58 protein-coding genes and 1 tRNA gene (2 of these 59 cut by a window edge) are annotated in these 56,495 nt (G+C 61.3%); 39 read left to right on the forward strand and 20 right to left on the reverse strand.

All coding sequences use genetic code 11. The features are described from left to right. Positions 1-3,275, forward strand: partial view of a hypothetical protein gene (locus EPO61_13350; GenBank protein TAJ06967.1) — the 3' end only. 3,412 nt of this gene lie to the left of the window's left edge; the window shows 3,275 of its 6,687 coding nt (coding positions 3,413-6,687); its start codon lies beyond the left edge, outside the window; it ends in the stop codon at positions 3,273-3,275. Positions 3,276-3,301: 26 nt separating this feature from the next. Then, positions 3,302-5,500 carry a type I secretion system permease/ATPase gene (locus EPO61_13355; protein ID TAJ06968.1) on the forward strand — a complete coding sequence of 733 codons (2,199 nt, stop codon included), beginning with the start codon at positions 3,302-3,304 and terminating at the stop codon, positions 5,498-5,500. 85 nt (positions 5,501-5,585) lie between these two features. Here the strand turns inward: EPO61_13355 and EPO61_13360 are convergent, their stop codons facing one another. The 7 genes from EPO61_13360 to EPO61_13390 form a co-directional block, all read right to left on the reverse strand. Then, positions 5,586-5,939: a type II toxin-antitoxin system PemK/MazF family toxin gene (locus EPO61_13360; protein ID TAJ06969.1), complete on the reverse strand. Its 354-nt coding sequence runs from the start codon at positions 5,937-5,939 to the stop codon at positions 5,586-5,588. After that, positions 5,932-6,168, reverse strand: coding sequence for a CopG family transcriptional regulator (locus tag EPO61_13365; GenBank protein TAJ06970.1), 237 nt, complete (start codon positions 6,166-6,168; stop codon positions 5,932-5,934). The genes EPO61_13360 and EPO61_13365 overlap by 8 nt, the downstream gene beginning before the upstream one ends. Before the next feature lie 162 nt (positions 6,169-6,330). Further along, positions 6,331-7,197, reverse strand: coding sequence for a squalene synthase HpnD (gene hpnD / locus EPO61_13370; protein ID TAJ06971.1), 867 nt, complete (start codon positions 7,195-7,197; stop codon positions 6,331-6,333). An 8-nt stretch (positions 7,198-7,205) separates the two neighbouring features. Next, positions 7,206-8,156, reverse strand: a complete 951-nt coding sequence (locus EPO61_13375) for a cobalamin-binding protein (protein ID TAJ06972.1) — start codon at positions 8,154-8,156, stop codon at positions 7,206-7,208. Then, positions 8,153-9,121, reverse strand: a complete 969-nt coding sequence (locus tag EPO61_13380) for an HAD family phosphatase (protein ID TAJ06973.1) — start codon at positions 9,119-9,121, stop codon at positions 8,153-8,155. The genes EPO61_13375 and EPO61_13380 overlap by 4 nt, the downstream gene beginning before the upstream one ends. 744 nt (positions 9,122-9,865) lie before the next feature. Further along, positions 9,866-10,693 (reverse strand): AmmeMemoRadiSam system protein B, encoded by an 828-nt coding sequence (gene amrB / locus EPO61_13385; protein TAJ06974.1) that lies wholly within the window; start codon positions 10,691-10,693, stop codon positions 9,866-9,868. 105 nt (positions 10,694-10,798) lie between these two features. Then, positions 10,799-12,556, reverse strand: a complete 1,758-nt coding sequence (locus EPO61_13390; protein TAJ06975.1) for an adenosylcobalamin-dependent ribonucleoside-diphosphate reductase — start codon at positions 12,554-12,556, stop codon at positions 10,799-10,801. A 165-nt stretch (positions 12,557-12,721) separates the two neighbouring features. Between EPO61_13390 and EPO61_13395 the strand changes: the two genes are divergently transcribed. Together EPO61_13395 and EPO61_13400 are read left to right on the forward strand one after the other, a co-directional pair. Further along, positions 12,722-13,135 (forward strand): YjbQ family protein, encoded by a 414-nt coding sequence (locus EPO61_13395; GenBank protein ID TAJ06976.1) that lies wholly within the window; start codon positions 12,722-12,724, stop codon positions 13,133-13,135. Positions 13,136-13,308: 173 nt separating this feature from the next. Further along, positions 13,309-14,322 (forward strand): hypothetical protein, encoded by a 1,014-nt coding sequence (locus tag EPO61_13400; GenBank protein TAJ06977.1) that lies wholly within the window; start codon positions 13,309-13,311, stop codon positions 14,320-14,322. 75 nt (positions 14,323-14,397) lie between these two features. Here EPO61_13400 and EPO61_13405 read toward each other — a convergent pair whose 3' ends face one another. From EPO61_13405 to folB, 3 genes are read right to left on the reverse strand one after another with little or no spacing between them, the layout of a single operon-like run. Then, positions 14,398-14,778, reverse strand: a complete 381-nt coding sequence (locus tag EPO61_13405) for a hypothetical protein (protein ID TAJ06978.1) — start codon at positions 14,776-14,778, stop codon at positions 14,398-14,400. Between the two features lie 50 nt (positions 14,779-14,828). Further along, complete coding sequence (locus tag EPO61_13410; GenBank protein ID TAJ06979.1) at positions 14,829-15,683, reverse strand: PHP domain-containing protein; 855 nt, start codon at positions 15,681-15,683, stop codon at positions 14,829-14,831. 18 nt (positions 15,684-15,701) lie between these two features. Continuing rightward, positions 15,702-16,628 (reverse strand): dihydroneopterin aldolase, encoded by a 927-nt coding sequence (folB, locus tag EPO61_13415; GenBank protein TAJ06980.1) that lies wholly within the window; start codon positions 16,626-16,628, stop codon positions 15,702-15,704. A gap of 115 nt (positions 16,629-16,743) precedes the next feature. On the opposite strand from folB, the gene moaC reads away from it, so the two are divergent. From moaC to recN, 11 genes are all read left to right on the forward strand, one after another. After that, positions 16,744-17,247 (forward strand): cyclic pyranopterin monophosphate synthase MoaC, encoded by a 504-nt coding sequence (moaC, locus tag EPO61_13420; protein ID TAJ06981.1) that lies wholly within the window; start codon positions 16,744-16,746, stop codon positions 17,245-17,247. A 24-nt stretch (positions 17,248-17,271) separates the two neighbouring features. Next, complete coding sequence (locus EPO61_13425) at positions 17,272-17,973, forward strand: molybdopterin synthase (protein ID TAJ06982.1); 702 nt, start codon at positions 17,272-17,274, stop codon at positions 17,971-17,973. 99 nt (positions 17,974-18,072) lie between these two features. Then, positions 18,073-19,131 (forward strand): GTP 3',8-cyclase MoaA, encoded by a 1,059-nt coding sequence (gene moaA / locus EPO61_13430; protein ID TAJ06983.1) that lies wholly within the window; start codon positions 18,073-18,075, stop codon positions 19,129-19,131. A 50-nt stretch (positions 19,132-19,181) separates the two neighbouring features. Beyond that, complete coding sequence (locus EPO61_13435) at positions 19,182-19,889, forward strand: urease accessory protein UreH (GenBank protein ID TAJ06984.1); 708 nt, start codon at positions 19,182-19,184, stop codon at positions 19,887-19,889. Positions 19,890-20,067: 178 nt separating this feature from the next. Next, on the forward strand, positions 20,068-20,877 hold the full coding sequence (locus EPO61_13440) for a 3',5'-cyclic-nucleotide phosphodiesterase (GenBank protein ID TAJ06985.1): 810 nt from the start codon (positions 20,068-20,070) through the stop codon (positions 20,875-20,877). Between the two features lie 94 nt (positions 20,878-20,971). Next, positions 20,972-21,808, forward strand: coding sequence for an acetyl-CoA carboxylase carboxyltransferase subunit beta (locus tag EPO61_13445; GenBank protein TAJ06986.1), 837 nt, complete (start codon positions 20,972-20,974; stop codon positions 21,806-21,808). A 22-nt stretch (positions 21,809-21,830) separates the two neighbouring features. Further along, positions 21,831-23,126 (forward strand): bifunctional folylpolyglutamate synthase/dihydrofolate synthase, encoded by a 1,296-nt coding sequence (locus tag EPO61_13450; protein ID TAJ06987.1) that lies wholly within the window; start codon positions 21,831-21,833, stop codon positions 23,124-23,126. 65 nt (positions 23,127-23,191) lie between these two features. Further along, positions 23,192-25,525, forward strand: coding sequence for an LPS-assembly protein LptD (locus tag EPO61_13455; protein ID TAJ06988.1), 2,334 nt, complete (start codon positions 23,192-23,194; stop codon positions 25,523-25,525). A 22-nt stretch (positions 25,526-25,547) separates the two neighbouring features. Continuing rightward, positions 25,548-26,093, forward strand: coding sequence for a hypothetical protein (locus EPO61_13460; protein ID TAJ06989.1), 546 nt, complete (start codon positions 25,548-25,550; stop codon positions 26,091-26,093). A 227-nt stretch (positions 26,094-26,320) separates the two neighbouring features. After that, on the forward strand, positions 26,321-26,668 hold the full coding sequence (gene trxA, locus EPO61_13465; GenBank protein TAJ06990.1) for a thioredoxin: 348 nt from the start codon (positions 26,321-26,323) through the stop codon (positions 26,666-26,668). Positions 26,669-26,880: 212 nt separating this feature from the next. Then, the gene (recN, locus tag EPO61_13470; protein TAJ06991.1) at positions 26,881-28,581 is read left to right on the forward strand and encodes a DNA repair protein RecN; all 1,701 of its coding nucleotides are present in this window, start codon (positions 26,881-26,883) and stop codon (positions 28,579-28,581) included. Here the strand turns inward: recN and EPO61_13475 are convergent. Then, positions 28,578-29,354, reverse strand: coding sequence for a Stp1/IreP family PP2C-type Ser/Thr phosphatase (locus tag EPO61_13475; protein ID TAJ06992.1), 777 nt, complete (start codon positions 29,352-29,354; stop codon positions 28,578-28,580). The two genes, recN and EPO61_13475, sit on opposite strands and share 4 nt — an antisense overlap. Then, entirely contained in the window at positions 29,351-30,121 is a 771-nt protein-coding gene (locus tag EPO61_13480) for an exonuclease (protein TAJ06993.1), read from the reverse strand. Before EPO61_13480 ends, EPO61_13475 begins: the two co-directional genes overlap by 4 nt. A 146-nt stretch (positions 30,122-30,267) precedes the next feature. Here EPO61_13480 and EPO61_13485 point away from each other — a divergent pair, with 146 nt between their 5' ends. From EPO61_13485 to EPO61_13600, 24 genes are all read left to right on the forward strand, one after another. Beyond that, positions 30,268-30,654, forward strand: a complete 387-nt coding sequence (locus EPO61_13485) for a hypothetical protein (GenBank protein ID TAJ07425.1) — start codon at positions 30,268-30,270, stop codon at positions 30,652-30,654. After that, on the forward strand, positions 30,596-30,985 hold the full coding sequence (locus tag EPO61_13490; GenBank protein ID TAJ06994.1) for a DUF507 family protein: 390 nt from the start codon (positions 30,596-30,598) through the stop codon (positions 30,983-30,985). Before EPO61_13485 ends, EPO61_13490 begins: the two co-directional genes overlap by 59 nt. A 99-nt stretch (positions 30,986-31,084) precedes the next feature. Further along, positions 31,085-31,372, forward strand: coding sequence for a DUF507 family protein (locus tag EPO61_13495; GenBank protein ID TAJ06995.1), 288 nt, complete (start codon positions 31,085-31,087; stop codon positions 31,370-31,372). 148 nt (positions 31,373-31,520) lie between these two features. Next, positions 31,521-31,877: a tetratricopeptide repeat protein gene (locus EPO61_13500; protein ID TAJ06996.1), complete on the forward strand. Its 357-nt coding sequence runs from the start codon at positions 31,521-31,523 to the stop codon at positions 31,875-31,877. 23 nt (positions 31,878-31,900) lie between these two features. Further along, positions 31,901-32,368 carry a thioredoxin-dependent thiol peroxidase gene (locus EPO61_13505; GenBank protein ID TAJ06997.1) on the forward strand — a complete coding sequence of 156 codons (468 nt, stop codon included), beginning with the start codon at positions 31,901-31,903 and terminating at the stop codon, positions 32,366-32,368. Positions 32,369-32,425: 57 nt separating this feature from the next. Further along, positions 32,426-32,665 carry a hypothetical protein gene (locus EPO61_13510; protein ID TAJ06998.1) on the forward strand — a complete coding sequence of 80 codons (240 nt, stop codon included), beginning with the start codon at positions 32,426-32,428 and terminating at the stop codon, positions 32,663-32,665. Positions 32,666-32,797: 132 nt separating this feature from the next. Continuing rightward, positions 32,798-33,700 carry a hypothetical protein gene (locus EPO61_13515; protein TAJ06999.1) on the forward strand — a complete coding sequence of 301 codons (903 nt, stop codon included), beginning with the start codon at positions 32,798-32,800 and terminating at the stop codon, positions 33,698-33,700. Positions 33,701-33,808: 108 nt separating this feature from the next. Next, a complete protein-coding gene (radA, locus tag EPO61_13520) occupies positions 33,809-35,170 on the forward strand; it encodes a DNA repair protein RadA (GenBank protein ID TAJ07426.1) in 1,362 nt (453 codons plus the stop codon). Positions 35,171-35,228: 58 nt separating this feature from the next. After that, positions 35,229-36,080: a hypothetical protein gene (locus EPO61_13525; GenBank protein TAJ07000.1), complete on the forward strand. Its 852-nt coding sequence runs from the start codon at positions 35,229-35,231 to the stop codon at positions 36,078-36,080. Next, positions 36,074-36,826, forward strand: coding sequence for a tRNA (adenosine(37)-N6)-threonylcarbamoyltransferase complex dimerization subunit type 1 TsaB (tsaB, locus tag EPO61_13530; GenBank protein TAJ07001.1), 753 nt, complete (start codon positions 36,074-36,076; stop codon positions 36,824-36,826). Before EPO61_13525 ends, tsaB begins: the two co-directional genes overlap by 7 nt. Further along, the gene (rimI, locus tag EPO61_13535) at positions 36,813-37,361 is read left to right on the forward strand and encodes a ribosomal-protein-alanine N-acetyltransferase (GenBank protein TAJ07002.1); all 549 of its coding nucleotides are present in this window, start codon (positions 36,813-36,815) and stop codon (positions 37,359-37,361) included. Before tsaB ends, rimI begins: the two co-directional genes overlap by 14 nt. Beyond that, positions 37,351-37,575 (forward strand): DUF465 domain-containing protein, encoded by a 225-nt coding sequence (locus EPO61_13540; GenBank protein TAJ07003.1) that lies wholly within the window; start codon positions 37,351-37,353, stop codon positions 37,573-37,575. Before rimI ends, EPO61_13540 begins: the two co-directional genes overlap by 11 nt. A gap of 41 nt (positions 37,576-37,616) precedes the next feature. Beyond that, positions 37,617-38,426, forward strand: a complete 810-nt coding sequence (tatC, locus tag EPO61_13545; GenBank protein ID TAJ07004.1) for a twin-arginine translocase subunit TatC — start codon at positions 37,617-37,619, stop codon at positions 38,424-38,426. Positions 38,427-38,446: 20 nt separating this feature from the next. Then, positions 38,447-39,502 (forward strand): hypothetical protein, encoded by a 1,056-nt coding sequence (locus EPO61_13550; protein TAJ07005.1) that lies wholly within the window; start codon positions 38,447-38,449, stop codon positions 39,500-39,502. Next, positions 39,499-40,011, forward strand: coding sequence for a peptidylprolyl isomerase (locus EPO61_13555; GenBank protein TAJ07006.1), 513 nt, complete (start codon positions 39,499-39,501; stop codon positions 40,009-40,011). The genes EPO61_13550 and EPO61_13555 overlap by 4 nt, the downstream gene beginning before the upstream one ends. A 64-nt stretch (positions 40,012-40,075) precedes the next feature. Then, complete coding sequence (locus EPO61_13560) at positions 40,076-41,902, forward strand: RiPP maturation radical SAM protein 1 (GenBank protein ID TAJ07427.1); 1,827 nt, start codon at positions 40,076-40,078, stop codon at positions 41,900-41,902. Positions 41,903-42,023: 121 nt separating this feature from the next. Next, positions 42,024-43,199, forward strand: coding sequence for a helix-turn-helix domain-containing protein (locus EPO61_13565; GenBank protein ID TAJ07007.1), 1,176 nt, complete (start codon positions 42,024-42,026; stop codon positions 43,197-43,199). Then, on the forward strand, positions 43,162-44,058 hold the full coding sequence (locus EPO61_13570; GenBank protein ID TAJ07008.1) for a hypothetical protein: 897 nt from the start codon (positions 43,162-43,164) through the stop codon (positions 44,056-44,058). Before EPO61_13565 ends, EPO61_13570 begins: the two co-directional genes overlap by 38 nt. Before the next feature lie 101 nt (positions 44,059-44,159). Next, positions 44,160-44,825, forward strand: a complete 666-nt coding sequence (locus EPO61_13575) for a hypothetical protein (GenBank protein TAJ07009.1) — start codon at positions 44,160-44,162, stop codon at positions 44,823-44,825. 41 nt (positions 44,826-44,866) lie between these two features. After that, positions 44,867-46,654 (forward strand): hypothetical protein, encoded by a 1,788-nt coding sequence (locus EPO61_13580; protein ID TAJ07010.1) that lies wholly within the window; start codon positions 44,867-44,869, stop codon positions 46,652-46,654. Positions 46,655-46,788: 134 nt separating this feature from the next. Then, entirely contained in the window at positions 46,789-47,577 is a 789-nt protein-coding gene (gene modA / locus EPO61_13585) for a molybdate ABC transporter substrate-binding protein (GenBank protein ID TAJ07428.1), read from the forward strand. 56 nt (positions 47,578-47,633) lie between these two features. After that, the gene (locus tag EPO61_13590; protein TAJ07011.1) at positions 47,634-47,933 is read left to right on the forward strand and encodes a hypothetical protein; all 300 of its coding nucleotides are present in this window, start codon (positions 47,634-47,636) and stop codon (positions 47,931-47,933) included. Positions 47,934-47,982: 49 nt separating this feature from the next. Next, entirely contained in the window at positions 47,983-48,657 is a 675-nt protein-coding gene (modB, locus tag EPO61_13595) for a molybdate ABC transporter permease subunit (protein ID TAJ07012.1), read from the forward strand. Beyond that, positions 48,642-49,739, forward strand: coding sequence for an ABC transporter ATP-binding protein (locus EPO61_13600; protein ID TAJ07013.1), 1,098 nt, complete (start codon positions 48,642-48,644; stop codon positions 49,737-49,739). The genes modB and EPO61_13600 overlap by 16 nt, the downstream gene beginning before the upstream one ends. Before the next feature lie 238 nt (positions 49,740-49,977). Here EPO61_13600 and EPO61_13605 read toward each other — a convergent pair whose 3' ends face one another. From EPO61_13605 to EPO61_13640, 8 genes are all read right to left on the reverse strand, one after another. Beyond that, positions 49,978-50,709: a hypothetical protein gene (locus EPO61_13605; GenBank protein TAJ07014.1), complete on the reverse strand. Its 732-nt coding sequence runs from the start codon at positions 50,707-50,709 to the stop codon at positions 49,978-49,980. A 12-nt stretch (positions 50,710-50,721) separates the two neighbouring features. Next, positions 50,722-51,528: a molybdate ABC transporter substrate-binding protein gene (gene modA / locus EPO61_13610; protein ID TAJ07015.1), complete on the reverse strand. Its 807-nt coding sequence runs from the start codon at positions 51,526-51,528 to the stop codon at positions 50,722-50,724. A gap of 36 nt (positions 51,529-51,564) precedes the next feature. Further along, positions 51,565-53,205 carry a hypothetical protein gene (locus EPO61_13615; GenBank protein ID TAJ07016.1) on the reverse strand — a complete coding sequence of 547 codons (1,641 nt, stop codon included), beginning with the start codon at positions 53,203-53,205 and terminating at the stop codon, positions 51,565-51,567. 150 nt (positions 53,206-53,355) lie between these two features. Next, entirely contained in the window at positions 53,356-53,535 is a 180-nt protein-coding gene (locus tag EPO61_13620; GenBank protein ID TAJ07017.1) for a DUF2292 domain-containing protein, read from the reverse strand. Positions 53,536-53,592: 57 nt separating this feature from the next. Next, complete coding sequence (locus EPO61_13625; GenBank protein ID TAJ07018.1) at positions 53,593-54,474, reverse strand: hypothetical protein; 882 nt, start codon at positions 54,472-54,474, stop codon at positions 53,593-53,595. 1,012 nt (positions 54,475-55,486) lie between these two features. Then, a tRNA-Met gene (locus tag EPO61_13630) sits at positions 55,487-55,562 on the reverse strand. An 81-nt stretch (positions 55,563-55,643) separates the two neighbouring features. Beyond that, on the reverse strand, positions 55,644-56,021 hold the full coding sequence (locus tag EPO61_13635) for a hypothetical protein (protein TAJ07019.1): 378 nt from the start codon (positions 56,019-56,021) through the stop codon (positions 55,644-55,646). A 112-nt stretch (positions 56,022-56,133) separates the two neighbouring features. Beyond that, positions 56,134-56,495 carry the 3' end of a hypothetical protein gene (locus EPO61_13640; GenBank protein ID TAJ07020.1) on the reverse strand. Its footprint extends 817 nt past the window's final position, so only the last 362 of its 1,179 coding nucleotides appear in the window; the start codon falls outside the window, past its right edge; the stop codon is at positions 56,134-56,136.

A 56,495-nucleotide genomic window follows, 5' to 3' on the forward strand; every position in this document is an offset into this window, starting at 1 on the left:
TCAGGCTCACGTCCTATTTTGATTTAGCGTTCAACACCGGCAACTACCTCTTGAGCGACGCTTATATCCCTCCGCAGGGGGCCATCAATCTCGACGACCGCAATCCCTATTACTTTGCCGCATCCCGGATCGAAGAGATCCGCTTCTCCGATGGAACAACCTGGGGAGCGGAAACATTCGGGGCTCCGACACTCGGAGCCTATCCCGGCGATACCTATCACTTCGACCGAGGTGACGGACAACGGAGGATTATCGACTTCGATGTGACCGGCAATCGGCACGGCGACACGGCGGACACGGTTCGTTTGGGAGGAGGCATCACCGCGGACGACATCTTCGTGTCCCGCCGAAACGGGAATGACTTGGTGTTGTCCCTCAACGGCACAACGGACGAGCTCACCATCCAAAGCCACTTCAGCACGGTCTTTGCCCGCGAACGGTTCAGCTTTGGAGGGGCCTATGTCACCGCGTATCAAGTTGAGCAAGTTCAGTTTGCCGATGGCGCAACCTGGAACGCGGCCGAGCTCGCTGCACGCGTGACATCCATTTCCGGCACGGACGAGACCGATACGATTTTCGCCAACGCCAACGACAATGACATCGACGGATTGGCAGGAGACGACGTCATCTACGGCCAGGAGGGCAACGATACCCTCGATGGCGGCATAGGCAACGACACACTGTTCGGCAATGAAGGCAGCGACACCTATCGTTTTGGCCGAGGAAGCGGACAGGACACCGTGATCGACTGGAACGTAACCGGCACGGACCTGGACACCATCACGATGGCGCCGGATGTGTTGGTCGAAGATGTTCGTGTCATCGCGGATCAGAATGGCAGTCTGGTGTTGTCTATTAATGGCACAGCCGACCAACTCACCCTGAGCGATTTTCTCTACGACCCCTACAGTCAAAATAAACAGGTGCTCTTCGAGGACGGCACCATATGGGATGCCGACGCGCTTTTGAGCCGCGCCGAAGGGCCAACTATTGTCGGCACCGAATATTCCGACTACCTTGTCGGCACTGACCTGAACGATACCATCATAGGGCTGGAGGGCGACGACTTTATCGACGGGGGTGGGGGCGCGGATGTTCTCTACGGCGGCCTCGACAATGACGAAATGCTCGGCGGTGACGGAGACGATACGCTCTATGGAGAAGCAGGCGACGATACCTTGAGCGGTGGATCAGGCAGTGACGGCGGAGGTGGGGCGGGGTTTGCGGCGTCGTTTGCCGAGGGGTTTTGTGAAGCCGACTGCGGCGAAGGCGGCGGCAGCAGCGGAACAACGGGGGACGACATTCTCATTGGCGGCGCCGGCAACGACACCTATCTGTTCAACCTTGGCGACGGGGTGGACACGATCGTGGATGCGGCGGGAGCCGGCGAGGGCAATCGGATTCGATTCGGAGAAGGGATTGCCCAGTCCGATCTGACGTTCGCGCAGGATCAGAATGCCCGTACCTTGACGATCACCGTCGGCGTGGACGGCGATGCGCTGCGGCTGGTCAATTTCGATCCGACGCGGGCCAACGGGTCGCTGGTGGTGGAGACCTTGGAGTTTGCGGATGGCACGGAGGCGGCGCTGAGCAGTTTTCTCACGCAGCAGCCGACGATCGTGGGCACGGCCGGCGACGATACCCTCATTGGCACGTCGGACCAGGACATCGTTGATGCCTCGGACGGCAACGATGTGGTGCTCGCGGGGGACGGCAACGATACGATTGACGGTGGAGCCGGCAATGATGTCCTGCGTGGGGATGCTGGCAACGACATGTTAGCCGGCGGGGCGGGCAACGACAATCTGGGGGGTGGCTCCGGCGATGATACCCTCGGTGGCGACGCGGGCGACGACGTGCTGTATGGTGAGGCCGGGGCAGACCGCTTGGCCGGGGGCGACGGCAACGATACGCTGTATGCGGATGCGGACGATACGATCATCGACGGTGGGGCAGGGGTGGACTTGTTGTTTGTGCAAGGGGCCGCGGGTGTAATGTTGGACGTGGGTCAAGCGCAGATCGAGGTGGCGTTCGGCGGGGCGGGTAATGACATCTTCACCACAAGTGGGACGGATACGATGGTGCTGCGCGGGAACGGTGGGAACGATATTCTGACCGGTGGGGCCGGGAACGACAATATCGAGGGCGGCACAGACGAGGATGCTCTTGTGGGCGGGGCGGGCGACGATGTGTTGCGGGGGGATGCCGGGGCAGACAGTCTATCAGGCGGTGATGACAACGACACGCTGTATGCGGATGCGGACGATACGATCATCGACGGTGGGGCAGGGGTGGACCTGCTGTTCGTACAGGATATGCGAGGTGCGACGCTGGATGTGGGGCAGGCGCAAATCGAGGTGGCCTTTGGCGGCTCGGGAGACGACTGGTTCTTCACCAGTGGGAGCGGGGCGGTCGTGTTGCGTGGGGAGGCGGGAAACGACACGTTAACCGGCGGGGCCGGCAATGACAATATTGCCGGGGGGATCGGCGACGATGGGCTCGTCGGGGGCGCCGGAAACGACGTGCTGTATGGTGAGGCCGGGGCAGACCGCTTGGCCGGGGGCGACGGGAACGACATACTGTATGTGGATGCGGCGGATCTCGCGGTGGACGGTGGGGCGGGGACGGACACGGTCTTTGTCCAAGGGAATGACGGGGTGACGTTGGACGTGGGGCAAGCGCAGGTCGAAGTGGCGTTCGGTGGGGCAGGGGACGACACGTTCACCACCAGCGGGAGCGGGGCGGTCGTGTTGCGCGGGGAGACGGGAAACGACACGTTAACCGGTGGGGTCGAGAACGACAATATCGAGGGCGGGACAGGCGACGACGTGCTTGCTGGGGGTGCCGGGGATGATGTGCTGTATGGCGGCGAGGGTAATGACACGTATCGCTTTAACGTTGGTGACGGCCAGGACACCATTGTTGAGAATGACGCTCCCACCGGTAACATGGACGAAGTCCTCTTCGGCTCCGGCATCGATCCCTTGCATATGATTCTCAAGCAACAGGCCGGTAACCTGGAGTTGGCCGTGGCCGGCACCAACGATCGGCTGACGGTCCAAGATTGGTTCAGATATCCGGAGAATCAGGTGGAACGGTTCACGGCCGGCGACGGAAGCCGGCTGCTGAATACGAATGTGAATCAGTTGATCCAGTCCATGGCCACGTATAGTGCCAACAGTGGTATGAGCTGGGCGGACGCGATCCAGCAACGGCCGGATGAGGTGCAGGCTGTCGTGGCGGCTTATTGGGAGCCGGCCGGCGCGCATTCGTGAGCGCATAAGCGAAGGAGTTTGTGCTCATGGGTGCGACTGCGGTTCATCTGGCGGCCGGCGCGCCTGCCGGCTCGTCCGTCCCGCCTGTCAATAGCAAGCCTCAATTTCTTGATACGGGACTGCTATCCCTTCTGATCGTTGCCCGGTTTCATGGGCTCCCGGCCGATCCCGAGCAGGTGCGACACCAGTTTGGGACAGCCGGACAGCCCTTAGGCGAAGTCAATCTACTGCTCGCCGCCAGGAGTCTTGGCTTGAAGGCCAGCGCAAGGCCAAGCCAGTGGGCGCGCTTGGCCGTCATGCCGCTCCCGGCGCTGGCGCCACTGCGTGACGGTCGCTACGTCGTACTCGCCAAGGCCCAGGCCGATGCCGTTCTGATTCAAGACCCATCTCAGGCCAAGCCAATCGTCCTGTCTCGCGATGCCTTTGCACATTTGTGGACCGGCCGGTTGATCTTGCTCGCCACGCGAGGTTGGCTCGGACAGGATGCTCGGTCCTTCGACTTTACTTGGTTTATCCCTGCCCTCGTGAAGTACCGGGTGCTTCTGGGCGAGGTCTTGTTGGCCTCATTCTTTCTCCAGCTGTTTGCCCTGGTAGCTCCGCTCTTCTCGCAGGTCATCATCGACAAGGTCCTGGTTCACAATGGGATGACGACGCTCTACGTGATGGCCGTCGGCATGGTTGCGTTGGCGATCTTCGACGCGGTCTTGGGCGGGCTCCGGACCTACCTGTTTTCCCACACCACGAACCGCATCGACGTCGGCCTCGGCGCCAAACTGTTCGGGCATATCATGGCGCTTCCCCTGGCCTACTTCGAAACCCGCCGAGTCGGGGATACGGTGGCGCGGGTACGCGAGTTGGAGACGGTCCGGCAATTTCTCACGAGCAATGCCGTGACGGTGGTGCTCGATCTCTTCTTCGGGATCGTCTTCGTGGTCGTGATGCTGTTCTACAGCCCCACGCTCACGGCGATCGCGCTCGCCGCTCTTCCGCTTTACGCGGTTATTTCGCTCGCCGTGACGCCGATCATCCGCCGCCGACTGAACGAGAAATTCAATCGCGGGGCTGAAAACCAGGCCTTTCTGGTGGAGGCGGTGACCGGCATCCAGACGGTCAAGGCCCTTGCCATCGAGCCGACGATGCGACGCGCCTGGGAGGAGCAGTTGGCAGCCTATGTGCAGGCAAGCTTCCGGGCGACCAACTTAATCAACACCGCCGGTCAAGCCGCGAAGTGCATTCAGAAGCTGACGACGATCGCTGTGCTGTGGATGGGGGCACAGTTGGTCATCAAAGGAGAGCTGAGCATCGGGCAGTTGGTGGCGTTCAACATGTTGTCGGGCCAGGTGAGCGCGCCGTTGTTGCGCATCCTTAACCTCTGGCAGGAGTTCCAGCAAGTGGGGATTTCGATCCAGCGTCTCGGCGATCTCTTGAACGCCCCGGCGGAGCCCAGCTACGGTCAGTCCCGGACGACCTTGACACAGGTCAAAGGCTTGGTCGTCTTTGATGCAGTTCATTTTCGGTATCGGCCGGACGGGAGAGACATCCTCAAGAATATCTCGTTCTACGTGAAGCCTGGCAGCGTGATCGGGATCGTGGGGCGGTCCGGGTCGGGCAAGAGTACGGTGACCAAGCTGATCCAGCGCCTGTATGTTCCTGCGTCGGGCCGGGTCCTCATCGACGGCCTGGACTTGGCCCAAGTGGACCCGACGTGGCTTCGTCGCCAGGTCGGGGTCGTGCTGCAGGAGAACTTCCTGTTTAATAAGACTGCGCGGGACAACATCGCCATGGCCCGGCCAGGCGCGAGTATGGACGAGGTCGTCGAAGCAGCCAAGTTAGCCGGGGCGCATGAATTCATTCTGGAATTGCCGGAGGGATACGACACGATGGTGGGGGAGCGGGGCTGTTCCCTGTCCGGCGGCCAGCGCCAGCGAATTGCTATCGCCAGGGCTTTGGTGCCCAACCCGCGCATTTTGATTTTAGACGAAGCGACCAGCGCCCTCGATTATGAGTCCGAGTCCATCATTCAGCAGAACCTCGCCAAGATCTGCAAGGGCCGTACGGTCTTTATCATTGCTCACCGTTTGAGCACGGTTCGGCCGGCCCACGTCATTTTCGTCATTGAGAAGGGTGAGATTGTCGAACAGGGGGTGCACGACGAGTTGCTGAAACGGAACGGCTACTACGCGCGCCTTCACCGGCATCAGCAGAGTGGCGTGGTGGTGGCCTAACAGGGCAGGGAAGCTTTCTCGTGGCGCGCCCAATGCGCGCGGAAGGTATCTATGTGTTTGTGTAGGAAGCGGGGAGGAACGAGGGTTAAAGCACTTCATCGAGATCCAGAATGTCTCGGATGGCATTGTTGATGCGGGTCATTATCTGGGGGGACAGCCGAACCAGCGGTCCATTGGACAGGCGGCGGTTGTCGATAGCCCGGAGTTGATCGATCAGGAGGTCGGAAGAGCGGCGCAAGCGGCCGGACGGAGCGAGGCGAATGCGCAATGGCTCGGCATCGTCAACGAGATTGGTGGTCAAAGGGACGATGAGCGTTGAAGGGTGTTCCGCGTCAATGAGTGCTTGGGCTTGGACAATCAGCACGGGGCGCATTTTGCCCGGCTCGGTGCCGTGCCGTGGGTCGAGATTGGCCAGCCATACCTCGCCCCGATTAGGCATCGGGGGCATGTTCGATCGCGGCGAAGTCGGCGTTCACGCGTAAGCTTTCTTTGCGAACTTTTTGGGAAGCTTCGGCCAGTCGTTCCGCCCTCAGTCGCGCGCGCGTGGCCTGATTCATGCGCTCGATGGCGCGACGGATGTAAGCCGCCCGCGACAGGTGGAGGCTGTCGGCACAATGTCGGCTTGTTGCCAGCAGTTTGTCCGGCAATTTTAGCGAGATAGCACCCATGACAGATATACTCCGAAGATACTCCTTTAAGATATGCAAGCAGGATAGCGCAAGAATATTGGTATTTGCAAGAGATTGGCTCTCTGGATTCATGTATTGAACGACATGAGAGCGATTGAGCGGAACCACTTTAGGTGTGGCGAAAATCTTCCCGATGGATGTTTAGGCTGTTTGTAGTTTGCTCCGCAGCCAGATGCCAGCGGCGAGGGCGAGGCGGTGGGCCGGGGCGACGGTGATGCGGGGGCCGAAGACCTGGTAGTCGCCGGCGATGATCCGGTCCAGGATGCGGCTGTAGACGCCGCGCATGATTTCCGCCGGCGTGAGTGCCCGCCGGTCGTCGGCCGGCATCTGCCGGATCGCCTGGCTGGCCTTGTCGTAATAGCTTTGGGCTCGTTCGGTTTGAAACCGCATCAGCTCCCGGAACGCCGGCGAATAGCTCTTCCCCAGCATCTCCTCCTCCCGATAGCCGAAGCGGGCCAGCTCGTCCTGCGGCAGGTAGATGCGGCCCCGGTCCGCGTCTGTGCCCAGGTCGCGGAGGATGTTGGTGAGCTGAAAGGCCATGCCGAGGTCGATCGCATAGTCGCGCGCGAGCGGCGAGCGCGTGCCGAAGACGTGCAGGCAGATGAGTCCCACCACGGAAGCCGCCCGGTAGCAGTAGCGCGAGAGGTCGTCGAAGGTCTTGTACCGCAGAGTGGTCAGGTCCATCTCCATGCCGGCGATGAGTTCGTCGAAGTATTCTTTCGGAATCGCCAGGGTCTTGGCCTGTTGGGCCAGGCTGATCGTCACCGGATGGGTGGGGGTGCCCCGATAGGCGGCGGCCAGTTCTTCCCGCCACCGGGCGATGGCTTGCTGCGGGTCGGTCCCGGCCGGCGCCTCGTCCACCGCATTGTCCACTTCCCGGCAGAAGGCATAGACCGTGTACATGGCCTCGCGCCGCGCCTGGGGGAGGAAGAAGAACGAGTAATAGAAATTGCTCCCGCTCTGTTTCGTGAGGGCCGTGCAATAGGCTTGGGCTTCGACGGGCGTCATGGGGAATCTCAGGCGGTGCGATGTGTCGGTTGGTCCAGGCGCCGGGCTTGCGCGGGGGGTGGCTGTTCACGGTCCGGAAAGAGTTCCGGGTGCAAGAGGGAAGCGAGGATGGAGATCCCGTCCACCAGGCGCGGGCCGGGACGGCTGAAATAGGCGGCTGCGTCCACGGCGTAGACGCGATGCTGCCGAACCGCCGGGAGATCCTGCCAGCCTGGCCACCTGTTTTGGGGCGGCTTGGCTTCCAGTTCGCGCAGGGTCCGTTCCACGGAAAAGCCGCAAGCCATGATGATCACGACTTCAGGCTGGGCCGTTTGCACCTGTTCCCAGGTCACTTTGGTGGATGGTGCGCCGGCCGTGCCGAGCATGTCCCGGCCACCGGCCCAGTCCACCATCTCGGGGACCCAATGGCCGCCCAAGTAGAGAGGGTCGAGCCATTCCAGGCAGACGACCTTCGGCCTGGTCTTGCCCGCGGAGACTTGCCCGCGGATGGCTTGCAAGCGGGCGCGTAGCGAGGCGGCGAAGGTGGCCCCCTTGTCTGTCTGCCCGGTTGCTACGCCGATGCGTTCCACGTCATGGATGATGTCCGTGAGGCTGCTTGGATTCAGCGTGAGCAGGCGTGGTTGCTTAGGCAGTAATTGTATGGCCTGTTCCAATTGGCCTGGTGTTACGGCGCAGACCTGGCAGAGGTCCTGGGTGATGACGAGGTCCGGTTGCGCCTGGGCGAACAGGCGTTCGTCGAGGGCATAGAGCCGTTCCCCTTCTGCCAGGGTGTTCCGCACCTGCCGGTCGATTTCCGCACTGTCGGATCGTTCCGCGTCTATGACCGGGGTGACCAGGACCGGCTTGTGGCGCATGGCCGGCGGATAGTCGCACTCATGGCTGACCCCGACCACGTCGTCCGCCAGGCCGAGGGCGGCCACGACTTCGGTGGCGCCGGGCAGGAGGGAGCAGATTCTCATGCTAGGGGTCCGTTCTTCCACAAGCGGCCTTCGAGTTCGGCCAAGTTCACGTCCGCCAGGGAATGGGTGAGGGCATCCGCATCCCGCAGTTCCTCCACTTTGTGGGTGTTCACCACGGCCAGGACTTTCATGCCCGCTGCGTGGGCGGCCTGGATGCCGGGAATGGAGTCTTCGATCACCAGACAGTCCGCGGCGGCGAGGGGCCGTTGCCCTGGTTGTGTCTGGCGGTTCAAGGAAGCTAGGGCATGGAGGAAACCTTCCGGGTCCGGTTTGCCTTGCCGGACGTCCTCCGAGCTGGTGATGTGCTCGAATTCCTTCCGGATGCCCGCCTGCTCGAGAATATATTCGATTTCATGCCGGAGCGCGCCGGAGGCGATGGCCAGCCGGTGCCGCGTGGCCGCCTCCCGCACCAGTTCGCGCACGCCGGGGAAAATCACCAAATGGTCCCGGATGTAAGCCAGGTAGGCCTTGGCTTTGCGGGCGATCAAGTCCTGGACCAGTTCGGGCGGGGTTGGGCGCCCGTGTGCGGCGAGGACCGCGGCGAAGCAGCCCTTGTCGTCGAACCCGAGGTACTTGGCGTAGTAGTCGGCTTCCGTGAGGGGCAGGCCGATTTCCGCCAGCACCTGGCGGAACATCATGAAGTGGATCGGCTCGTTGTCGGCCACCACTCCGTCGAAATCGAAAATGATCGCTCGCAACATCGGGTGTGAGGGTTTGGGTGTGACGCCGGCCATTATAGCATGCGCGTCCCGAGGGTCAGGGCCGCCGTCGGGCGGAGCGGCCAGGTCCGCGCGCACCTGGCTTGGATTAGGGCTTGGCCTGTAGTTGTTTTTCGGAGATCCAGCCCGTTGCGCCCTGAGGGGTGCGGACTGCATAGACCCAGCTGTTGTTCCGGAGTTCTCCGTCCACCACCGTTGCGGCCGTGTTCGCCGCCACCGTCGGGCCGGGTCGGCTGCTGCCCGCATCGGCCATCAGGGCGACAGGCCCGGTCGGTTTGGCCGGGTCCGCCAAGACCACCACGGGCTGGCCCTCGCTGAAGAGGGGCGAGAGCCCTGTCGAAACTGCAGGAGCTGGTTTCGGTGGGGCTGGAGGCATCGCACTCGGCATCGCGGGAGCCGGGGCTGCTGCCATGACCGGCATGGAACTCTTGGGCTGGGCCGGAGCCGGGGCGGTTGGCATGGCCTGCGGGGCCTGGGCCGGTGAAGGTGCTTGGGCTGTCGGTGGCGGAGCCATCGAAGTCGGCGAAGCGGCGGGATTCGGCCGCGCCGCCGGGGCTTGAGCCGCTTTGGGGGCGGCGGGTGCGGGCGCCGGAGGCGGATCTTCCGCAGGGCCCATCAGGATACTGGGGTCCATCGCCACGTAGAGGCCGGCTCCTGCCACGACGGCCAGCAGCGCCAGCTTGATCATCTTTTGTTTCTTGTCGTCCCCGGGGCCCTGGGAGTCGCCTCCGTCGTCATCCGATGGGACGGTCTCGTCCAGGTCGGCGGTCGTCTCGTCCAATTCCAGATCCGGCTCCGGCTCGCGGGCGAACAGAATGTTCCATGCGGGAAGACTGTTGACGGCGGCTGGGCTGCCGGACGCTGTGAACATCAGACTCCTCCTTCTCTCACCGGACCGGAATCGCACGCAAGAAAGCATGTACTTACCATCGTCTTGCGGTCCTGTCAAACGCTTCCCGCCCCGGATGCGGGCAGGCGACAAACCGGCTGTCAGGCGATGAGGAGTCCGGCGTAGCCGACGACGGAATCGTGGTCGCCGGTGATGTCACCGGAGGTGGCATAGCGGACCAGGGAGGCGCTCCCGGCGCCCAGGGAACGGGCTGCATGGAGCATGGCTACGGTGGCTCCATAGCCACACATGGTGATGCGGTGGGCGCGCACGGCTGCGCCCAATCCTTCCGGGTCCAGGTTCCGAATGGCCTCGATCGCATGCCGGTCCTTGGCCCTGGTCACGGCATCGGACTCATAGTGGGTCAGGTCGGTGCTGGCCACAAGCAAGGGCCGGTGTTGCGGGCCTTCGCGGTCGGCCGCTTCGCGCAGGATGTCGCCCAGGCGCCGGCCCAGATCCGCGTAGGCGCGGTCGGGCAAGTGCCCCAGCAAGATCGGAACGATCCGCACATCCGGCCGGAACCGCCGCAGGAACGGCAACTGGACCTCCAGGCAATGTTCGTATTGGTGCGCCGTGGTATCGGCCTCCGCCGCGGGATCGCGAGCCAGAATGATCTCCGCGAGCGCCTCGTCCACCGCCAGGGCTCCGCCCGGCACCAGCCACGTCCCCCGGGCATAGACGGACAGAGGCGGCCCCATCCCGCGATGATTGGGGCCGAGCAGGATGACGGTTTGCGGCAGGGCTACACGGGCGTAGACGGCTCCGGCCACGTGGCCGGAATACATGAGCCCGGCATGGGGACAGACGACAGCGATGGCGGGAGTCGGCACGGCGGTGGATTCGGTATACCGGACGACGTCGGCGGCGAGGGTGTCCGCGTCGGCGCTGTAGAACTGCCCTGCGACGGCCGGCTGGCGAATCGTAGCCATCAGTGTTCGGCCATTAGCCGTCGGCTCTTGCACAGCTTGGCCTCCGGCTTTTGCTCCCATCTGCTCACGGCTAACCGCTGAAAGCTGATCGCTGACAGCGTCCCCTCAGCAGTACTGCATGCTCGTGCATGACATCACCTGCTTCTCGCGACTGCCCGTGCGGAAGACGGTGATGCCCTTGCAGCCCAGTTGATAGGCCAGCCGGAAGGCGGCGGCCACATCGGCCTTGGTGGCGGTGCGCGGCAGGTTGATCGTCTTTGAGACGCCGCTGTCGCTGTATTTCTGGAACCGAGCCTGCATGCGGACGTGATGCTCCGGCGCGATGTCGTGGGCAGTGACGAAGAGCCGGCGCAGGTCGGCGGGAATGTCCGCGAGGTCCTGGATGGACTCGTTGGCGGCCACGCGCGCGCGTAATCCTGTCGTATAGATGCCGGCGGCGCGGGCGCGCCGGATGAATTCCGGATGGAACGTGGCGAGCCGGACGTCCTCCATCACAGTTCGAACGAAGCTGACGCCGTAGAGCGGTTCGATGCCGGGCGAACAGTCTGCGATGATGCTGAGCGTGCCCGTGGGCGCGATGGTCGTCACGGTCGCGTTGCGCAACCGGTGGCCGTCGGTTTCCAGACGGCTGCCTTTGAAGTTGGGAAATACGCCGCGTTCGTGTGCCAGAGCGGCGGAAGCGGCCCGCGCCTGCTCCCGGACAAACTTCATGACCTGCTCGCCGACATCCAGCGCCCGCTCCTGGTCGTAGGGGATCTCCAGCTTGATTAAGAGATCGGCAAATCCCATCACGCCGAGGCCGATCTTGCGGTTGCCTTTCGTGATGGCCTCGATCTCGGGCAGGGGATAACGGTTCATATCGAGCACGTCGTCCAGGAACCGGACGGCCGGCGGAATGATCGTGCCCAGGCGGTCGAAATCGATGCGCGGGCGGCCGCGCGCACCGGTCACGAAGTGCGACAGGTTGATCGAGCCCAGGGTGCAGGACTCGTAGGGCAGCAGCGGCTGTTCGCCGCAAGGGTTCGTCGCTTCGATGCGACCGATGTGCGGGGTGGGGTTGGCGGCGTTGATCGTGTCCAGAAAGACCACGCCCGGTTCGCCCGATTCCCAGGCGGCTCCCGCAAGGCGGTCGAAGACTTCGGCGGCCGGACGTTGCGCGACGCGGCGGCCCGTGCGCGGGTTGACGATGGTGTAGGGCTGGTTCCGTTGCAGCGCGCGCATGAAGGCATCCGTGATGCCGACCGAGAGGTTGAAGTTCGTCAATTCTCCCGGCCTGCGTTTGGCCGCGATGAAGTCCAGAATATCCGGATGGTCCACGCGGAGGATGCCCATATTGGCCCCGCGCCTGGTGCCTCCTTGCTTGATGACCTCGGTGGCCATGTTGAAGACCCGCAAGAAGGAGACCGGTCCGGAGGCCACGCCGCTGGTAGAGGCCACGCGATCTCGTTTGGGGCGCAGATGGCTGAACGAGAATCCGGTGCCGCCCCCCGATTGATGAATGAGCGCTTGCTCCTTCACCGCCTCGAAAATCGACTCCAGCGAATCGTCGATCGGCAGGACGAAACAGGCCGAGAGTTGCTGTAGCGTGCGGCCGGCGTTCATGAGGGTCGGGGAGTTCGGCAGGAAATCGAGATAGTGCATCAGCCGGAAGAAATCCTGAGCGCCCCGCCGGCGTGTGGCGCCGTCGCCGGCATAGAGTGCCTCGGCTGCGGCGATATTGGCGGCCACGCGACGGAACATCTGTGTCGGCGTTTCGATGGGTGTGCCGTCGGCGCTTTTGGCCAGATAGCGGCGGCGCAGCACGGCCAGGGCGTTGGCCGACAGGCGCGGAGCGGGTCGAGCGGGAGTATCGGTGTGGCGCATGAACCGGAGACCTCACAAGCCACGGTTGCCGGACTTCTCGAACCCAAGGCCTGATACGGACTATTATAGTCGAAAGTCGGGACGGGCACTATGGGTGCGACGTCGGCCTTGCATCTGGCACGAAATCTGGGGCAGAATAGCTGCGACCGTACGCGTGAACCCCCGATGAAATCCTACCGCGAGGAACTCTGGTTCGATACGAAGACGCGCCGGGCCTATCTGAACATCACGCCGCTCGTAGAAGCCGCCGTCAAGAAGAGCGGGGTGAAGGAAGGGCTGGTGCTCGTCAATGCCATGCACATCACGGCCAGCGTCTATATCAACGACGATGAGCCGGGCCTGCTGAAAGACTACGACGAGTTTCTGGAGCGGATGGCGCCCCAGCAGGCGGCCTACCGGCATAACGAGACCGGCGAGGACAACGGCGACGCGCACATCAAGCGGCAGCTCATGGGGCGGGAAGTGCTGGTGGCGATCACGGAGGGCCGGCTGGACTTCGGCCCCTGGGAGCAGATTTTTTACGGGGAGTTCGACGGGCGGCGTCGGAAGCGGGTGCTGGTGAAAGTGATTGGAGCATAGTGATGAATGGGGAATGCGGAATGATAAACGAGGGACGGGTTCATCGTTCTGCGTTCATCATTATTCGCGGGGCTTGCCTCTGACGGGAAAGTTTGGCAACATGAATGGCTCGATATCGATGCCTTCGGGTCAGCCGACCGTGATCGCGACAAGGCAGGACGCAGGAGGCGGGAATGACTAGCTGGAACAGGCCCGATCCCTTGACGCGCGATCTCATCCATCTCATCAACGCGCGCCGGCACGACCATGGGGATGCCGACGCCGCGGTGGACACGCTGCAAGCGTTTCTGGAGCAGGACCGGGAGCAGGACCTGCTCACCGTCATGGCCGCGCTGGACGAGGAGATGGCCGAGTGGCTGTTCGACCTCCTGGCGGAAGCCGCCTGCTCGGTGATGATGGAAGGGGAGCCGGACGAGAAACCAACCTATGCCGTGATGGCGGCGCTGGAGTTGCCGCTGCAGGCGAATCTGCCCACACCGTTGGGATTGAAAATCAATCCGGTCACGACCGCCGATCTGCTGCACAAGCATCTGCGGTTGCCCCCCGGCACGGTCGTACTGGCGGAACCCCGCCTCTTGACCGATGCGACTTTGGAATTACTGACCCTCCATGGCCTGCACGATCACACGTCGGCCCTGGCCGAGTCGCAGCGCCGGCAGTATATGGCGGCGCGGCTGCACGCGCCGGTGGAATCCACGGCCTATCTGATCTTCGAACTCATCGGTTCGCCGGATCACGGGTTGCCGGAATCGCTGGAAGACGAGGATCGTCAGGCGCTGTTGGCCGGGCTGGTGGCCCAATGTCCCGAGCTGGCGCCGGCGCCGCAGATGATCGAAGCCCCGGTCTATGCGGCCTATGCGATGTTCGATGCCCAGAACGCGGTGCGACTGCACCGGCTGGCGGACGAAACCGTGGCGGTCTGGCGGGAGTTGGACCAGACGGTGCGCAGCCGCACGATCGTGCATCTGCACACCCAATGCGGTAACGGGGTCTACATGCCGGTCTGGACGGATCTGTTCGATCCCGAATTGCCGGAAGAACATGGCCCGGTCTGGACCTCGCCGGATGTCTGGGTGTTCACGGCCGATCTGCCGATCGAATGGCCGGGCGAGATGCTCACCAACAGGCTGCTGGCGGAAGGCTGCACGCGGTTCGAGAACCACATCGTCGAAGCGCCGGAGAACTAGAAGACAAAAAGCAGCAGGCGGAGAAGCGGAAGGAGTCTTGGCTGCGTTCTGCGTACGGCCTGCCGCCTTCTTCAACTAGCGGCCGCTTCCGCCTCGCCAATGGCCCCCGCCCGGATGGCTCTGCGGGCTGACCCCTCCGCCGTAAGGAATGACCGGAATCAACGGCGTGACCGGCACCGACGGAGCCGGCAGGGTGGAATGGGCTTGCGGCTGGGGGAAGCGGTAGATCGTGCCGGAGCTGGTGTCGCCCGATGCGTTATTGAACTGGTAGCGTTGCATGGTTCCGAAGTCGTAGACGGTGCCGGTTGTTCCGCGCGAATCGTTGTACAGTTTGACTCCGCCGAAATCGTAGAGCGTTCCGCTGGTTCCGTCATCCCCTTGGAGCATGCTGATGCCGGAAGCCCAGACTGATCCGGTTCCCAGGAGCATGACGACCCAGATCACGAATGATTTCATGGCCGGCCCTCCTCCATGATGACACGTGAGGGGACGCTCGATGCCCTGCATCAGAACAACACTTGCCCGGCGGCTGCCCGAAGCGGCTCCAAGAGTTTGCTTGAGACCTTGAGCCCACCGCGTCCCACGCCCACCTGGATGTCCGGCTTCGTGAGTCCGTGGAAGTCGCTTCCGCCGGTCACCAACAAACCCAGACGTTTGGCGATGTTGAGATACTCCTCCGTCTGCGCCCGCTTGTGGGTGCTGTAATGGACCTCGATGCCCATCAGGCCCGCGGTTTTGAGGGTTTCGCAGAGCTTCAGCAGGCTGGTTTCGTCCAGCCGGACCCAGGTCGGGTGGGCGAGGACGGGGATGCCCTTGGCGGCTCTGATCCAACCGATCGCTTCAGCCGGCTCCGGCAGCTCTCGTCGAACATAGGCGGCTTTGCCGTTGCCCAGATATCGGTCGAAGGCCTCTTTGGCGGATTGAACGTACCCCTTCTCCATCAGCAGGCGGGCGATGTGCGGGCGGCCTACTGATTCGGTTCCGGCCAGGGCCCGGACTTCCTCATACGTGATATCCAAGCCGAGTTCGTTGAGCTTCTGGACCATGAGCGGGTTGCGCCGATGACGGCTGGCGCGCAAACCCGCCAGATGCTGATTCAACGTCGCATCCTGCCAATCCAGAAAATATCCGAGAATATGCAGCTCGCCGTCCTCCCATTGCGAGCTGATTTCGATGCCGGGAATCACTTCGATGCCCAGGTCGGCCCCTATCTTCATGGCTTCGGGGATGCCGTCCGTAATGTCATGGTCGGTGATGGCCAGTGCGGTGACGCCGGCCTTGTGCGCCAGCGCCAGCACTTCGGCCGGCGGGAGGCTGCCGTCCGAGTGGGTAGTATGGAGGTGCAGGTCGATGCGGCTCATGACTCGTCCTTATGCTGATCAGTCCTGGCGACGGGCGACCAGTTGCGCCGTGAAAGAGGTTTCCGGCCCGCTGTCGCGCTCGCCTTCGTCGTAGTGCAAGACCCGCAAGCCGCCGGCGAGGTGCAGCAGTTCATTGTGGGCCAGGCAGAATTCTTTGCGGCGCGGATGGTGCCGGCGCAGGTGGTTGTCGATGAGGAAGGTCTCATAGACCAGCAGGCCGCCGGGTTTTAACGCTCGGAGCAGGGAGGGAAACAGCGGCCGGTGCAGGTAGAAAAAGACCAGGATTGCATCATATCGCGCCGCGCCTAGATCAGGCGGATGGGTTGGGTCTGTTTCCAAGTCCAGGTATGTGGTGGTCAGGTTCGAGAGGTTGCGTCGGCCGGCTGTCTCGGCCAGCGCGGCCAGAGCCTGTCGGTCCCGATCCACGGCCTCCACTGTATATCCCAGTGCGGCGAGGTACAGGGCATTCCGACCCTGGCCTGAAGCCAGATCCAAGACGGTGCCTTTCGGGAGGCGTGCCATCTGCTCCTGAAGAAACCGGGCCGGCGGCGGGTCAGGAAGAACCGAGGCACGGGTGCGCTCCAGCCTCACGCCGACCGAGCCGCGCACATCCTTCAAGGGCGGGGCGAGTTTCCGCACCCATAGATGGAGGGCCGATACGGGAAACTCCGCAAAAACCATTGAGCTGATGCGTTCCGCAATGGTTTCCACCAGGGCAAACGCCTGAGCCTGGCCGAGTTGGACGATTCGCTCCGCCACCATGGCATAGTCCACGGCGCGTCCGATGTCATCGGTCTCCGCAGCTCGGGACAAGGCGCCGGGGGGATAGATGAGTTCCAGGTCCACGGCGATCGGCTGGGGTGTCTGCCGTTCTTCCTGCGTCACGCCGCAATGGCCGTGAAACTCCAGACGCTCGATCATGACTCGATCTTCCATATGCGTCATTCTCCCGGATGGCCCCGGCGAGAGTCAAGGATGATGCTTGACTCACCTCCACGGCGACTTCTATAATCATTCACTTGGTTCAGTTCTGTTGAAAATCTCTGATTTCGCAAGAGAAATGGCCGAGTTCACGCACTTCAACGAATCAGGTCGGGCGCGGATGGTCGATGTCAGCGCCAAGACTTCGACGGAACGGGTTGCCACGGCCCAGGCGACTGTCTTTATGTCGCCGGAAACGCTGGAAAAAATCCAACAAGGGAAGATCGCCAAGGGGGATGTCCTGGCCGTGGCGCAAGTGGCCGGGGTCATGGGCGCCAAGCGGACCCCCGAGCTGATTCCGATGTGTCACCCGCTCTTGCTGACCAGCGTGGATGTGGGGTTCACAGAGGAAGCTGAGCCGGACCGGCAAGGACGCTGTGCGATCACGATTACCGCCACGGCCAAGACGACGGGCCAGACCGGCGTCGAGATGGAAGCCATGACGGCCGTGTCCGTGGCGGCGCTGACGATCTATGATATGTGCAAGGCCGTGGACAAGGCCATGAGCTTCGGCGACATTTGCCTCATGTCCAAGTCCGGTGGGAAATCCGGCACGTATGTGAGGCGCGCGGCCGGCAAGTGACCGGTCTGCTGCGATTTGAACCCTATGATAACGATCACTCTGTTCGGTTTGACCAAAACTCTGGCCAATAACCAGGGCACCTTGTCCGTGGCGCTCAACGGCGGGCGGTGCGTCAGGGACCTGGTGGGGCTCCTGGACGCCAGCCATCCGCAGATCGGCGAGTTGATCCACAAGAAGAAGGTCCTGGTGTCGGTCAATCAGGAGATTGCCCACGAAGACACGAAAATCGAGGACGGCGACGAGGTGGCCTTGCTGCCGCCCTTTGCCGGCGGTGCGACGATGCCCGATCGGTCCGCTGATGACGCGATGTTGGTGCGCGTCCAGCGGGAGAATTTTTCGATCGATGCCGAACTCGATCGGGTGCGGCAGCGGTCTACGCGCATCGGCGGGATTGCCACGTTTCTGGGTACGGCACGAGATCGCTCGAAAGGCCGTGATGTCAGCGGCATCACGTTCGAGCATTACGAAGGCATGGCTCAGAAGAAGCTCCGAGAGATCCGCGAACGGGCCCTCAAGGACTTCGACGTCATCGAGGTGCTGATCCTGCACCGGTACGGCCGGATCGAGATCGGCGAGAACATCGTGTTGATCATCGTCGGCGCCGAACATCGGGCCGAGGCCTTCCGGGCTTGCAAGTGGTGCATTGACGAGCTGAAGCAGATTACGCCGATCTGGAAGCTCGAGCAGACGCCGGAAGGAGAGGTCTGGGTGGAGGAGCACCCGTAGCGGAATGTTGAAAAAGGCCTCCAGCTGCGTTCTCGGTCGCCCGTCTCCCTGCGGCCTTGCTGAAGGACCTTTTTGAACATTCCGTGAGAGCGTGAGCCCATGAACGTGGAACGTTCCAAGCCAGCGACCGTCGGCGATACCTTCGGGCGGCCGCTCAAGAGCCTGCGTCTGTCGGTGACGGACCGGTGCAATCTCCGCTGCAAGTATTGCATGCCGGAGGAGGAATACGGTTGGCTGCCGCGGGAAACCCTCCTGAGCTTCGAGGAAATCTATGCCCTGACCGATCTGTTCACGGCATTGGGTGTGGACAAGGTGCGTTTGACCGGCGGCGAGCCGCTGTTACGCCGCGACCTGCCGACCTTGATCCGGATGTTGCGGGACAACCGCCGCATCAAGGAAATCGCGCTGACCACCAACGGCATTCTGCTGGCGGAACAAGCCGAAGCGCTCTATGACGCGGGCTTGCATCGGGTGACCGTGAGCCTGGATACGTTGAAGCCGGACCGGTTCCGGTCGCTGACCCGACGCGATACGCATGCTCAGGTGCTGGAAGGCATCGAGGCCAGCCTGCGGGTCGGTTTTGCCGGCCTCAAGCTGGATACCGTCGCGATGAAGGGGTTCAACGACGACGAACTGGTGGATCTGATCGAGTACGGCAAGCGGGTCGGCGCCGAGGTGCGATTCATCGAGTATATGGATGTCGGCGGGGCCACGAATTGGTCGTTGGACAAGGTGCTTTCGCGCGACGCCATTCTCGAATCGCTGGGGCGGCAGTATGGGCCGGCCAAGCCGATCGTCGAGGCGAGTTCGGCGCCGGCGCAACGGTATTGCATCCCGGACGGAACGATCTTCGGGATCATTGCCTCGACGACCAGCCCGTTCTGCGCCACGTGCGACCGGAGCCGGCTCACCGCGGACGGTTTGTGGTACCTCTGCCTGTACGCCAAGGACGGGCTGGATTTGCGTGAGCCCTTGCGGACGGGCGTCTCGAGGGACGAACTCATGGCCCTGGTCCGGTCGCGATGGGAAGCACGCACGGACCGCGGCGCCGAAGAGCGCAAGGAGTTGGAACAGGTCGGGCTCCGCGAGTCGCAGCTGATCGCGATCCAGAAGCTCCGCGAGGATCCGCACCTCGAAATGCATGCCAGAGGGGGATGAGATGAGTCGGCGACGCCCCGCGTCCGGGTGCTCCGCCGGCCCTTTGCCTTATGCCTGACACGTCCTTCCTGAGCATCCTCAGCCTTGGGTTTCTGCTCGGTGCCAAACACGCCCTCGACGCCGACCATGTGGCGGCGGTCTCCACTCTGCTCGCTGATCGTCCGGCCTGGCGGACCTCCGGATTCATCGGGTTTTGCTGGGGCTTCGGTCACACGGCGACGTTGCTGCTGGTCGGTCTCCTGGTCATTGCGTTCAAGGTCACGATCTCCGAACCGGTCGCGCAAGGGTTTGAAGTGGGCGTGGGCCTGATGCTGATCTTCCTGGGCGGCTCCCTGGCGGCGACCCTGGTTCGGGAGCGTTGGCATGTGCACGTCCATCAGCACGAAGGATCGGCTCATGTGCACTTGCACAGTCACCAACTGCAACGGGACCACGGGCATGAGCATTGGCTGCCCTGGTCGCTCCGTCCGGTTCTGGTCGGGATGGTGCATGGGCTGGCCGGTTCGGCGGCCCTGATGCTGCTGGTGCTTGCGGCTGTCCGTTCCGTCTGGGAGGGTGTTGCCTATATCCTGGTATTCGGGGTCGGTTCGATCGCCGGGATGGTCGTCTTGGGGATGCTGATCAGCGTGCCCCTGGTCCTGTCGGCTTCGTGGGGGTACCGTGTTCAGATGACCGTTCAGGGCCTGGCCAGCCTGGGCAGCATCGGGCTTGGACTGACGATGGTGGCGCGCATCGCCTTGGGAACGACTCTCTTTTGATCTCGCGGGCGGTCTTTCGTCCTGCCGACTACAAGAAATCATCGGCGATATGGGTACGTAGATTTGAGGGCTTGTTAACCGGAAACAGAGCTTGGGGCGAATCGTGATTCTTGATGCGGAAGCAAGGCGGCTGTGATATTCTGAGCCTCTTTTTGAGGCGTTTCGATGGTCCGGCGCCATGCCGGCCAGGAGCCATAGGGTGAAGATTCGAGTTTTGGGTTGCCACGGGTCGGATCAGCTCCTGGATAGAACGCAGGGGCACCACCAGTGCCGGACTTGCGGGTTCCTCGTCAATGGGACGGTGATGGTGGACGCCGGCACCATCGGGGCGGCGTTGCGGCTCGACGAGCAGCGGCGGATCCGCCACATCCTGCTCTCGCACCTGCACTTCGATCACGTGCAGGGGCTCCCGACGCTGGCCGATAACCTGGTGGATGACGCGGCGGACTCAGTGGAATTGATCGGCACCGTACAGGTGATCGGCGGACTCCGGCGGTACTTGTTCAACGACAAGGTCTATCCGAATTTCATGGCCTTGCCCCATCCCAAACGGCCCATCTTCAAGACGCGCACGTTCAAGGCGGGCCAGGAAACCGAGGTGGGGGGGCTGACCGTCACGCCCATCCGCGTGAACCATCTGGTGCCGACCGTGGGGTTTCTGGTGCGCGAAGGAAGCTCCTCGTTCCTGTACAGCGGGGATACCTATGAGACCGAGCAGATTTGGAAGATGGCGGCCCGCGAGCCGACCCTGAAGGCGGTCTTCATCGAAGCGTCGTTTCCGGACGAGCTGGCGGAGCTGGCCCGGGTCAGCAAGCATTTGACGCCCACCCTTCTGGTCCGGGCGTTCCAGAAGATCAAACGGCCGGATTTGCCGGTCTACGTGTATCACGTCAAGCCGCGCTTCCGCGACGATATCGCGCGACAACTTGCCCGGTTCCGGCTCCCGAACCTTACCGTGCTGGAAGAAGGTCAAGAGATCGTCGTCTAACCGAACGCTGAATGCATCATGATGAACGCTGAACCGCCGGACCGTGTTCCCTATTCAGCATCCATCATTCCGCGTTCATCGTTTCCTCTGAGCTATGGCCTGGTTTAAAAAAGAGACAACGCCGAGCGCCGAGCCGTCGAAGCGGCCCAAGGTCGTCGAGGGCATGTGGCTCAAATGCAGCCACTGCCGCGAGATCGTCTATCGCAAGGAGGTGGATCGCAACAACAAGGTCTGCCCGAAGTGCGATTACCATTTCCCGATCTCGGTGGCCGAGCGCATTGCGCTGCTTGCGGACCTCGGGACGTTTCGTGAATGGGATGCCGATCTGGCCCCGCAGGATCCGCTGGGGTTTGCCGACAGCCGCCCCTACCCGGATCGGCTGAAGGCTCAGCAAGATAAGACCGGGCGTAAGGATGCCCTGGTGACCGGGGAGGGAGCGATCAACGGCCGCCGGCTCGTTCTGGCGGTGTTCGATTTCAGTTTTATGGGCGGCAGCATGGGGTCCGTGGTCGGGGAGAAGCTGTGCCGCGCCATCGAGCGGGCCGTCACGATGCGCCTGCCGGTCGTCTTGGTCTGCACCTCGGGCGGCGCGCGGATGCAAGAGGGGATTCTGTCCCTGATGCAAATGGCCAAGACTTCCGCCGCGGTCGCCAAGCTGGGAGAGGCCCGGCTGCCGTTTATCACGATCCTGGCCGACCCCACGTTTGGCGGCGTCACGGCCAGTGTGGCGATGCTGGGGGACGTGATTATCGCGGAACCCAAGGCGCTGATCGGGTTCGCCGGGCCGCGGGTGATCGAACAAACGATCAAGCAGCAGCTGCCTGATGAATTCCAGCGTGCCGAGTTCCTCTTGGAGCATGGCATCGTGGATATGATCGTGGAGCGTCGGCGCCTCAAGGAGACGTTGGGCACGCTCATCGGCCACCTGTAAGTCTGCCGTTTTTACCACCTCCATGTCCTATTCTGCATCGCTTGAGTACCTCTTTGGGCTCCAGAAGCACGGGATCAAGCCGGGCCTGGACACCATCGCGCGATTGCTCGACGGTTTGGGGCGACCTCAGGAGGCGTATCCGACGCTGCACATCGGCGGGACGAACGGGAAGGGGTCCACGGCGGCGATGGCGGCGGCCATGCTGCAGGCCGCCGGGTACCGGGTCGGGCTCTATACGTCGCCCCATCTCATCGAGTTCCGCGAACGTGTTCGGGTAAATGGGGCGGTGATCCCCGAAGCGGCCGTGGCGGCGTTGACCGAACGCGTGGCCCGTTTGGCGGGGCAGGGGGCCCAGCCCACCTTCTTCGAATTTACGACGGCGCTGGCGTTTCAACATTTCGCCGAGGCGCGGGTGGAGGTGGCGGTGATCGAGGTGGGGCTGGGAGGGCGGTTCGACGCCACGAACATGATCGTGCCGCTGGCGTCGGCGATTACGACCGTCGCGCTGGACCATCAGGAGTACCTGGGTTCCAGTCTGGAGGCGATTGCCTTTGAGAAAGCGGGCATCGTGAAGCAGGATGTGCCGGTCGTCACCGGCCGGCTGAGGCCTCCGGCGGCGGACGTCGTGGCGCGGACGGCGAAGGAGCGGCATGCGCCGCTCTGCCGGTTGGGTCGCGAATTCGAGGCCCAGGGAGACACCTTGATGGGGTTTACGTACAGGGGGATTCGGGATCAGCAGGAAGGCTTGATCTGTCCGTTGGCCGGCGCCCATCAGCTGGACAATGCCGCTTGCGCCCTGGCCTTGATGGAGCTGGTTTCGGAGCGAGGGCTTCCTGTTTCCGGGCAGGCGGTTCGCACCGGATTGCGCCAGACCTCCTGGGAGGGCCGGCTGGAAGTGGCCGAGCGTGCGCCCCTGTTGGTGCTGGACGGGGCACATAACCCGGAGGCGGGTGCGGCGCTGGCCGCCTACCTGACGTCCCATCGCGTGGCCCATCCCGGCTCGCGCGTGATCGTGGTGCTCGGGATGATGCGCGACAAGGACTTGGCCGGGTTCTGCGGGCTCTTGGCGCCCCTGGCCGACGAGCTGGTCCTGACCCAGGCGCAACTGACCCGCGCGGCGTCCGTCCATGAGCTGGCGTCGGTTCTCGGCGAGCGGGCGGCCGGCGCGCACCTGGCTCCGCATCCGGCCGAGGCTCTGGCTCTGGCCAGGCGGTTGGCCGTCACCGACGACCTGATCTGCGTCACGGGGTCCCTGATGCTGGTGGGCGACGTCAAGGCCCTTCTGCGCGGCTGCGGCCTGTCTCCCATCCGGGGTTGAGGATGGGCGATCGCTGCCGCCGTTCGGTCCTGCCGCTGCGCCTGTCCTGCCTCGCACTTGCGGCGATGGTCGCGGTCGGGACCGGCTGGGCCGCCCCGGCGGGGCCCTCCGATTCCAAACAAGCCCTCTCAACCCAGAACATCCAGACCCAGCCGATCCAGGCGTTCGCCGATCAGCTGACCTATCAAAACGATACCGAGGTTTACGAGGCCGTCGGATCGGTGGTGATCCTCCAAGGCATGATGCGGCTGACCGCGGACCGGGTCTGGATCAGTATGTTGTCCGGCAAGCTCACGGCTAAGGGACACGCGCACCTGACGGACCCGACGTCCGAACTCAAGGCCGAGCAGTTGGATCTGGACATCAATACGGACGCGGGCCTGATCGTCGACGGAACCCTCTATATGAAGGACTCCAATACCTTGGTGACCGGTCGTCTGCTGCAACGATTCTCCGAAGACCATTACCGGGCCAAGGAAGGTTCGTTCACGAACTGCGACGCCAAGAACGGCGAAATTCCGGCCTGGCGGTTTACGTTCAAGGACATGGATCTGAATGCGGGACAGAGTTTTTACGGCAAGGACCTGTGGTTCTGCGTCAACGACGTGCCGTTGGTGCCGCTGCCGGCCCTGACCTATCCCGTCCAAACGGCGCGTAAAAGCGGCGCGCTGGTGCCGGAGCTCGGCTACGACAACAAGTTCGGCGCGCATTACCGACAGAGCTTTTTCTGGGCGATCTCGCCCAGCCAGGACCTCCTGGTGACGCCGGACTATCTGAGTCAGCGGGGGTCCGGCGGCGACCTGGAGTACAAGTATATTCTGAACCGTCAATCCCGCGGCCAGTGGCTGCTCAGCTTTATCCAGGATAATGTGACCCACACGTCGCGCGCGCAAGCCATCGGGACACACGCCCAGCAATTCAACGACGACCTCTCGCTGCATATCAAGTCGAGCTTGCTGTCCGACCGGACCATTCTGAACAACCTCAGCAACTCCGGAACGTTGCGGGCCGCGCCCAGCCAGGAATCGGATTTCACCCTCAACCAGCGGTATTCGCTCGGCAACATCTACTTGTTGGGTCAGTTCCTGCAGCCGGTCGGCGCCGGCAGTCCGAATACGTTCCAACGGCTGCCGGAGATCGGGTTCAATCTGTTCAACGTGGCGCCTCTCGACGGGCCGGCGCTCCTGGGCATGGAGAACACGTTCGTCAACTTTTACCGCGATCAGGGATTTCAGTTGAATCGGGTCGACCTCATGCCCACGCTCTCTACGGACGTGATCAATGTAGGGCATGTTGTGGGGATCACGCCGCAGTTGAAGCTGCGGGAGGTCTATTACACGCGAGGCGTGACCACTGAGAAGACGGTGCATCGAGAGACTTTTTGGGCGAGCCTCGACGCGACGTCGCGCCTCTCCAGGAATTTTGCGAAAGAGGGCGGAAAAAGTCTCGTCCACACGATCGAACCGGATATCATCTACGAATATGTACCGCCCAGCGACCAGTCCCAGATCGTCCAGATCGATGCCGTGGACGATCTGCCCAAGAAAAATCTATTGACCTATTCCTTACGCAGCCGGCTCTTGGAGATGGGCGCGGATGGCAATAACAGCAACTGGCTGGACTTGACTCTGGCGCAGAGCTATCACGTCGGGAGCACTCAGAACCAGGCCCGGCTCTTTCCCTTTTCCAACAGCCCTCTCTTTGCGTCCACGAGCCAGCCGTTGCAGCCGACAATGGTCGCCGTGCAGGGGAAGAAATTCTCGGACCTCTGGCTCCGCGGCGTGGTTGGCAACAATGTCGGGACGCCGGCCCTTATGAATCCCATGTCGTTGACCGTGGACGCCTTCTTCGATCCCTATCGGATGGACCTCAGCCAGTGGAACACGGATGTGCGCTATCAGGATCGAGACCAGTGGTATGTCGAGTTGGGGCAGCGTTACACGAACGAGGGTAATCGGGTCCGGCGCGGCGACATCTGGAACCCCATCTCCTTCAACGAGGTCTATGCCCCGACGCAGGCAGTCCACTATGCCACAGGGACTGTTGCGTTCCGGGCGCCGCTCGGGTGGACCTTGGGGGCTAAAACTTACTACGACATGAAGTCAGGACAGAGGCCGGAGACGGATCTCGTCGGTGTCTATCAGAATCCCTGCAAATGCTGGTCCTTGGGCCTTTTTTACATTCAATTTCCAGACCGGGTACAGTACAATTTTCTTATCAGCCTGACCGGGATCGGCGCGACAGAAGGGTTCGGCACCCAGTTGATGAAAGCCATTCTGAACCCCTTGCTCAAGGACGAGAAGGGCCTGCCCTGGCCGACCTCGCCAACTCGGAGATCTTCGTCGTCGGGGGTGTCGCAACAGGGGCAGCCGGGCCAGCCTGGATTGGGCCGGTTCTGAGGGCGCCCGATGGAGGTCTGTGATGCGACGTAGGCCAAGGGCCATCTGGTCGGCGCTGGCGGGGCTAGGATGCCTGTCCCTGCTTGTGGCGGGCTTGTGGGCCACGGCTGTGCCGGCTGCGTCTTTCGATCAGCCACGGGACCATCTGAAACGGGCCAAGGTCTTTCTGGCCGCGGGAGATTACCGTCATGCGGTTGAGGCCTGTCAACGTGAGGTTGAGGAGGCCCCCTCGGTCCAGAGCTATATCTATCTCACCTACATCTACCAGGCGATCGATGGCTACTTGGAGGCTATGGCCAAAGCCGATCGGTGGGTGGCGGTGGAGCAGCTGTACCTGAACCTGGCCACGCGTAATACAGAAGATCTGACCGATCCGCCTGACGTGCTGGCGCGGATCGCCAAGGAACTGATCCAGGAAAGTGTCAGGCGGCAATCGGACGTGACCGCCGCCATGGCCACGCGCCTGGATAAGGCGACGGCCGAACGGCTTTGGACGCAGCAGACAGCCTGGCGGGCGGCCCATCCGGACGATTGGTGGAGCGGCGTGCCGGAGGCCTGGAATTGGTAGGGGGAGCGTAGCGGTTGGCCGCCTTTCGTGCTCGCAGAACGCGCACTTCGGAAAGTGCTCGTCCCATGCGCGCAGTTGAAGGCCGCCCAATCGCCGCTCGGAAAAGAAAGAGGGATAAGGGCGCGAGGTAGAAAAACAGGGGGCAACCGTTCGGTTGACAGTCTAAACGACGGTAGGATACGATGCGCTCCTACCGGTGGGGAAACGTCATTCGAAGGAGGCGATCCGTGGCAGGACAGGCATTGCAGGTGAGCGACAGCAGTTGGGATGCCCAGGTTATGAAGGCGCCGGGCCTGGTGATGGTGGATTTCTGGGCCGTGTGGTGCGGGCCCTGCCAGATGGTCGCGCCGATCATCGAAGAATTGGCGACCGAGTATGCGGGCAAAGTAAAAGTCATGAAGCTGAACACCGACGAGAATCCGGAAGTGGCCGGACGATACCAGGTGATGAGCATTCCGACGATTTTGTTCTTCAAGAACGGGCAGCCGGTGGAGAAACTTGTCGGTGCGAGGCCCAAGCGGCAGTTTAAGGAAACGATCGATTCGCTTTTGGCGCAAGCGACTCCCTCCGCTTAAGAGGATGGTGAAAAAGTCCTCCGACTGCGTTCTCGCATCGCGCAGGCCCTCAACGGATCGTACGAACAAGAGGCAAGGTACATCTCCGCTCGCATGTGATCGAAGCGAGCGGTTCAAGCGAAGCTCGGTATGTACCTCATCGGGCCTTCACTCGCTGCGGCCTTGTCGAGAGGCCATTTTGACCATCCTGATCCATTAAGGTTGCGGCTCGTATGCTCACCGAGCTGCGCATCGCCAACTTCGCGGTCATCGAACAGCTCCATCTTGAATTTTCCAGCGGGTTCCAGGTCCTGACCGGAGAGACCGGTGCGGGCAAGTCCATCCTCGTGGATGCCCTGGCCCTTCTGATCGGGGGGCGGGCCGCGAACGATCAGATCAGGGCCGAATCCGAAGAGGCAGAGCTGCAGGCCTCCTTTTCCATCCCGGCCAAGAGCCCTCTCATTGCCAGCCTTCGGGATTGCGGGGTCTTGGCTCCCGACGAAACCGAGCTCATCATCCGGCGTATCCTGTCCCGATCGGGCCGGAACCGAGTTTATCTCAACGGCCGGCTCACCCCGCTCCATCAGGTACAGAGCTTGGCCGGCACCCTCATTGACATTCACGGCCAGCACGAGCAGCAATCCTTGCTGGCGGCTCAGACGCAGTTGGACGCCCTGGATGCCTTCGGGCAGTTGGGCGAAGCCTGCCAGGCCTACGCCACGCGATTCGAAGCCTGGCGTGTTCAGCAGCAAGCGCTCAATGAGGCGGTCCGGCTGGCCGCCGAGCGGCAAGCGAAAGAAGATTTCATTCGGTTTCAGCACAAGGAACTGGCGGAAGCGGAGCTCCGCTCCGGAGAGGAAGAAGCCTTGGAGTCAGAGCGCCGCCGGCTGAGCCACTCCCAACGGCTGGGGCAACTGAGCGACGAGGCCTATGAGCTGCTGTATGGAGCGGAATCTTCGTCGTTAGGCTCTCTGGGCGCGGTGGCCCAGCGCTTGAAAGAGTTGGCGGGGATTGATCCGGAGGCGGTCGAATGGACCGGACTCTGTGAGAGTGCCACCGTCGAGCTGCGCGAGTTGGCCGGGCGGCTGCGCGATTACCGGCAGGGGCTGGAACATGATCCGGATCGGTTGGCGCAAATCGAGGAGCGGCTGGACAAGCTCCAGCGGCTGAAAAAGAAGTATGGAGCGGCGGGAGCGGCGGCGACGGTCGCTCAATTGCTGGCGAAGCTGGAGCAATTGCAGGGGGAGCTGGAGGGACTGGATCAGAGCGAGTCACACTTGGCCGACTTGCGCGAGAAGGTGATAGGAGCGGAGCGGGACGCGGTGGCCTCGGCCGAGCGGCTGTCGGAGGGGCGGAAAAAAGCGGCCAAGAAGCTGGAGGCCCGGGTCAAGGCGGAGCTGTCGGCGCTGCGCATGGAACAGACCCAGTTCCAAATTGCCGTCGCATCGGATCGAAGCGAGGCGGCGCTGGGGCCGACCGGCTGCGATCGGGTGGAATTCCTGCTTTCTGCGAACCCCGGCGAACCGCTGCAGCCGATGGCAAAGGTCGCCTCGGGCGGCGAGCTCTCGCGGATCATGTTGGCGCTCAAGACCGTGTTGGCGGAGAGCGACGGTGTGCCCGTGCTGATCTTTGACGAAGTGGATCAGGGCGTCGGGGGTGCAGTGGCGGCGGTGATGGGCAAACGGCTCAAGGCCCTGGCTGCCTATCACCAGGTCTTTTGCATCACGCATCTGCCCCAGATCGCGTCCCAGGCCGGGGCCCATTATGTGGTGGAAAAGACCGTGACGAAGAAACGCACGGTGACCACGGCGCGGCGGCTCGATCAGACCGGACGGAAGGAAGAAGTCGCGCGCATGATGGGCGGCCTCGCCATCACCAAGAATGTGCGGGAGGCGGCGGCGGAGATGATCGGGGGGGCGGAAGACGGGGATTAGGCCATCCCGATCTGATCGCTGACCAACAACACAGTCACGTTGTCCTGTCCGCCCCGTTCGTTGGCCAAGCGCACCAACTCGTCGCAGACCGCTTGCGTATCCTCTCCATAGCCAGCAAGAGCGTTCAGGATCTCGCCATCGCTCAACATCTTCGTCAACCCGTCGGTGCATAAGAGTATCCGGTCCCCGGTCTGCAAGCGCAGGGAGAGGAGGTCCGGCTCCACCTGTGCCGCGATACCCAAGGCGCGGGTGAGCATGTGCCGAAGATGGTGCGTGGCGGCATCCTGCGCCGAAAGGAGCCCGGCCCGCACCTGATCCTCCACCCACGAATGGTCTCTGGTGAGTTGGGACAGGGCGCCATCACGGTGCAGGTAGGCGCGACTGTCCCCCACGTGGGCCAATGTCGCCCGGGCTTGAGGGAATCCCTCGATGTGCAGCGCGATGAGCGTCGTGCCCATGCCTTTATATTCGGGGCGTGCATTGCCCTCCGCATGGAGCGCGACGTTGGCCTGGATCACGGCTTGGCGCAACCCGTCAGCGCGGTCGCAGGAGCCTGGTCTTCCCGCGCCGGCCAGCTTGGCCATGTGTGTTGCTGTGGTGGCGACCGCCACTTGGCTTGCCACGTCGCCTCCCGGATGGCCGCCCATCCCGTCGGCGATGATCCACAAGCCAAGCTCGTCCCGGAGAAATAGTGCATCCTGGTTGGCCTGGCGCACTAGGCCAACGTCTGTCCTGCCGGCCCCGTACCATCTGGCACCAGGTAATCGGCTCATGCCCGGGAGGCCCCCGCAGTTCGGTAGCGGGCTACCAAGCGGTCGTAAAACGTATCGGCCAGGGGTTCCAGATTGCGGACGTCGGCGGCGTTATAGTGGAGCAGTCGTTCCAGGGAAGTCGCCCGGCCCTGCTGCCACTCGTTCCAGAGGCGTACCGCTTCCCAACCATCAAGTCCTTGCACGTCGGCAGCACGTTCGAGACCCATCTGCGCCTCGATCTGTTTCAGCCCTCCTGTCAGCCCCAGCCGCCTGGCGGCGAAGCACAGGTCCATATGGGGCTGATCGAGGATCAGGCCGGGGAATTTCGCGCGTAGGTAGGGGAGGTCGAAGACGCTTCCAAAGAAGGTGACGATAAGATCGTAGGGGGCCAATGCCCTGCTCAATCGCGCCTCGGTGAGCGAATCGCCTTGCACGAGTTGGGTCAGGCACCCGTTGGCGTAGAGCCCGACCACCGTCACCTCGCCGGTTGCGGGCGGCTCACCGGTGGTTTCGATATCCAGGTACACCGCTTTGGGTTTGAAGGTGTCGAACAGTCGCCAGTGGTCGCGCGGTTTCAGGCATTGGGCGAAGTAGCGGGCACGGCCCTGCTCCAACTGGCGGATGGCGGCCGCGATGTCCCGGTCGTAGAGTGTCTTGCGGCCAACGCTGAGGCCGGTGGGCGAGGGATTATGCAGGAACGTCTGCCAGTCGGGAATGCCGTGGTCCCACCAGCGCCGTTCTGTATATTCGCCGACGCCTTTGAGCAGGACGAAAGTGGATTGCAGCATGGTGATAGTGACGCAATTTCACAGAGTTGTCGCGACTGTGGCGCGGATTCTAGCCTTGATTTAGGGAGGGAAACAAGTTAAATTCCGCGCAGGGCTTGTGGCAGCCCCAGAAGAAACAAAACCGGAACGTGGGGGCTCGGTCGAGTATGGCGGACAACGGCACCAAACGCATCACGATCAAGATCGGCGGGGTGAAACTGGAAGCGGAATTGAAGAACAATAAGACCACCGAGGCGATTTATGCGGCGTTGCCGGTCGAAGCCTCTGTGAACAGCTGGGGCGAGGAGTTTTATTTCAAGATGCCGGGGGTCAAGGACCATCGGGAGATCGCGACGACGCAGGTGAAAGTCGGCGATGTGGCTTTCTGGGGGGTGGGGGAAGTCCTCGCCATCTTCTTCGGCCGGACGCCGATGAGTATGGGGCCCGATCCCGTGCCCGCCGACCGGGTCAATGTGATCGGCCGGATCGTGGGCGATGCGACCCAGTTGCGACAGGCCCTGGGGGCGACCACCATCCGGGTCGACAAGGCATGAGCCGAATCATGCACCGTGTGTCGGATGGCTCCGGTATCGCGGGGGACAGATGAAGCTCTCGAAGGAACGGGTGACCCATCTGGCGCAGACCCTGGGCGCTCGGCTCCAGGCCCAGGGGCATCTGGACCTGACCGGAACGCCGAAAGCCCTGGCGGAAGCGCTGGAGCAGGCAATCACGGAAGAACTCATGGTCGAGGATCGCCTCAACGCGGAGATCCGCGGCCTCATGAAGGCCTATGAAGCCGAGATCGAACAGGGGCGGGTGGACTATCAGAAGATGTTTACGATGATCAAAAGCAAGCTGGTTCGGGATCGGGGGCTCATTCTTTAACGCGGAAAGCTGAACGATGCATGATGAACGAAGAGCTGTGAATGTAAAGTCTGATCGCATCGACTTTATATTGCCGCGGTCGTTATTTGGCGTTCATCGGTGAGTGCAATGCTGTTGAGCGACGACAAGATCACCCATCTGTCGCATGTGATTCTGGCCTGTCTGAAGAAGACGACGGCCGCAAAATTGAAGGGTGATGAGACCCACGCCCTGCGCGAGATCAAGCGCATCCTGGCCTTGGAATTGGTCCAGGAAGAGGCGGTCGAGCGGTCGGTGCGGGCCAAGCTGGCCTCCTATTCCCGTCCCATTGCGGAGGGCAGTCAGGAGTGGGAAGTGCTGTATCGGAAAGCGATGGAGGAGGAGTTGCGGAAACACAGGTCCTCCTAGGAGCCGGGTCGAACGTTGTCCGTTGGTCTGTGAGGGAATTATGAAACCCATGATCGGTATCCTTCTGCTGTTTGTTGGTGTGTGGGCGTCCGCTTGCTCATCGTCGTCGCCGGAGAAGCCGAAAGCGCGGGCCCCTCTGCCGCTCCCAATGAGCGCGTCCACGGTGGCCGTCCAAGCCAATGAGCAAGGGACCAAAGCCTATCAAAGCCGCCAGTTCGATGCCGCGAAGGTTTCGTTCGAGCAAACCGTGACGGCGGCGCCGGATTCCGGAGAAGCCCATTACAATCTGGGCCTGGCGCTGTTCGCGATGGGCGACAACGATGCGGCCCGGGAACATTTCATCGAAGCGGCGAATCTGGCTCCCGGCAACAAGGTGATCTGGGACTCTCCGGCTTTGCGCCAATATGGGAGTCCCGATCCGAATATTCGCAAGAAGAAGGTGGACGACAGTTACACGAACCAGAGGCCCGGGCTCGGCACCAAGCCGGGGGGCATGAGTCGTTAGGACAGAGAGTGGAGGCCGGTATTATGGCAACGGAGTTGGCGGTCGGCGTGCCCGCGCCGGAGTTTTCACTGTCCGACGAAAACGGAAAAACCGTCGCGCTGAAGGGGCTCAAGGGCAATCCCATCGTGCTGTATTTCTATCCCAAAGATGACACGCCCGGCTGTACGAAGGAGGCCTGCGACTTCCGCGATTCCCATAAACGGCTTCGGCAGACCGGCGCCGTCGTCCTGGGCGTCAGTCTTGACGGGGCGGAGGCGCACAAGAAATTCATCGCCAAATTCGATCTGCCTTTTTCGCTCCTGTGCGACGAGGATGCGTCGGTGTCCAAGTCCTACGGGGTCTACAAGCAGAAGAATATGTATGGGAAGAAATACTGGGGCATCGAACGGAGCACGTTTGTCATAGATGAACGGGGTGTCGTCAAAGCCCTGTTCCGCAAGGTCAAGGTGGACGGCCATGCGGATGAGGTGTTGGCGGCCTTAAAGAAGTGAGGAATCTGTCAGCCGTCGGCGCTCGGCTCCCGGCTGAAGGCTGAGCGCTTTCTTGGTATGGATAACCGAGAGAAGACCTGGCACGGGTTGCGAGCGGCGTCGTTGTCTCTCATTCCTGGCCTCGGACATTTGTATCTGGGCGACAAACGCGGGTATGCCGTGGTGGCGTTTGCGATCGCGTTGTTTCTGATCTCTCGACTCCTGTGGGCTCCCGCCGAGCTCCTCTATCTGAGCATGATCGTCTTTTCCGGCGGGGATGCCTATTCCATCGCCAAGCGTGGCCACGGTCTGATGTAAACGCTCCCATCCCACTCCCCGACTCGACGGAGGTGCGCGGTGGCCGGACGGCCAACAGAAATTTCCGGCCCCGCCGAGCGAGCGGGTCGCATTCATGCTCCTTCCTGCATCGCTCCGGCTGAGCCCAATGCCATGGTCTGGGTACGCCAGGATGTGCGCTCTCCGCCCTTTGCTCCCGGTCTGCTTCTGATCGCCTTTCTGGCGCTTGTCTGCTGGTGGTTAGTTCTGGGGCAAGTTGATGCGGCGGAGAAGACCCAGGGACAACTGTCGGTGCGTGATGCGTTGACGGTGCCGGGAAAGCCAGCCCGGATCGAGGTCAGGCTGTTCCGTAGCGGTCCGGGGCAGCCGGGCATGGGCGGCGAGCCATTGGAATTACTGGTCGGGGGAGCCAAGGCCGGCCTGGCCATGACGGGTGGCGACGGGCGGGCGTTCTTTGACGCGGCCTGCCGAATGCGGGGAACGTATGTGGTCACCGTCAGGGTTGCCGGCAGTCCGAGAGTTGACAGTCCTGAGGCCACCGGCACGCTTGCCTGCTGGGAACGCCGTCGCCCCATTCTGCTGGTGGATCTTGCGGCGCTGGCCAAGGAGTCCAAAGCGCCTTTCGGGATGCCGCCAGGCCTGTCGCTTCCTGTGGGAAGCGCGGAGCCGGAACCCCTCACGGAGGCGGCAGAGGAGCTGAAACGGCTGACCGACTATTATTATAACGTCGTCTATCTATCCTGGTCACAACCTGCGGTCTGGCCGAAGGAATCGGATATACGGACATGGCTGCAACAGGCCAAATTCCCACCCGGCTTGTTGATGACGGCAAGGCCTGGTCAGGTCGGCTTAACCGAGTTGCTGGACCGGCTCAAGGCTGAAGGGTGGGCCAATGTCAAGGTGGGAATCGGAAGGACGCGAGAGTTTGCCGAGACGTTGGTGGCGCATCGAATCGATGCGGTGATCCTACCTGCCGGCTCTCGCGACGAGGAGGTGCCGAAGAAGGCGCATATCATGAAAAGCTGGATAGAAATCCGAAAGAAGCTGCGGAGTTAGGAATTTTCTCCTGGGCTGCGACCCTTTTGTGTTTTGTGCCCGGTTGCTTTAAGATGCAACCAGCTGACACTCTAGAACCAGGCCGGCGTGACGAAGAAACTCCAGACGATGCGAGTCAAAACCAGCTTTTTGTGCCAGGTTTGCGGCCACCAGGCTCCCCGGTGGCTGGGGCGATGTCCCGATTGTGGCCGGTGGAATAGCCTGAAGGAGGAACGGCTTCCTGCGACCGGTCCTGGTCGTGCGGGGAATCCCGGCGTGGCCGGTTCGAAGGCGACGCCCATCAACGAAATCGAGATCATCGGCGAAGATCGGCTGGAGACGGGGATCGGCGAACTGGATCGTGTGTTGGGGGGCGGCGTCATACCCGGGTCGGTGATCCTCATCGGGGGCGACCCCGGCATCGGCAAGACCACCCTGCTCCTCCAGGCCCTGCCGAAGCTGGCGATGGCCGGCGAAAAAGTCCTGTACGTGTCGGGAGAAGAGTCCCCGCGGCAGATCAAGATGCGGGCGCAGCGGCTGGCCGTCGAAGACCCGGCCCTCTTCATCCTGGCCGAAACGTCACTCGAAACCATCTTCAAGTCGATCCACGAGTTGCAGCCGACGGTTGTGGTGGTGGACTCCATCCAGACGGTCTATACCGACCAGATCACTTCCGCGCCCGGCAGCATCAGTCAGGTGCAGGAGGTGGCGGGGCAGTTGATGGGGTTTGCCAAGCGGAGCGGCGTGCCGGTGTTCATCATCGGCCATGTGACGAAGGAAGGGGCGATTGCCGGGCCCCGGCTTCTGGAGCACATCGTGGATACGGTGCTGTATTTCGAGGGCGACCGGGGCCATGCCTATCGGATCTTGCGCGCCGTGAAGAACCGGTTCGGATCCACGAACGAGATCGGGGTCTTTACGATGAAGGACGCGGGGCTCGAAGAAGTCGGCAACCCATCGGAACTGTTCCTGGCCGAGCGGCCCGAGCGGAGTACCGGCTCAGTCGTCGTTTCCAGTCTGGAGGGGTCGCGGCCCATTCTGGTCGAGTTGCAGGCGTTGGTGTCTTCGACGAGCTATGCCATGCCGAAGCGTATGGCGAACGGCGTGGAGCTGAATCGGGTCTCCCTGTTGCTGGCGGTGATGGAGAAACGGCTCGGGTTGCATTTTTCCGGGCAGGATGTCTACGTGAACGTCGTGGGCGGCCTGCAAATCGAGGAGCCGGCGGTGGACGTGGGGATTGCGTTGGCCATTACGTCCAGCCTCCGCGAGCGTCCGATCGATCACCGCACGGTCGTCCTGGGCGAGATGGGCCTCGGTGGAGAGGTGCGCGCCATCAGCCAGGTGGATCTCCGCTTGCGCGAGGCGGCCAAAATGGGGTTTCGACGCTGCCTGCTGCCGGAACGGAATCTGGCCAAGCTGGAGCCGGTCGAGGGGATGGAACTCGTGGGGATCCGAGAGATTGGAGACGCATTGGATGCGGCGTTCGCCTAGGACGACGGCAAAAACGGCACGTGGCAGTCTGCCCTCATGGCGCGTGGTCTGTTGCCTCTTGCCTCTTGTAGTGCTGTCCGGCTGCGCCCTGTGGTCCAAGCCGGAAGGGCCGACGCTCCAGGAGGCCACGGCTTCGCAACTGACGCAATTGCTGAAGGAACGTGAGGCGGCGATCCAGACGGTCAAGGGTCTGTTCAGAGCCCAGGTGAAGGGAGTCGGCAGCTTCTTGGTCCAGCGCATGGAAGGGGCCGTATATTACCGGCGGCCGAATGCGCTCAGGCTGCAAGGCTTTAATCAAATCGGCGGACCCCTGTTCGACTTTATCGTGGCGGAAGACTTGTACCGGCTTCGCTTGCTGGCCTCGGGGAAGACCTATACGGGACGGTTGGGCGATCTTCAGGACCTGGGCGCCATCAGCAAGCCCATCCAGTTGAGCCTCCTGGCCATGAGCGGCGCCGTCGGGACTGCTTCCGTGGACGAGGGGGACCGCGTCGCCCTGGTTGAAGACGGGGACCGGTATCGTTTGGATGTGCTGGCATCATCGGACGGCACAGCCGATCATGCCACGCCTCTGCGCCGCATCTGGTTTGATCGGCAGTCGCTGCAGGTGGTGCAGGAGGATCGCCTGAGCCAGTCCGGCCAACTGGAAGCGACGGTTCGGTTCGATGATTTTCGAGCTGTCCAGTCGTCCTTGCCCGGCGAGGCCGGCCCGCTCCTGAAGCCTTTCAAGGTCATGATCCAAGACGGACAGGGGGGCGGCGCCCTGCAACTCACGTTTCATGAGATCGTGCCGAATCCGGTCCTGAAACCGGAAGACTTGGGCGTGGTCCGGAAGGAGGAGGAAGATATCCGTCGGCCGGTGCGTCCGATGGCGCACACGTTCTTTGATGCGACGGGGGCGAGATCGTGAAAGTCTTGGCCGTGGAAACCGCGACGAGGCGTCAAAGCGTGGCGATCCTGGATGGGACGAGGGTGTTGGCACGTTCGGATGAAGATGCCCGAGGGGCCCATGCGCGCTGGTTGGTGCCGACCATTGATCGGCTCTTGGCTGAAACCGGTTTGTCTCTGACCGGTCTGGACGGATTGGCCGTTTCCATTGGGCCTGGATCGTTCACCGGCTTGCGGGTTGGCCTGGCCACGATGATGGGCTTCCGAACGGTCGCCGGTCTTCCCTTGGCAGCGGTTCCAACCCTGGAAGCCCTAGCCTGGAATCACCGGGAGGTGGGGTGCACCATCTGTCCGATCCTGCAGGCCAGAACCGGCGAGGTCTATTGGGCTTTGTATCGCTGGACCTCGGAAACGGTGCTGACTCGGATTTCGGAAGCACGAGCCGGAACGCTCCGGGCGCTGGGTGAGTCCATCACAGACTCGACCGTCGTACTGGGCGACGGCTGGGAGGGCAACGAGGACGAGTTGCAGCTGGTGCTCGCAGAACGGATGGTGAAGGTGGAGCAGGCGCCTCCTGAGGCGATGGCGGTTTCAGCCGTGAGCGTCGGCCTGGCCGGACTGGAACGGCTGGCACGGGGTGACAAAGCAAGCCAGGGGTTGGTCCCCTTGTATGTTCAACGAGCTGAAGCGGAGGTGGCTTGGGAGCGGCGGGCGCCGGCTGTCGCCTCTATCCCTGGCCGGGACGAAGGCGGTCATGGACAGTCATAGGGGTAGCGTGGTTCACGATCGCCAAGATCCTCTTGCCTCTCGGTTTCTGTTTGAGCCGGCACAAAGGGGGGATCTCGATCGTCTCGTTGCGATCGAGCAGGCCTCGTTCACGGCTCCCTGGACCCGTAAGATGCTCGAAGCGGAGTTGCAGAATCCCTTCAGTCAGCTCCTCACCGCGCGACGGCGGTCGGACGGGCGGACCGGAGAGATCGTCGGCTACCTGTGCTTCTGGATCGTGTTCGAGGAGTTGCGCCTCATGAATTTGGCCGTGGAAGCGGGGAGTCGGCGCCGGGGCATTGCCAGGGCACTGGTCCTCCACGCCCTCTCCCTGGCCCGTGACCGTGGTGCTACACGGGCGGTGCTCGAGGTGCGGGTCTCGAATCATGCGGCCAGGCGCCTGTACGAAGGCTTGGGATTCCGACAGGTGGCTGTTCGTTCCCGGTACTACGCGGATCCGATCGAAGATGCCGTGCTGATGCAACGAGAGTCGGTGGGCGTTCTAACCCTAAGCCAGGAGGTGGAGCATGCTGACTGACGCACGTGTCTCGGAGCTGTTGAGAGGGTCCAGCACGGAATTCAAGGAACTCGAACAGATTCACCACCGGCTGGATGCGGAACTGGCGGAATTGCAAAAGCGACATGTGCTGACCCCCCAGGAGGAGCTGGTCAAGAAGCAGCTCCAAAAAGAGAAACTGGCCAAGAAGGACAGGATGGCGGAGTTGATTCGCCTGTATCGGGAGAACGGGTAGGGCGCCGCCGCCCGCTCACCGGCAATTCGCGGACCAACGTGATGGAATTTCCAGGCGTCAAGTCCATGGCTACCGTGCTGCCGCCGCTGGCCAACCACCTGGCCAGCATCAAGCGGCGCCTGATCGTGATTGCGGGAGCGGTCCTGGCGTCTTTCATCCTGACCTTTGCTTATGCGGGGGAGTTGATTCAATGGTTCAAGCGCCCCTTTTCGGACGAGCTGATTTTTTACAGCCCCACCGAAGCTCTGTTTGCCTCCGTGAAGGTATCGATCCTGGCCGGTATCGTGCTGAGTCTGCCAGTGATTCTCTATCAATGCTGGAAGTTCATCGAGCCGGCCCTGCTCCCGAAGGAGCAACGGTGGGCCATTCCCCTCTTCTGTCTGGCGGCAGGATTTTTCGCCCTGGGAATGGTTTTCTGCAATCTGGTCATCCTGCCGCTGGTCATCCAGTTCTTCGTCAGTTTCGGTATGGAGCGAGCGCTGGTTCCCCAATTGGCTGTCGGCACTTACGTCGATTTCAACGTCAAATTTCTGCTGATCTTTGGGTTCGCGTTCGAGCTACCGTTGGTGTTGACGCTGTTGTCGCGCATCGGCGTCGTGTCGCCGGCGTTGCTCAGCCATTACCGCAAACATGCCGTCATGACGGCCTTGATCCTGTCGGCAATCGTCACGCCCGACGCCACCCTGTTCACCATGCTCTTGATGGCGGTGCCCCTCATGGTCCTGTATGAGATCGGCATTCTTGGGACCCGCTTGTTTGGCCGGCGCCTTCCGCAAGGAGCGCCGGGGCAGGATCATGATGGGCCTGTTCCGGTGCTGCCGACGGGCACGGCCGGCCAGCGGGTGAAATGATGGCCCCGTTCAAAGCCGCCTTGGTACTTGTTGCTTGCGCCTTGTTCTTCGGGGCGGTCCAACCCTGTGCGGCCCAGCGGTCTCCGGGTCGCCATGACGCTCCGTTGGAGCAGGTGCCGGTCAGCCCGGCCCCCAGCATTCAAGCTTTGGCGGTGGGCAAGGATCAGGCCCTGTATGCCGGCTCGTTCGGTCAGGGGGTGTTTCGCAGTCATGACCAGGGGAAGAGCTGGGTGTCCGTCAATGAGGGACTGAGCGATGGGTTTATCCTGTCCTTGGCCATTGCGGAGGACGGAAGGGTCTATGTCGGCACCCTCAGAGGGGGCGTGTTCCGGAGCGACAACGAAGGCAAGAGCTGGCAGGCGTTGAACGAAGGGCTCAAGCGGCTGGAGGTCAAGGCCTTGCTGATCGATGGCCGCGCCCTCTATGCCGGGACCGGCGACGGCGTCTATCGCTTGGGAGAAGGAGATACCCACTGGGCGCGCGTAACCAAGGGGTTTGATGACCTGCTCATCCACACCCTGGTGCTGGGTATGGATCGGACTCTCTTTGCCGGCACATCCGGGAAGGGGGTGCTCCGGTTGAAGTTCAACGGGGCGGAGTGGACTCGCCTTTCCAAGGGACTGAAGGACCATGAAGGGCTGGTCGAGAATTTCATTCGTGTGCTGGCGCTGGATCGGGAACAAGCGCTCTACGCGGGCACCTTCGACGGCGGGGTGTTTCGGAGCGCCGATGGAGGGGAAACCTGGATTCCGATCAGCCGATCCCTCCCCAATGATTCGATCCGGGGTATCGTAGTGAGCGAAAAAGGGCTGGTTGTCGCCACGGGACGGGGGATTTTTAAGACGGTGAGCCAAGGACAGAAGTGGCTGCCCCTGAACAAGGGGCTGACGGAGCTCTCTGTCCAGGCCTTGGTTGCTCCCGGAGGCGGGGTGCTCTATGCGGGGACGAGTGCGGGGGTGTTTCGAAGCGACGACGATGGAGAGAGTTGGGCCGGGATCAGCGAGGGGCTGGGCGCGGCGCAGGAGTCGGCGGCCAAGTCGCCATGGGATCATTTGGGGAGGAGTGGAAAGCCATGAGTGAGCCGAGCGAGAAGACGCGCGCGACGATTACGGTGACGATGAAAGGGGAACGGCTGGGTGAGATCGGGCTGAAGTTTTATCCGGACGTGGCGCCGGGCCATGTGAAGAACTTTATCAAGCTGGCCCAGGAGAAGTTTTACGACGGGACGACGTTTCACCGAGTGATCCCCGGATTTATGATCCAGGGGGGCGATCCCAACAGCAAGCAGCCGGACCGATCCATGCACGGGATGGGTGGGCCGGGCCACCGGGTGAAGGCGGAGTTCAACAGTAAACCGCACAAGCGGGGCGTGTTGTCTATGGCCAGGTCGAACGATCCGGACAGCGCCGGCTCGCAGTTTTTCATTTGCGTGGCCGATGCCAATTTTCTGGATTGGCAGTATACGGCGTTCGGCGAGGTCGTGAGCGGGATGGATCTGGCGGACAAGATTGTCGCCGTGAAGCGGGACGGGCGGGACAATCCGCTCGAACGGGTCGAGATGACCGTGACCGTGTCGGAAGCCTGAACCGAGCTTGCTTGCCGGTAGGGAGAAGGCCGTGAGCGACGCGATCAAAGTCGCGCTTGTGAATATGCCGTTCGGCTATTCCAAGTATCCGTCCATCCAATTGGGGACGCTTTCGGCCTTGCTGAAGTCTCAGGGGATCGGCGTCGCCAGCCACTATCTCAACCTCCGGTTTGCCCACAAGATCGGCGTGCCCTTGTATGAGCTGCTGTGCGAGAAGCGTGCGCTGCTTGGGGAGTGGCTCTTTTCCCACCTGCTGTTCCGCGAGAACCCCAAGCATGCCGACTATCCCCGCACCTTCAAGCCAGTCTTCGAAGAGCTGGCTCGTGAAAGCGGTCACCCCATCTCGTATTTTGAAGAACTGGCCGCCAGGGGAGCCCCGCAGTTTCTCACCTGGGCCATGACGGCGATCGATTGGGGGCAGTATCAGGTCGTCGGGTTCACTTCCACCTTCGACCAGAACGTGGCCAGTCTGTCCTTGGCCAAGCTCATCAAGGATATCTATCCGGACGTGCGGATCGTCTTCGGAGGAGCCAATTTCGACGGAGACATGGGTCTCGAGCACCTCCGCGCCTTCCCCTGGATCGATTATGTGGTGGTGGGGGAGGGGGAGGAGGTGTTTCCCTCCTTGGTGAGGCAGATTCTCGAGGGCAACGAGGCCAGCCCGCCGAAAGGGGTGGCCTATCGCCGGGAGGGGCGGATTTGCTTCGAGCCGAATTCGAAACTTTTTTCCGAATTTCAGCGGATGGGGCCTCCCGATTACGACGATTATTTTCGACAGGTGGCCGAAATCGGCGGGGAGCCGTCAAGGGGCTTGGATCGTGTCCTGCTCTATGAAGGGTCCCGGGGGTGCTGGTGGGGTGAGAAGCATCACTGCACGTTCTGCGGTTTGAACGCCCAGAGCATGAAATTCCGGGCGAAGACTCCGGAGCAAGTGGCGCGGGAACTGGACTACCTGTCCAGCCGCTACGACTCTACCCGGTTTCGTCTGGTGGACAACATCATCGACATGAAATACGTGGACAAGTTGTTCGGCCAGTTCGCGGCGGACCACTTGGATCTGGACGTTTTTATCGAAACCAAGAGCAATCTGCACAAGAAACAGATTCAGACCCTCGCTCAGGGCGGGGTGAAATGCATGCAACCGGGCATCGAGAGTTTGAGTCAGGCCCAGCTTCACGAGATGGACAAGGGCGTGAGCCCCATGCAAAACGTCCAGTGCTTGAAGTGGAGCTTGTACTACCATGTCGATATCTCCTGGAACATCCTGTTGGGCTTTCCTCATGAAACGGATGAGGACTACCGGAAACAGATCGAGCTGATTCCCTCTCTATTGCATCTTCAGCCTCCCCAAGGAGTCGGCAAGTTTTGGCTCGAGCGGTTCAGCCCTTATTTCACCAGGCCGGAACAGTACGGCATTCGCATCACGGGACCAGGATTAGCCTACCACTATGTGTATGATCCCAAGGTGGTGGATTTGCGGAAAATCGCCTACGACTTCGAGTACGAGATCGACCATAAAGTCTCCCCGGGGCGCTACGAAGAGTTGACCCAGTTGGTTCGTGACTGGCAGCAGAGACATGCCTCCGCAGACAAGCCGTTTCTCTACTATTCCAAGTCCCTGAGCTATGTGACCGTCTACGATGGGCGGTCGAGCGACAGGCCGACGCGGACGCGCTACGACTGGCCGGCGTCCTCCATTCTCGAGTTGTGCAACGAAGCGCCCAAGTCCCTGGAGCAGATCCGGGCAGGGTTGAAGGAAGCGGGACGGGGGCAAGTCCCCGATCCCGCCTCGCTGGAAGACCTGTTCGCGGCCTTGATCGCTCGGCGCATCCTCTACGTCGAGCGCGGCAAGTACTTTACCCTCGCCCTTCCCACCAACTCGACGTTCTAAGTCACGCTGCGGTGTTTCCTTGCCTCGCGGCGCCCAGCGGCCGAGAGGGGTGTCTGGCGATCGGCTCCTGGATGTCATGATAGTTGACATAGTGACAGGTTATTTGCTATACCGCGGTCCCATGGGGAAAAACAGCCGCGCCGAACCGATCGCAAACATCGAGAATCGCTTGCGCAGCTTGCGTATCGCCAAGGGGCTTTCGCAGGGAGCTCTGGCTGGCATGGCCGGAGTCACGCGCCAGGCCATCTATGCCATCGAAGGCAGCCAGTATTTGCCTACGACGGCGGTGGCGCTGCGCCTAGCCGGCGCCCTCGACTGTCGGGTCGAAGATCTCTTCAGTCTCATTGCCGGTGGAGAGATCGTCGAAGGGGAGTTGGTCGGGTCTCTTCCGTCCGATCCGGTCCAGGCCCGCGTCAAAGTGGCGAGGGTTGGAAGTCGCCTATTGGTCAGGCCGGTTGCAGGGCTGGGGGAAGTGTTGAACTTTACCGTCCCGGCCGATGGGCTGCTCGTTGGGTCTCCCACCGCGTTACGCCGGACTGTGCGGGAAGGGGATCGCGTGCGGGTCCGACTCCTGAGAGATCGCCGGATCGTGGATGGAGAGATCGTCGTGGCTGGCTGCGATCCGGCCATCTTTCTCGCCGGTGAGTATCTCCGCCGCCGGCAGGACCAGACGACGGTCGTCGAATGGTCCATGGGGAGTTCTGCCGCCATGGAAGCGCTCAAACGGGGAGAGGTACATGTAGCCGGTCTCCACATTGTGGACCCGAAGTCCGGCGAATCGAACCTGCCCTACCTACGTCGTCACTGGAAGGGACCGGAGGTCCAAGTGGTGACCTTCGCCTCCTGGGAGCAGGGGCTGATGGTCAGGCACGGCAATCCGAAGGGCATCAAAGGGGTGGGGGATCTGACGCGCAAGGGCGTGGTCTTGATCAATCGCGAAGCAGGGGCCGGCGCGCGGCTGTTGCTGGACCAAAAGTTGGCAGCGGCCGGTATCAAAGTCGATCAGGTTAAGGGGTACCAGCGAAGCGCTAGCTCTCACCTGGAAGTCGCGCGTCTGATCGCGGAAGGGCAGGCGGATGTCGGAATGGGGGTGCGGTCGGCCGCACGTTTATTGGGGTTGGAATTCCTGCCGTTGCAGGAGGAACGGTACGACTTAGTCATTCCTACGCGATATTTTGCCGACCATCCAGGCTTGGAACGATTGCTGGATATCTTGGTCAGCCGTCCGTTTCGCACCGAAGTCGAGGCCTTGGGCGGATATGACACGCGGGAAACCGGAAAGGTTCAGACGTTGTGAGGCGAACCGCATCATGGCGCATCGGCAGGGGAGAGTCATGAGTCGATCGTGGATTGTTTGGCTGCCGGCTGCAAGCTTGTTCGTCGGCATGTCGCTGGGCACCGCATCCTTGGCCGAGCCGGTCGCCGAAACGCTGGTGATCGGCGCATCGCCCAGCATGAAAGGGCCGATTGAGGCGGTGGGGCGAGCGTTCGAGCGGGCCCATCCGAGCGTGAAGGTCAAAGTGTATTACGACTCTGGGCTGGACCTGAGGCAGATGATTGCCACGGTGGGCAACGACCACAGGTTCTTTCTCGGGAGTGGTCCGATTGACGTGGTGGCGCCGGGCGGCGACGAGCTGCTCACGCGATTGGAGTCCAAGTATTACGTCCTGCCCGGCACGAAGCGCTCTTACGCGGCCGTTCCTCTTGTGCTGGTCGTTCCGGTCGCGCTCGTAGAGGCGCCGGCTTCGTTCGATGAACTGGGCCCGGGGGGCAGATACCGGATTGCGATCTCGGATCCGACCTTGACGGAGTTGGGGCGGCAGACTGGGCAGCTCTTTGAGTCCCTCGGCATTGCCGATGACGTGAAGGCGCGGCTGGATGTCGCCTCGGATGCGCGGGGCGTGTTGGATCATCTGCTGCTGGGACAGGCGGATGTCGGCATTCTGTTCGGTCCGGATGCCGTGTTGGAGCAGGAACGGGTTCGCATCGTGGCGACGGCGGACAGGCCGACCGTCCAGCCGACCGTTCATTCGATGGCGATGCATCGTTACTGTCGAGACCGGACGTTGTGCCTGGAATTCCTTGCCTTTGCCGAGTCCTCGGATGCGCAAGCCATTGTGCGGTCTTTGGGCTATACGACGCCCGGTGAGCCGTAAAAAATTTTACGTTTCATGTCAGTATACTTTTAAAATTAACAGTAAACTTGTCTTTTATGGAGCGATGTCCGTGAAGTGTCTGGTCGGAGAAGGAGATTGAGATGACACGAAAAAGGATCGATCGGTGGTCCAACGCAGTGATCGGAGCGGTCTTGGCCGGCTGGTTGTTGTCACTGTTCGGCTGTGCGCGGCTGCCATACACAGTCCAGACTGTCCATGAAGACCAGCGGGCGGTCGTCACGATCCAGCGGGAGGTCAAGCCGGCTGGGTACAGCCATCCGGTTCAGATCAGCGCCCAGGATCTGGCCGTCATGCTCGGTTCGTTCTCCTTTCGGGAGAAACAGAAATTGCCGCTTCGGTGGTTTGCCGAAGAAACGCCGCCGAAAAGGATCTTCCGGCAGGACGAGCTTGAGGCGCTGGTTCTGTTCCTTGCCGAGGCCTTGCAGAAGGCGGGGCCGGAGGAACGGGTCCATTTTACGGTACTGGCTCCCGGCATGAACCCCGCCCTCGAGCGAGACACCACGGACGGCTGGATCGCCGTCCGCGGTCCCTACTTCCATCTCACCCTCGAGCATTACCACGCGCAATTTTCAATCCGGAAGGAGGAGATGTGGGATCTCCGCTATCCCGCGATCCCGCCTGAGCCCGGCACCTTCCTGCTCTATTTTGAGCCGAATCGCTTTTGGAGCACCGATCCGACGGTGAACGAGCGGGGCCTGTTGTACCGCGACTTTCTCAAGTCCGCGATCCTGCCCGGCAGCAAGTAGCCCATATCGGTACGGACGAGACCGTTCATTTGCTCTTATTGATGGAGGTGGCCATGAGCCGATGGGCTCGGTTGATCGATACAGTGAAAGCCAAAACCTTCTTGATAAACATGCTGGCTCTGGCCGGCATGGCGATCGGCTTCTTGGCCGGTCCCCTGGATGCCGTGGCCGTGGATTCGGGCCAGCTGATCGAAAAAGACGGCCAGTATGTCTTTGTGGAAAGCCAGGACCCGGCGTTGCGGCTCCTCATGGATCGGGCGTTTGAGAAGGGCCTCATTACCAAAGAGGAGTATGCGCAGGCCCTCAAGGAATCGGAAACCCATCGGTACCAGACCCAGGTTCCGTTCAAGCTCTGGTATGATCGGGGCTTCAATATCTCCACGAACGACAATGCCTTCTTCCTCAAGATTCGCGGCCGGGCCATGTTCCGGGAAACGACGCGATTTCGAAACGATGCCTGGCGCAACCCGGGCGATGCCAAGAATTATCCGGAACTCCTTGGCGTGTTCGGGGATTATCGCGCGAACCGCTCGACGAACGACGCCACCTATTTCAATCTTCGGCGCGCACGCCTGCTGTTTTCGGGGCACGTCTTCAATCCGGATTTTAAATATTTCGTGCAAATGGGATTCGAAACTGCGGAGAACGCCCAGACCCCAGGCGCGGCCAATCTCCTCGACTTCTACGTCACCAGCACCCATTTCCCGTTGTTCAACGTCCAGGTCGGGCAGTATAAGGTCTTTTTCAACCGCTCACAAATTAACAATACCGCCTCCATGCAGTTCGCCGAGCGGGCGCCGATTCAGGACGCCTTTACGGCCAACGGACTGAATCGCCGCGACATCGGGATCACGATCATGAACGACGACGAACTGTACCCGGTGAACTATTACCTCGGCGTTTTCAACGGCAGCGGTCCCCTCTTCACCCGCTACGGGGCCTATGACAGCGAAGAGCCGACTCCCAACTGTCCGGGCGGGCAAACCGGCGGTAACCCGGTCCCTTCTCCAGCAAGCTGCCCGACCAATCAACGAAACTTGAACGCGAACTTCAGGGGAAGCTCGATCAGTCAACTCATGTATACGGCCCGAGTGATGTGGAATGTCATGGGACGGCCAGGCTACGGCGAGGGCGACCTGGCCTATTCGGAAACGCCTCAATGGGCGATCGGAGGGAACATCGCCTACAACCCGCAGATCAATACCAGCAGCGACAATGCCTTCATCGGTATCGACCTGGCGAATCTCAATTGGCGCCGGTCATTGGCCACATTCGGGAACGGCCGACAACTCGGATGGGGCATCGTGGACTATACGACCTGGGGACTGGACACCATTTTCAAGTACCGAGGCTTCTCATTCCAGGGGGAGTACTACTTCAAAAACATCACCCGCCATGAGAAAGGGTTGCCCTGCATGCAGCGCGTGTCGGCCGCCGCGGCTTGCTCGGTGTTTGCTCCGTCGCTGCTGGGGAATGCGAGCGGGTTTTACGTCCAGTCCGGCTACTACCTCATTCCCCGCTATCTCGAATTCGCCGCTCGCTATTCCTATTGGGATCCGGATTCCGGCGTCGGCGGCGATCTGATCAAGCAAGTGGATGCGTCCATCAATTTCTTCCCCTTCGGGGTCTACGACTATCAAGTCATGCTCACCTATTCGAATCAGGCGATGGGCACCGGCGGCTATGCGATCGGCCGCAGCGCGCCCTTGCCCGCCGTCGGGCCATTGAGCAGCGCGTCATCCTATCCTTCGGGCACGGTGCCCTTGGATGCGAAGGGGGGGGCGTTGATCGACAATACGATCCGTCTGCAGTTGCAAATCTTCTTCTAAGGCGGTGTCTTGCGCGGCGGGCGGCCTGCCAGTATAGTGGCGGTGGTTCGGATCGGTACACGAAGAGACATCGGTCGAATGCCGTGGCGTCAGGAGAGTCTATACGTGGAGGAGCGATGATGATCGTTGGGAAAATGGCGCCTATTCTGCTTGCAACTTGGGTTGTCGTGGCGGTCTGTATGGTGGTTTTTGGAATGGGAGGACTTGCGTCGGCCTCAGGCGAGGAGTTGACCATCGCCGCTGCCTCCGACTTGAATTTCGCGTTCAAGAAGATCGTGTCGGACTTTGAGAAAGCGACGGGTACTCATGTCAGGCTTTCCCTGGGGTCATCGGGCAATTTTTTCTCTCAGATTCAGCACGGGGCTCCGTACGATCTCTATTTCTCGGCGGATATCCGCTACCCCCAGAAGCTGGAACAGACCGGCCATGCGGTGCCCGGCTCCCTCTACAAGTATGCCGTCGGGCGGATTGTGGTCTGGACGCCCAAATCGTCTCCGGTGCCTGTGTCGCAAGTGGGCATGGACGCGTTGCTGGACCCCTCAATCAAAAAGATCGCCATTGCCAACCCGAAACATGCCCCCTATGGGCGGGCCGCCATCGCGGCGATGGAGCATTTCAAGATTTACGACCGGGTCAAGGAGAAGCTTGTGCTGGGTGAGAACATCTCCCAGGCCGCCCAGTTTGTCGAATCCGGCGCGGCCGACATCGGAATCGTCGCCTTGTCGCTGGCGTCGGCACCGGCCATGAAAGAAGCCGGCCAGTATTGGGAAATTCCTGCGGCATCCCATCCGGCGCTCGAGCAGGGAGCGGTCATCGTGGCGGGTACGAAACAACAACAGGCGGCCAAGGCCTTTTTGGATTTTCTGAAGGGGCCGGAGGGACGGCAGGTCATGGCCGGCTACGGATTCGTATCACCCGAATAACCCCGGACGGGATTCCTGTGCGCCTACCAGAACTTTCCGTTGGTCTTCGCCGATGGTTGAGTGTAGCCGGGCTGGCGCTGCTGGCTACTCTGGTCGGATGCGCCGAGGGGGCCCGGTTTGTGCGCGTGGATGAGCAGGGGGGCCTCGTGATCTACCCGCTCAAAAAGGATCGGGAGAGCATCTACGCCTCGCCGTTCCGCGCAGAAGCCTTGAAAATGATTGAAGCGCATTGCCACGGAGCCTACCTGATCACGAAAGACGGGGAGACGAAGCCGGAGATGCGGGCGACCGGCCTCGACGCGGATGAACCATTGACCGCGAAGCGTTTTTGGGGACTTCAATTTCGGTGCAAATGACGGACATCGTCACGTCTTTGTTGCATGAGGTGAGGAGGAGCGGGCCGTCGTGAACTGGATGGCGATCCTGGTCACCCTGAAGCTGGCCACACTCACCTCGTTGATTTTGGTCCTGATCGGTCTGCCGTTGGCCTACTGGTTGAGCTTTTCCCGTTGGCGTTGGAAATTCCTGGCCGAGTCTGTGGTGGCGCTTCCATTGGTGCTGCCGCCGACCGTCCTGGGGTTCTACATTCTCGTTGCAATCGGGCCGCACAGCCCGCTCGGGCAGTTCTATGCGACCCTTGTCGGACATCCCTTGCCCTTCACCTTCGAGGGACTGTTGTTCGCCTCCATTCTGTACAGCCTCCCGTTCGCCGTGCAGCCCTTTGCCGCCGCGTTCGAGCAAGTGGATCGTCGCCTCATTGAAGCCTCCTGGACGTTGGGCGTGTCCAAATTCCGCACCTTCTTCAAGCTGATTGTTCCGATGTCCGCAGCGGGGATAGTCACCGGCGCCGTGTTGAGTTTTGCCCATACCCTGGGCGAGTTCGGAGTGGTGTTGATGGTGGGCGGCAATATTGAAGGCGTGACGCGGACGGTTTCGATTGATATCTACGACGAGGTCCAGGCGCTTAACTATGCAGGTGCCGCCAAGACCGCTCTGTTTCTGTTCGTGGTGTCGTATATCGTCTTGCTGGGCGTCTATGCGATGAACCGGAAGGTCTGGGCCCTATGGCCGCAGAAGTGATCATTGACATCGTCAAGGCCTTCCCGGGTCGCTTGACGATCAGTACTTCATTTCGCATGGCGTATGAACCTCCCTCGGTCCTGGTACTCTTCGGGCCATCCGGTTCTGGAAAGACGACGATTCTACGCTGCCTCGCCGGACTCGAATGGCCGGACCAGGGGAGCATCCGATTCGGCTCGGAAACCTGGGTGGATACAGGCGCCAGTATCCGACGCCATCCCCAACAGCGCCAGATCGGGTACATGTCTCAGGACTATGCCTTGTTCCCGACCTATTCAGTCTTGGGCAATATTGCGTATGGTCTTGGAGATATGCCGGGAACCGAACGGCAGCAGCGTATCGAGGAGGTAACGGCCTTGCTCCAGTTGCAGGGGACGGAGGGTCTTCGCCCCACCCAACTCTCCGGAGGCCAGCAGCAACGAGTCGCCCTTGCCAGGGTCCTTGCGCGACGTCCGCGCCTATTATTGCTCGACGAGCCGCTGTCCGCATTGGACATTCCGACTCGATCCAGATTGCGCGGCGAGTTGCGATCGTTGTTGAGGCAGTTGGCCATTCCCACCATCGTGGTGACGCATGATTGGGAGGAAGCTCTGGCGTTGGGCGATCGGATGGTGGTCCTTCGAGAGGGGCGGGTGCTGCAGGAAGGAGCGCCGCAACAGGTGTTCAATCGTCCCGGAGACGCGGAGGTGGCCAAGATCGTCGGCATGGAAACGGTTCTGCCGGGTCGGGTCATCGAGATGACTCAGGGGTTAGTGACGGTTGAAGTAGAAAAACGGAAACTTGTGGCGCTTGGCACAGGGGAGGTGGGCCCGGAAGTCTTTGTGTGCATTCGCGCCGAGGATATTTTATTGGAATCGCCCCCTGCAGGCGCAACCAGTGCAAGGAATCAGCTGGCTGGAACCGTGCGCGGGGTCACTCCGATGGGGGCGCTCGTGCGCGTCGAGATCGACTGCGGTTTTGTGCTGTCCGCCGTCGTGACGCGCTCCGCCCTGGAGGAGCTGCGCCTCTCGCCCGGGGCGTCCGTCGTGGCCGCGATCAAAGCCGGTTCCGTGCACCTGGTGCCGCGACGTAACAATGCCTGACCGGTGACAGATATCCGCGCAGTTCCTTTCGGCGTAGGCCACGATCAGCGACTCTTCAGAGTGGCCGGTCTCCGCGGTGGCGACCACTCCAATGCCTGATATGTGTCAGGCCCTCCCGTGTGGCCTGCTTGCTCAGCGATTCCATAGAGTCGCCGACGACGATCAAGAGTGCCATGATAGGCCATCCAATCCTGCTTCCGCCCATTGCTCGCAACCGTGCCTGTGCATCAGCGGCGGCCTACGGTTTTAGGCTTCCGGGCTTCGGCTCTTCGCCAGGAACCGGCTCGGCGATCGACAGGGCCTTGCGAAACCTGATCTCCAGCTGCTCCTGCTGCTCCGGCGAGAACCAGGGACTGGCCGAGCCGACCCGCTCAAGATATTCTTCCGGCTCGAAGGTGACATTAAACGGACCGGGGACTTCCGAGATGTTCGGCAGTTGGCGATCGTACTTGCTGATGTCCGGCTGCGGGCCATGCTTGTCGTGCACTTCAGTCAACACCAGGTAGAGAAGCGGCTCTTGGACATACACCCAGCCCGTCGTGGTTTCTTCATCTCCAGTCTCTGTCGGATTGCTGAGGTGGAAATAGACGCGATCGGTCCGAGCTGCCTGGGCCAGGCCCCTGGAGAGGGCCGGCGACAGGACGGAAATTTCATCTTCCCGGAATGCGCGTTTCTTGTCCGCCTTGCCCATGAGGAGTTCATGGATGATATTGCGTCGTTCCCAGACGCGGACACCTCGCAAGAGTGCCGAGATTTCGTGCGGCGTCAGGTTAATCGGATGGGAATTCAGCGATGCGCCGGCCGGACTTCGCTCGGTTCGAACCACATCCCGACCGCCTTCCAGGACGGCCGCGGTCTGTACGGGGGCCTGACGTGCGCAACCGCTCGCAATCGCTCCGTCCATCGCCAAGAGCACGAAGGCCAGGCTCCACAGGACCTTGCGCGTCAATCTGCTGTTGATCTGTTCCATGTGCGTCTCCTTTTACCGCTGTGCGGGGCTCGTGTTGGAGGTGGCCTGGTCGAATCCATGTTCCCGCAAGACGGCCTGCGCCTGAGCCGAGACCATGAACGCGCCGAATTCACGCGCCAGCGTCAGGTCCCTAACGGTCCACACGGACGCCAGACCGTAGATGACCGGCGGATGCGAGTCGGCCAGGGTTTCCGCAATAATGCGGACCTTGCGATTCTGAGCCGCATCGGTCCGGTAGACGAGGCCGACGTCGGCCTCGCCCTTGGCTACCAAGTCGAGCACTGCGCCGGAATGTTCCCCATACACGTAACGAGACCGAAGATCCTGGTCAAAATTCGAATTCTTGAAGAATTTCGCCGAGAATTTTCCGACCGACGACGTTTTGGGATCGCCGATCGCGATCCGCCTGACTGCAGGTTTGCGGAGATCCTGGATCGACCTGATTTGGGTCGGAGCGCTGGTGCCGGTGATCAGAACCAGTGCCGTGCTCCCGTAGATCTGCGGAGATCCGACGATGAGCCCCTTGTCCTGAAGGGACTCAAGTTCTTCGAGCGAGGAGGGGAGATAGACATCCACCGGCGCTCCCTGTTCGATTTGCTGGCGTAGGGTCTGTGACGGGCCGTACACGATCCGAACGTTGACTTCCTTATGCTGGGCTTCGAACAGCGGAAGAACCGCTTTCAAGGGTTCATGCAGGCTGTTGGCCGCCGCGATGGTGAGCGACGCCGTGGGTTCGGCCTGCGCGGTCGGCGCGTCCCAGGCTATGGCCAGGACGACGATGAGCAAGAGCGCCCCTGATCGGACCAATTGTCGTATCATGTGATGCCTCCGTTGCACGTGGCTCGCGCGCGTTCGTTAGAAGTAGAACTGGTATTGCACGTTGCACCGATTCTCGATGAGATTCCTGCCGAATCCCGGTATGGTTTCCCAGGGTGACCGATCCGGCGTCCGCCCGCCGCTGCCCATCGTGATGTTGGCATAGTCCACGATGAGCCGGTTGTTGTAGGTGCCGTCGAAGCTGTAGTTCAGCGCCGCGCCGAATTCCTTGACCAGGTCGTTGACTTGCTTGGTGGACGGATCCATGAATCCGTACCGGACCGCCACTTCCAGCTTTCTGGGGATCACATACTTGCCTACCTGCGCGTACCAGCCCCAAGCCCGGCCGAGTTCCACCTGGGGACCGGTGGGGTTGGTGGTCGGATCGAACGCAATGGTCTGGGAGTCGTGGCTTCGCACCCGTTGATGCCGATAATAGCCTTCCGCCTGGAGCGACCAGCCGAGGTACTTGCCGATCACATCCACCTCATAGCTTTGGAAATCGTAAATGCCGCCGCCGAGGAGCCTACCGTTGCCGTTCTTGGTCACGCTCTGACGGTATGTCCGGTCGACGATGTCCGAACGGATCGAGCTCAGGTAGTTTTGTGCCGGGTTATACGCATAGCCGGCCGCAATCGCGACCTGGGGGGTGCGCGAGTTGAGAATGTCTCCTTGGCCGTATCCCGGATTGCCCGAGATCTTGTACAGCAGGCGGGCCGTGTACATTAGCTCTCCGGTCAGGAATCGGGTGTCCCAATTATATGTGCGGCGGACATTGGCCGAGGGCGTGCCCCCTCCCAGGCCGGCTTGCACATTGGACGCCGGCACCGCTTGGCTCACGGAGGTGCCTTCTCGTGTGAGGTTCGTCCCGGCTCCGTTCCAGATGCCGATGGCATAGTTGAGCTTGTATTGCTCTTCATCGCTGAGGATCTGGATGCCGATGTCGCGGCTGTTGATGAGATTGGCGGCAAACGCGTTTTGGACGGTCATATTGTCCGCGAAGGCCGTCGTGGCGTTCGAACTGATCTGTGAGCGGTTGAACCAGACTTTTTGTTGACCGAGCTGGACCGTGGCGAAGGGGATATGCCAGGAGGCGATATAGGCATCGAGGAGTCTGGCTCTGCCGCTGCCGCCTTCTTGATCCCAGGGGGTCTGATCTAGCGCCAACGAGACGTTGTAGCGGAAGTCTGGATCGAACGCATGCCCCATGAATTGCAGTTGCGCCCGGGGGACGGAAAACTCGTTCGAGTCGCTTTGCTTTCTAATCGCTCGGAACTCCACCTGACCTCCTAGAATCTCAGGATTCCTTGAGTCCCCGATCGTTCCCCAGGTTTTATTGTAGGAGCTGTGCGTGTACCGGACCTCGGTGAGTACCCGCATTTTCAGTAGGAAATTGTCGCCGATACGGATATTCAAGCCGTTGTTGACGTCGATTTTGAAATTCGGCGTTTGTAGACGTTCTTTCGCCTGCACGACCGACAGGCCTTTTTCGTATTCCTCCTGGGTAATGATCCCCTTGAGATAGAGATACTTGAGGCCGGGATCTTCAGTGGAAACGTATTGCCATCGCCCGTCTTTTTTCACCAGTTGCCCTTCCTCAGCCGCCCAGGCCGTATGGAGCGAGCCTGGGGCGAGTCCTGCCAGGGCGATGCTTAAAATAAACAACCGGAGAATCCGCATGACGAAGTGTCCTTTCAGTCATGAGAACCTCCGGTTATCCGGTCGGATCGCCTGAGAATGTGAAGGTCTTTCCTGTGGCGCCTCCAGTGTCCCGGTCGGCCGATCAATTCCGCAGGTAAATTGTTTGATCAATAATTTAGGGGTTACACCTCATGCTTTTTGTCCTGCCTGCGGGCCGATACGAATCTTTTCTTTCCGCTCGATCTGCACAATTTCCGAATCATGGACGATGATTTCCAGCGACCCATAGCGGATTCCGCTCAAGGCCCGCAGTATCGTCTGGATCGTCGTCTGCGCTTTGGCTTGACTGCCGACGTTCAGGGCGTCCATATACAACTCCCTCTTCGCAGTCCCTAGTTCTTCCGAGGGGCGTCACGCGCAACCCGGTCAGCGCATGATGACCTGCTTGCCCTGGTTCCAGTACCACTGGATGGCGAAGTTCGGGTAGAACGCATCGGGGCTGTTCTGCCCGGCGGCAGTGTAAAGCACGCCGAATGCGCCGACCCAGGCGTCGGAAAACCGCCATTGAATGGCCGGCTCGATCCCGATGACCGTCGAGCCGCTGCGCGATCCTCGATTGAGCGCGTGGCCGTCGGCGCGCCAGGTAAGGCTGTGATACGTGGCCAACTCAATGTTGTAGGCCAGCCCCTTCTTGTCGTCCAGAAAATGTTCGAACGCCACGCGAGTATTGATGATGTCGCCCACGTAGGTGGTTTGGCCTCCGTCGTTTCCGGGGGCCGCATAGGTGTAGTACACGCCGCCGCTCAGGCGATACGGCTGCTCATTTTTTCGAAAAGTCAGCCCTTCGGTCACGCCCAGTTCACCAAATCGGGTGGCGGGAAGGCGTCCCAGCGGAGCAAAGCCTCCGGGCGGCCGCTCCGTGCCGGCCCAACGGCTCGTGGGAAGAATAATCTGATTGTAGAGGGTGACGGAGGGGCGCGTACTGTCGGGATCCTGCACGATGGGCCGATACTTGATGACGAGTGAGAGGTCGCCGAGGCCCGAGTCCGTGGTCATGGGGCCGCCTCGTCCCTTGTTGAACCCTTCCGAGTCCTGCGCCCAGAAGGTGTTCCAGGAGGTGGCGGCGCCAAATTCCACATGGTCGGTGATTCCGTAGGTGACGGTTACGAGCGGTGCAACGGAGTAGAGATGCGTCGGGCCGCTTTTCGCATCGACCGGCGTCGTGAGATGGTTGCCATAACTCTTTTCGGAAATTTGGGAAAACAAGAACGGACGGACCGAGAGCTGTCCTTGAGGATGGATGTCCACGGATTGAAGGAGTAGGGGACCCTCAGAAAACGGATTCCAGCTCTTTCTATACTTGGCAATCTCTTCAGCCGAGGGAGTCCAATCGAAGGCCATGGCCTGGAGGGGCCAGACAGGGACCTGGAGGATGAGGACTAGAAGTATCCCTTGGGGAATGGCTCTATGGCGTTCTTGCGACGACATATTTAATTCCGATCTAAATTATGTTATAATATTATTATAAGTTTAAATAGTTTGTCAACATATTTATTACATAATATATTCAATAGCTTAATTAGATACATAGAATTTACTGTTGCGTCCGGCTAGAGGTAAAAATGTCACTGGGCACGTGACTATACGATGCGAATGGACAGAAGGTGGTTTACCGAAAGCCTATTTTGCAGGAAGGGCATCGGCTGGGATTAAGGCCTAACCAATGCTTCCCTACTGGTCGGCTGTTACAGTTGGGGCAGCGATAGATCGTGTAGGCAATGATTAGGGTTGCAATGAATGCCATGATGCAGACCGTTAGCCGATCATGAAGGCTCATTTCCCATGAAGTTTGCGGTGGCGCCAGATATATCTTCCACATGTGGTAGGACAGGAGCGCCACGGTCCCAATGCCGGCGGCAAACACGATGGCCTGCCGTTTCCGGAAGCGAGCGATTATGATCCGAGAATATATTCCATGCTGGACCGTCATGAAAGGTTAACCCATCTCAAGCGCTATGGCTACGCAGCGCCTGATCCGGATGGCAAGGCAAGCCGCAAAGCTTCTCCAGCGCAGCCACTGGTTTGACGCGAGATGCTCATAAACGGTTATCAACATAGCATGCCCAGGAAGGCGGAGCAAAATTGCTCGATGTTTGCGAACCTGGAAGCGGTGGGAAGGCAATCGCACATTCGGTGATGCCCAGCCGTCAAGAGCGGTCATGGGCTGGGGTTGCTAATCCGAAAGCGGATCCGCACTTACTTGTGGCTAAAACGTCCCCCTGAATGTAATCGCCGCAGACGGTTCACGCGAATTTTTATATGGTGGCGGTGGAGGGTATCGAACCCCCGACCCGCGGCTTATGAGTCCGCTGCTCTACCAACTGAGCTACACCGCCACGCGACGGACTATGTATCAAGGAGTGCGCCCGACGTCAAGGCCATTGATACTATTTGCTCGGAATGGACGCCGGATGAGTCTAGCCGACGAGGTCTGGGTTGAGGCGCTCGAGTGGCTGAATAAAGCTGGCTTTGATCTCGTTGAAGACGATCGCGCGTCCGGCCTGCCTGAGCCGATTGAAGACGCCTTCCACGATGACCTGTTCGCCCTCATGGATCTCCACCTTGCCCAGCGCGACCACCCTGACCGTGCCTTTGTCGCCTGTGAGCAGAAACCCATAAGCCGGCTGCCCCTGTCGGTTGGTCGCAATCTGCAGATTCGCAACCCTTCCGGTGACCATCACGGCCTGCCGATCATATTGTTCCGGGTGGGCCAGGATCTCGGTGATGTCCTGCACGCCAGCCGCTTGGGAGGCGCCGGTCTCCAGCAGCCATGCAGACAAGAAAAGGACCAGCATGAGCCACTTCGCGCAACCAAAAGAGTGTCTAGTCTCAGTGTGCACGGTAGGCTCCACAATGGAATGTTGCCCTGATGGGTTTGAATGGTATCGGCCTGTCATTGTCTCTCGCTTAGCGCCGTCCTTGAAGATCCGGATGGCTTTCCCCCATGAAGCTTTTCAGGACATGCTGTCCCATCTCGCTCAGTTGTGCCTCGGTCGGGATCGGCGCCGCCCCCTCTTCGATCGCCGATACCTTGTGAGCCGGGGCCACGCGGGCGAGCAAGTCCGTTTCCAGCGCTTCGTTCGACATGTCCATGTCATTCAGGATGGCCAGGAGGCGTTGGAGCGCAAACACGGAGATGGCTTTCGAGCCATACTCAGCCTGATGTCGAGACTCTTGAATCAGAGACAACCAGAACCGCCCTTCGAGGTCTTCGGGAAGGGCGCCAGCGGCGAAGGTCGTGAGCTTTTCAATGAGGGCCCCTTCGGTAC

This window comes from Nitrospirota bacterium (assembly GCA_004296885.1).
Taxonomy (GTDB): domain Bacteria; phylum Nitrospirota; class Nitrospiria; order Nitrospirales; family Nitrospiraceae; genus SYGV01.

Coding starts and splice junctions, on each gene's coding strand:
- moaA (TAJ06983.1), top strand. CDS start 18,073: ATGAACGTGGAACGTTCCAAGCCAGCGACCGTCGGCGATACCTTCGGG.
- EPO61_13635 (TAJ07019.1), bottom strand. CDS start 56,021: ATGCTGGTCCTTTTCTTGTCTGCATGGCTGCTGGAGACCGGCGCCTCC.
- EPO61_13410 (TAJ06979.1), bottom strand. CDS start 15,683: ATGAGCCGCATCGACCTGCACCTCCATACTACCCACTCGGACGGCAGC.
- EPO61_13600 (TAJ07013.1), top strand. CDS start 48,642: ATGGCCGCAGAAGTGATCATTGACATCGTCAAGGCCTTCCCGGGTCGC.
- EPO61_13580 (TAJ07010.1), top strand. CDS start 44,867: ATGGAGGTGGCCATGAGCCGATGGGCTCGGTTGATCGATACAGTGAAA.
- EPO61_13475 (TAJ06992.1), bottom strand. CDS start 29,354: ATGAGCCGATTACCTGGTGCCAGATGGTACGGGGCCGGCAGGACAGAC.
- EPO61_13560 (TAJ07427.1), top strand. CDS start 40,076: ATGCCGTTCGGCTATTCCAAGTATCCGTCCATCCAATTGGGGACGCTT.
- EPO61_13445 (TAJ06986.1), top strand. CDS start 20,972: ATGGCCTGGTTTAAAAAAGAGACAACGCCGAGCGCCGAGCCGTCGAAG.
- EPO61_13490 (TAJ06994.1), top strand. CDS start 30,596: ATGCGACCCAGTTGCGACAGGCCCTGGGGGCGACCACCATCCGGGTCG.
- EPO61_13380 (TAJ06973.1), bottom strand. CDS start 9,121: ATGCGGGCAGCAGCCGACCCGGCCCGACGGTGGCGGCGAACACGGCCG.
- EPO61_13500 (TAJ06996.1), top strand. CDS start 31,521: ATGAGCGCGTCCACGGTGGCCGTCCAAGCCAATGAGCAAGGGACCAAA.
- EPO61_13540 (TAJ07003.1), top strand. CDS start 37,351: ATGCTGACTGACGCACGTGTCTCGGAGCTGTTGAGAGGGTCCAGCACG.
- EPO61_13605 (TAJ07014.1), bottom strand. CDS start 50,709: ATGGAACAGATCAACAGCAGATTGACGCGCAAGGTCCTGTGGAGCCTG.
- EPO61_13615 (TAJ07016.1), bottom strand. CDS start 53,205: ATGCGGATTCTCCGGTTGTTTATTTTAAGCATCGCCCTGGCAGGACTC.
- EPO61_13570 (TAJ07008.1), top strand. CDS start 43,162: ATGACACGCGGGAAACCGGAAAGGTTCAGACGTTGTGAGGCGAACCGC.
- EPO61_13435 (TAJ06984.1), top strand. CDS start 19,182: ATGCCTGACACGTCCTTCCTGAGCATCCTCAGCCTTGGGTTTCTGCTC.
- EPO61_13620 (TAJ07017.1), bottom strand. CDS start 53,535: ATGGACGCCCTGAACGTCGGCAGTCAAGCCAAAGCGCAGACGACGATC.
- EPO61_13425 (TAJ06982.1), top strand. CDS start 17,272: ATGATAACGATCACTCTGTTCGGTTTGACCAAAACTCTGGCCAATAAC.
- EPO61_13505 (TAJ06997.1), top strand. CDS start 31,901: ATGGCAACGGAGTTGGCGGTCGGCGTGCCCGCGCCGGAGTTTTCACTG.
- recN (TAJ06991.1), top strand. CDS start 26,881: ATGCTCACCGAGCTGCGCATCGCCAACTTCGCGGTCATCGAACAGCTC.
- EPO61_13395 (TAJ06976.1), top strand. CDS start 12,722: ATGAAATCCTACCGCGAGGAACTCTGGTTCGATACGAAGACGCGCCGG.
- folB (TAJ06980.1), bottom strand. CDS start 16,628: ATGACGCATATGGAAGATCGAGTCATGATCGAGCGTCTGGAGTTTCAC.
- amrB (TAJ06974.1), bottom strand. CDS start 10,693: ATGGCTACGATTCGCCAGCCGGCCGTCGCAGGGCAGTTCTACAGCGCC.
- EPO61_13440 (TAJ06985.1), top strand. CDS start 20,068: ATGCCGGCCAGGAGCCATAGGGTGAAGATTCGAGTTTTGGGTTGCCAC.
- EPO61_13565 (TAJ07007.1), top strand. CDS start 42,024: ATGGGGAAAAACAGCCGCGCCGAACCGATCGCAAACATCGAGAATCGC.
- hpnD (TAJ06971.1), bottom strand. CDS start 7,197: ATGACGCCCGTCGAAGCCCAAGCCTATTGCACGGCCCTCACGAAACAG.
- rimI (TAJ07002.1), top strand. CDS start 36,813: ATGGACAGTCATAGGGGTAGCGTGGTTCACGATCGCCAAGATCCTCTT.
- radA (TAJ07426.1), top strand. CDS start 33,809: ATGCGAGTCAAAACCAGCTTTTTGTGCCAGGTTTGCGGCCACCAGGCT.
- EPO61_13575 (TAJ07009.1), top strand. CDS start 44,160: ATGACACGAAAAAGGATCGATCGGTGGTCCAACGCAGTGATCGGAGCG.
- EPO61_13460 (TAJ06989.1), top strand. CDS start 25,548: ATGCGACGTAGGCCAAGGGCCATCTGGTCGGCGCTGGCGGGGCTAGGA.
- EPO61_13485 (TAJ07425.1), top strand. CDS start 30,268: ATGGCGGACAACGGCACCAAACGCATCACGATCAAGATCGGCGGGGTG.
- modA (TAJ07015.1), bottom strand. CDS start 51,528: ATGATACGACAATTGGTCCGATCAGGGGCGCTCTTGCTCATCGTCGTC.
- EPO61_13515 (TAJ06999.1), top strand. CDS start 32,798: ATGGTCTGGGTACGCCAGGATGTGCGCTCTCCGCCCTTTGCTCCCGGT.
- EPO61_13355 (TAJ06968.1), top strand. CDS start 3,302: ATGGGTGCGACTGCGGTTCATCTGGCGGCCGGCGCGCCTGCCGGCTCG.
- EPO61_13400 (TAJ06977.1), top strand. CDS start 13,309: ATGACTAGCTGGAACAGGCCCGATCCCTTGACGCGCGATCTCATCCAT.
- EPO61_13555 (TAJ07006.1), top strand. CDS start 39,499: ATGAGTGAGCCGAGCGAGAAGACGCGCGCGACGATTACGGTGACGATG.
- EPO61_13510 (TAJ06998.1), top strand. CDS start 32,426: ATGGATAACCGAGAGAAGACCTGGCACGGGTTGCGAGCGGCGTCGTTG.
- EPO61_13360 (TAJ06969.1), bottom strand. CDS start 5,939: ATGCCTAATCGGGGCGAGGTATGGCTGGCCAATCTCGACCCACGGCAC.
- tatC (TAJ07004.1), top strand. CDS start 37,617: ATGGAATTTCCAGGCGTCAAGTCCATGGCTACCGTGCTGCCGCCGCTG.
- modA (TAJ07428.1), top strand. CDS start 46,789: ATGGCGCCTATTCTGCTTGCAACTTGGGTTGTCGTGGCGGTCTGTATG.
- EPO61_13375 (TAJ06972.1), bottom strand. CDS start 8,156: ATGAGAATCTGCTCCCTCCTGCCCGGCGCCACCGAAGTCGTGGCCGCC.
- moaC (TAJ06981.1), top strand. CDS start 16,744: ATGGCCGAGTTCACGCACTTCAACGAATCAGGTCGGGCGCGGATGGTC.
- EPO61_13405 (TAJ06978.1), bottom strand. CDS start 14,778: ATGAAATCATTCGTGATCTGGGTCGTCATGCTCCTGGGAACCGGATCA.
- EPO61_13390 (TAJ06975.1), bottom strand. CDS start 12,556: ATGCGCCACACCGATACTCCCGCTCGACCCGCTCCGCGCCTGTCGGCC.
- EPO61_13455 (TAJ06988.1), top strand. CDS start 23,192: ATGGTCGCGGTCGGGACCGGCTGGGCCGCCCCGGCGGGGCCCTCCGAT.
- EPO61_13480 (TAJ06993.1), bottom strand. CDS start 30,121: ATGCTGCAATCCACTTTCGTCCTGCTCAAAGGCGTCGGCGAATATACA.
- EPO61_13450 (TAJ06987.1), top strand. CDS start 21,831: ATGTCCTATTCTGCATCGCTTGAGTACCTCTTTGGGCTCCAGAAGCAC.
- EPO61_13365 (TAJ06970.1), bottom strand. CDS start 6,168: ATGGGTGCTATCTCGCTAAAATTGCCGGACAAACTGCTGGCAACAAGC.